Annotated in this window: 51 protein-coding genes and 3 pseudogenes (1 of these 54 cut by a window edge); 23 read left to right on the forward strand and 31 right to left on the reverse strand. The window is 69.6% G+C overall.

What is annotated here, in order from left to right; translation table 11 throughout:
- Positions 1-422 carry the 5' portion of a TetR/AcrR family transcriptional regulator gene (locus tag test1122_RS01660; RefSeq protein WP_232267360.1) on the reverse strand. It extends 205 nt beyond the left edge of the window, so only the first 422 of its 627 coding nucleotides appear in the window; the start codon lies at positions 420-422; the stop codon falls past the left edge of the window.
- 67 nt (positions 423-489) lie between these two features.
- Positions 490-1650, reverse strand: coding sequence for an acyl-CoA dehydrogenase family protein (locus test1122_RS01665; RefSeq protein WP_232267361.1), 1161 nt, complete (start codon positions 1648-1650; stop codon positions 490-492).
- 59 nt (positions 1651-1709) lie between these two features.
- Between test1122_RS01665 and test1122_RS01670 the strand changes: the two genes are divergently transcribed.
- Positions 1710-2348 (forward strand): TetR/AcrR family transcriptional regulator, encoded by a 639-nt coding sequence (locus tag test1122_RS01670; protein WP_232267362.1) that lies wholly within the window; start codon positions 1710-1712, stop codon positions 2346-2348.
- A 53-nt stretch (positions 2349-2401) separates the two neighbouring features.
- Here the strand turns inward: test1122_RS01670 and test1122_RS01675 are convergent, their stop codons facing one another.
- Together test1122_RS01675 and test1122_RS01680 are read right to left on the reverse strand one after the other, a co-directional pair.
- Positions 2402-3484, reverse strand: a complete 1083-nt coding sequence (locus test1122_RS01675; protein ID WP_232267363.1) for a zinc-binding dehydrogenase — start codon at positions 3482-3484, stop codon at positions 2402-2404.
- Positions 3485-3495: 11 nt separating this feature from the next.
- Positions 3496-4914, reverse strand: a complete 1419-nt coding sequence (locus test1122_RS01680; protein WP_232267364.1) for an aldehyde dehydrogenase family protein — start codon at positions 4912-4914, stop codon at positions 3496-3498.
- Positions 4915-5264: 350 nt separating this feature from the next.
- On the opposite strand from test1122_RS01680, the gene test1122_RS01685 reads away from it, so the two are divergent.
- The 3 genes from test1122_RS01685 to test1122_RS01695 all read left to right on the forward strand — a co-directional run bounded on the left by test1122_RS01685 (position 5265) and on the right by test1122_RS01695 (position 8852).
- Positions 5265-6605 carry an NsdA family TPR-like regulatory protein gene (locus test1122_RS01685; protein WP_232267365.1) on the forward strand — a complete coding sequence of 447 codons (1341 nt, stop codon included), beginning with the start codon at positions 5265-5267 and terminating at the stop codon, positions 6603-6605.
- 129 nt (positions 6606-6734) lie between these two features.
- Positions 6735-8072 carry a homogentisate 1,2-dioxygenase gene (hmgA, locus tag test1122_RS01690; RefSeq protein ID WP_232267366.1) on the forward strand — a complete coding sequence of 446 codons (1338 nt, stop codon included), beginning with the start codon at positions 6735-6737 and terminating at the stop codon, positions 8070-8072.
- Between the two features lie 21 nt (positions 8073-8093).
- A complete protein-coding gene (locus tag test1122_RS01695; protein ID WP_232267367.1) occupies positions 8094-8852 on the forward strand; it encodes a GntR family transcriptional regulator in 759 nt (252 codons plus the stop codon).
- A gap of 48 nt (positions 8853-8900) precedes the next feature.
- Here test1122_RS01695 and test1122_RS01700 read toward each other — a convergent pair whose 3' ends face one another.
- Entirely contained in the window at positions 8901-9164 is a 264-nt protein-coding gene (locus test1122_RS01700; protein WP_232267368.1) for a hypothetical protein, read from the reverse strand.
- Between the two features lie 326 nt (positions 9165-9490).
- Here test1122_RS01700 and test1122_RS01705 point away from each other — a divergent pair, with 326 nt between their 5' ends.
- The 6 genes from test1122_RS01705 (at position 9491) to test1122_RS01730 (ending at position 17394) form a co-directional block, all read left to right on the forward strand.
- A complete protein-coding gene (locus tag test1122_RS01705) occupies positions 9491-9820 on the forward strand; it encodes a hypothetical protein (RefSeq protein ID WP_232267369.1) in 330 nt (109 codons plus the stop codon).
- Position 9821: 1 nt separating this feature from the next.
- A complete protein-coding gene (locus tag test1122_RS01710; RefSeq protein ID WP_232267370.1) occupies positions 9822-10931 on the forward strand; it encodes a GNAT family N-acetyltransferase in 1110 nt (369 codons plus the stop codon).
- A gap of 365 nt (positions 10932-11296) precedes the next feature.
- Complete coding sequence (locus test1122_RS01715; protein ID WP_232267371.1) at positions 11297-12091, forward strand: glycosyltransferase family 2 protein; 795 nt, start codon at positions 11297-11299, stop codon at positions 12089-12091.
- Positions 12088-13077, forward strand: coding sequence for a glycosyltransferase family 2 protein (locus test1122_RS01720; RefSeq protein ID WP_232267372.1), 990 nt, complete (start codon positions 12088-12090; stop codon positions 13075-13077). The genes test1122_RS01715 and test1122_RS01720 overlap by 4 nt, the downstream gene beginning before the upstream one ends.
- Positions 13077-13877, forward strand: a complete 801-nt coding sequence (locus test1122_RS01725; RefSeq protein ID WP_422396900.1) for a polysaccharide deacetylase family protein — start codon at positions 13077-13079, stop codon at positions 13875-13877. The genes test1122_RS01720 and test1122_RS01725 overlap by 1 nt, the downstream gene beginning before the upstream one ends.
- Positions 13870-17394, forward strand: a complete 3525-nt coding sequence (locus test1122_RS01730) for a lipopolysaccharide biosynthesis protein (RefSeq protein WP_422396901.1) — start codon at positions 13870-13872, stop codon at positions 17392-17394. The genes test1122_RS01725 and test1122_RS01730 overlap by 8 nt, the downstream gene beginning before the upstream one ends.
- 4 nt (positions 17395-17398) lie before the next feature.
- Here test1122_RS01730 and test1122_RS01735 read toward each other — a convergent pair whose 3' ends face one another.
- Positions 17399-18793 carry a glycoside hydrolase family protein gene (locus test1122_RS01735; RefSeq protein ID WP_232267374.1) on the reverse strand — a complete coding sequence of 465 codons (1395 nt, stop codon included), beginning with the start codon at positions 18791-18793 and terminating at the stop codon, positions 17399-17401.
- Between the two features lie 81 nt (positions 18794-18874).
- Between test1122_RS01735 and test1122_RS01740 the strand changes: the two genes are divergently transcribed.
- On the forward strand, positions 18875-19987 hold the full coding sequence (locus tag test1122_RS01740) for a DUF5925 domain-containing protein (protein ID WP_232271709.1): 1113 nt from the start codon (positions 18875-18877) through the stop codon (positions 19985-19987).
- Between the two features lie 224 nt (positions 19988-20211).
- Here test1122_RS01740 and ddaH read toward each other — a convergent pair whose 3' ends face one another.
- Both ddaH and test1122_RS01750 read right to left on the reverse strand, forming a co-directional pair.
- On the reverse strand, positions 20212-20988 hold the full coding sequence (gene ddaH / locus test1122_RS01745) for a dimethylargininase (RefSeq protein WP_232267375.1): 777 nt from the start codon (positions 20986-20988) through the stop codon (positions 20212-20214).
- A gap of 5 nt (positions 20989-20993) precedes the next feature.
- Positions 20994-21371 carry a GntR family transcriptional regulator gene (locus test1122_RS01750; RefSeq protein WP_232267376.1) on the reverse strand — a complete coding sequence of 126 codons (378 nt, stop codon included), beginning with the start codon at positions 21369-21371 and terminating at the stop codon, positions 20994-20996.
- Between the two features lie 64 nt (positions 21372-21435).
- On the opposite strand from test1122_RS01750, the gene test1122_RS01755 reads away from it, so the two are divergent.
- Positions 21436-22350: a GNAT family N-acetyltransferase gene (locus tag test1122_RS01755; protein ID WP_232267377.1), complete on the forward strand. Its 915-nt coding sequence runs from the start codon at positions 21436-21438 to the stop codon at positions 22348-22350.
- Positions 22351-22456: 106 nt separating this feature from the next.
- Here the strand turns inward: test1122_RS01755 and test1122_RS01760 are convergent, their stop codons facing one another.
- On the reverse strand, positions 22457-22909 hold the full coding sequence (locus test1122_RS01760) for a MarR family winged helix-turn-helix transcriptional regulator (protein WP_232267378.1): 453 nt from the start codon (positions 22907-22909) through the stop codon (positions 22457-22459).
- A gap of 92 nt (positions 22910-23001) precedes the next feature.
- On the opposite strand from test1122_RS01760, the gene test1122_RS01765 reads away from it, so the two are divergent.
- Positions 23002-23529, forward strand: coding sequence for a DoxX family protein (locus test1122_RS01765; protein ID WP_232267379.1), 528 nt, complete (start codon positions 23002-23004; stop codon positions 23527-23529).
- A 16-nt stretch (positions 23530-23545) separates the two neighbouring features.
- Positions 23546-24334, forward strand: coding sequence for a dioxygenase family protein (locus tag test1122_RS01770; RefSeq protein WP_232267380.1), 789 nt, complete (start codon positions 23546-23548; stop codon positions 24332-24334).
- A gap of 4 nt (positions 24335-24338) precedes the next feature.
- On the opposite strand, the pseudogene test1122_RS01775 reads toward test1122_RS01770, so the two are convergent.
- Positions 24339-24839: pseudogene (locus test1122_RS01775) on the reverse strand (NUDIX hydrolase); the annotation flags it as partial.
- A gap of 249 nt (positions 24840-25088) precedes the next feature.
- Here test1122_RS01775 and test1122_RS01780 point away from each other — a divergent pair.
- Entirely contained in the window at positions 25089-26108 is a 1020-nt protein-coding gene (locus test1122_RS01780) for a lytic polysaccharide monooxygenase auxiliary activity family 9 protein (protein ID WP_232267381.1), read from the forward strand.
- Positions 26109-26222: 114 nt separating this feature from the next.
- On the opposite strand, the gene test1122_RS01785 is transcribed toward test1122_RS01780, so the two are convergent.
- From test1122_RS01785 to test1122_RS01795, 3 genes are all read right to left on the reverse strand, one after another.
- Positions 26223-27083 carry an esterase/lipase family protein gene (locus test1122_RS01785; RefSeq protein ID WP_232267382.1) on the reverse strand — a complete coding sequence of 287 codons (861 nt, stop codon included), beginning with the start codon at positions 27081-27083 and terminating at the stop codon, positions 26223-26225.
- A gap of 175 nt (positions 27084-27258) precedes the next feature.
- The gene (locus tag test1122_RS01790) at positions 27259-28281 is read right to left on the reverse strand and encodes a DNA polymerase Y family protein (protein ID WP_232267383.1); all 1023 of its coding nucleotides are present in this window, start codon (positions 28279-28281) and stop codon (positions 27259-27261) included.
- A complete protein-coding gene (locus tag test1122_RS01795; protein WP_232267384.1) occupies positions 28278-31682 on the reverse strand; it encodes a DNA polymerase III subunit alpha in 3405 nt (1134 codons plus the stop codon). The genes test1122_RS01790 and test1122_RS01795 overlap by 4 nt, the downstream gene beginning before the upstream one ends.
- Positions 31683-32022: 340 nt before the next feature.
- Between test1122_RS01795 and test1122_RS01800 the strand changes: the two genes are divergently transcribed.
- Together test1122_RS01800 and test1122_RS01805 are read left to right on the forward strand one after the other, a co-directional pair.
- Positions 32023-32397, forward strand: coding sequence for an RNA-binding S4 domain-containing protein (locus tag test1122_RS01800; RefSeq protein ID WP_232267385.1), 375 nt, complete (start codon positions 32023-32025; stop codon positions 32395-32397).
- Between the two features lie 128 nt (positions 32398-32525).
- Entirely contained in the window at positions 32526-33554 is a 1029-nt protein-coding gene (locus test1122_RS01805) for an aspartate-semialdehyde dehydrogenase (protein WP_232267386.1), read from the forward strand.
- A gap of 81 nt (positions 33555-33635) precedes the next feature.
- Here the strand turns inward: test1122_RS01805 and test1122_RS01810 are convergent, their stop codons facing one another.
- The 5 genes from test1122_RS01810 to test1122_RS01830 all read right to left on the reverse strand — a co-directional run bounded on the left by test1122_RS01810 (position 33636) and on the right by test1122_RS01830 (position 39165).
- Positions 33636-34709, reverse strand: a complete 1074-nt coding sequence (locus tag test1122_RS01810) for a S1 family peptidase (protein ID WP_479685729.1) — start codon at positions 34707-34709, stop codon at positions 33636-33638.
- Positions 34710-35016: 307 nt separating this feature from the next.
- Positions 35017-35883, reverse strand: coding sequence for a slipin family protein (locus test1122_RS01815; protein ID WP_232267388.1), 867 nt, complete (start codon positions 35881-35883; stop codon positions 35017-35019).
- 206 nt (positions 35884-36089) lie between these two features.
- Entirely contained in the window at positions 36090-37016 is a 927-nt protein-coding gene (locus test1122_RS01820) for a S1 family peptidase (protein ID WP_232267389.1), read from the reverse strand.
- A gap of 147 nt (positions 37017-37163) precedes the next feature.
- Entirely contained in the window at positions 37164-37970 is an 807-nt protein-coding gene (locus tag test1122_RS01825) for a DUF1684 domain-containing protein (protein WP_232267390.1), read from the reverse strand.
- A gap of 52 nt (positions 37971-38022) precedes the next feature.
- Entirely contained in the window at positions 38023-39165 is a 1143-nt protein-coding gene (locus tag test1122_RS01830) for a DUF5685 family protein (RefSeq protein WP_232267391.1), read from the reverse strand.
- Positions 39166-39442: 277 nt separating this feature from the next.
- On the opposite strand from test1122_RS01830, the gene test1122_RS01835 reads away from it, so the two are divergent.
- Positions 39443-39889, forward strand: a complete 447-nt coding sequence (locus tag test1122_RS01835; protein ID WP_232267392.1) for a cell division protein SepF — start codon at positions 39443-39445, stop codon at positions 39887-39889.
- Positions 39890-39951: 62 nt separating this feature from the next.
- Here test1122_RS01835 and test1122_RS01840 read toward each other — a convergent pair whose 3' ends face one another.
- Positions 39952-41139 carry an acyl-CoA dehydrogenase family protein gene (locus test1122_RS01840; protein WP_232267393.1) on the reverse strand — a complete coding sequence of 396 codons (1188 nt, stop codon included), beginning with the start codon at positions 41137-41139 and terminating at the stop codon, positions 39952-39954.
- 43 nt (positions 41140-41182) lie between these two features.
- Positions 41183-42829 (reverse strand): MFS transporter, encoded by a 1647-nt coding sequence (locus test1122_RS01845; RefSeq protein WP_422396902.1) that lies wholly within the window; start codon positions 42827-42829, stop codon positions 41183-41185.
- A gap of 315 nt (positions 42830-43144) precedes the next feature.
- Here test1122_RS01845 and test1122_RS01850 point away from each other — a divergent pair.
- Together test1122_RS01850 and test1122_RS01855 are read left to right on the forward strand one after the other, a co-directional pair.
- Positions 43145-43699, forward strand: a pseudogene (locus tag test1122_RS01850) (hypothetical protein).
- Between the two features lie 216 nt (positions 43700-43915).
- Entirely contained in the window at positions 43916-44899 is a 984-nt protein-coding gene (locus test1122_RS01855; RefSeq protein ID WP_232267394.1) for a phosphatase PAP2 family protein, read from the forward strand.
- Positions 44900-45024: 125 nt separating this feature from the next.
- Here test1122_RS01855 and test1122_RS01860 read toward each other — a convergent pair whose 3' ends face one another.
- Positions 45025-45240, reverse strand: coding sequence for a proteinase inhibitor I78 (locus test1122_RS01860; protein WP_232267395.1), 216 nt, complete (start codon positions 45238-45240; stop codon positions 45025-45027).
- 371 nt (positions 45241-45611) lie between these two features.
- Here test1122_RS01860 and ctaD point away from each other — a divergent pair, with 371 nt between their 5' ends.
- The gene (gene ctaD, locus test1122_RS01865) at positions 45612-47315 is read left to right on the forward strand and encodes an aa3-type cytochrome oxidase subunit I (protein WP_232267396.1); all 1704 of its coding nucleotides are present in this window, start codon (positions 45612-45614) and stop codon (positions 47313-47315) included.
- Between the two features lie 98 nt (positions 47316-47413).
- Here ctaD and test1122_RS26750 read toward each other — a convergent pair.
- The 4 genes and pseudogenes from test1122_RS26750 to test1122_RS01885 all read right to left on the reverse strand — a co-directional run.
- Positions 47414-47614: pseudogene (locus test1122_RS26750) on the reverse strand (helix-turn-helix transcriptional regulator); the annotation flags it as partial.
- A gap of 95 nt (positions 47615-47709) precedes the next feature.
- Positions 47710-47880 (reverse strand): DUF5670 family protein, encoded by a 171-nt coding sequence (locus test1122_RS01875; protein ID WP_232267397.1) that lies wholly within the window; start codon positions 47878-47880, stop codon positions 47710-47712.
- Between the two features lie 45 nt (positions 47881-47925).
- Entirely contained in the window at positions 47926-48552 is a 627-nt protein-coding gene (locus test1122_RS01880; protein ID WP_232267398.1) for a LysM peptidoglycan-binding domain-containing protein, read from the reverse strand.
- Positions 48553-48670: 118 nt separating this feature from the next.
- Positions 48671-49321: a LysM peptidoglycan-binding domain-containing protein gene (locus test1122_RS01885; RefSeq protein WP_232267399.1), complete on the reverse strand. Its 651-nt coding sequence runs from the start codon at positions 49319-49321 to the stop codon at positions 48671-48673.
- Between the two features lie 476 nt (positions 49322-49797).
- Here test1122_RS01885 and test1122_RS01890 point away from each other — a divergent pair, with 476 nt between their 5' ends.
- Complete coding sequence (locus test1122_RS01890) at positions 49798-50607, forward strand: hypothetical protein (RefSeq protein ID WP_232267400.1); 810 nt, start codon at positions 49798-49800, stop codon at positions 50605-50607.
- A 52-nt stretch (positions 50608-50659) separates the two neighbouring features.
- The gene (locus tag test1122_RS01895) at positions 50660-50983 is read left to right on the forward strand and encodes a hypothetical protein (protein WP_232267401.1); all 324 of its coding nucleotides are present in this window, start codon (positions 50660-50662) and stop codon (positions 50981-50983) included.
- Positions 50984-51015: 32 nt separating this feature from the next.
- On the opposite strand, the gene test1122_RS01900 is transcribed toward test1122_RS01895, so the two are convergent.
- The 6 genes from test1122_RS01900 to aroH form a co-directional block, all read right to left on the reverse strand.
- Positions 51016-51162, reverse strand: a complete 147-nt coding sequence (locus test1122_RS01900; protein ID WP_232267402.1) for a hypothetical protein — start codon at positions 51160-51162, stop codon at positions 51016-51018.
- A 6-nt stretch (positions 51163-51168) separates the two neighbouring features.
- Positions 51169-52635: a ribosome biogenesis GTPase Der gene (gene der / locus test1122_RS01905; protein WP_232267403.1), complete on the reverse strand. Its 1467-nt coding sequence runs from the start codon at positions 52633-52635 to the stop codon at positions 51169-51171.
- A gap of 41 nt (positions 52636-52676) precedes the next feature.
- On the reverse strand, positions 52677-53264 hold the full coding sequence (locus test1122_RS01910) for a lysophospholipid acyltransferase family protein (RefSeq protein WP_232271711.1): 588 nt from the start codon (positions 53262-53264) through the stop codon (positions 52677-52679).
- Between the two features lie 71 nt (positions 53265-53335).
- Positions 53336-54028, reverse strand: a complete 693-nt coding sequence (gene cmk / locus test1122_RS01915) for a (d)CMP kinase (RefSeq protein WP_232267404.1) — start codon at positions 54026-54028, stop codon at positions 53336-53338.
- Positions 54029-54147: 119 nt separating this feature from the next.
- Positions 54148-55233, reverse strand: coding sequence for a prephenate dehydrogenase (locus test1122_RS01920; protein ID WP_232267405.1), 1086 nt, complete (start codon positions 55231-55233; stop codon positions 54148-54150).
- Positions 55233-55595, reverse strand: a complete 363-nt coding sequence (gene aroH / locus test1122_RS01925) for a chorismate mutase (RefSeq protein ID WP_232267406.1) — start codon at positions 55593-55595, stop codon at positions 55233-55235. The genes test1122_RS01920 and aroH overlap by 1 nt, the downstream gene beginning before the upstream one ends.
- Positions 55596-55628: the final 33 nt, after the last annotated feature.

Consider the following 55628-nt stretch of genomic DNA (forward strand, 5'->3'; position numbering starts at 1 on the left):
ACGTCTTCGGTACGCCGCCGGATCGCCGCGATCTCGGTGTAGTGCTCCGGGCCGAGGGCACCCAGCTCGTACTGCACGACCCGTGCCGTGGTGTGCTGCTCGGCGTGCCAGCGCACAAAGGCACGTACCGCGGCGGCGAGCCGGTCGGCGGCGCTGCTCTGCCCCTCGGCCGCCTCGGCCAGGATCCGTATGGAGCGCTGATGACCGACCCGGCTGATCTGGTAAAGCAGTTCTTCCTTGGTCTTGTAGTGGATATAGAGCGCGGCCGGGCTCATTCCGGCCCGGCTCGCGATATCGCGGGTGGTGGTCGCGTGGAAGCCACGCTCGGCGAAGGCCTCCACGGCGGCCAGCAGCAGCCGCCGGGCGGCATCCGGCGGCCCGCCCTTGATCTCAGGGCCCGTCTCGACTGACTCCGCTGCCATCGCTCGCTCGCTCCGCTCCGTTCGGCCGGGCGAACACCATACATCGGTGACTGAGCACTCGCTTAGGTCAGAAGGCGGTGACCCCGGTGAGTGAGCGGCCGATGAGGAGCTTGTGGATCTGGCTGGTGCCCTCGTAGAGGGTCATCACCCGGGCGTCGCGCAGCAGCTTGCCCACCGGAAACTCATCGATGTAGCCATAGCCGCCGAAGACCTGGACGGCGTTGTTGGCGGCTCTTACGGCCGCCTCGCTGGCGTAGAGCTTGGCGACCGAGGATTCGGTGGCGAAGGGGAGGCCGCGCTCGATATGGTCGGCGACCCGCCAGGTGAGCAGCCGGGCGGCCGCCACATCGACGGCTATATCCGAGATCAGCTCCTGGACGAGCTGATGCCGGGCGATGGGCTTGCCGAACTGCTCCCGCTGACCCGCGTAGCCGAGCGCCGCGTCCAGGCAGGCCTGTGCGATGCCGACACAGCCCGCCGCGACCGACATCCGGCCCTTGGCCAGCGCCGACATGGCGACCGAGAAGCCCTTGCCCTCCGGTGCGATACGGGCTGAATCCGGCACCCGGACACCGTCCAGGACCAGTTCGGCGGTGGCCTGGCCACGCAGCCCGAGCTTGCCCCGGATCTCGCGGCGGCTGAGCCCGGGGGCGTCGGTGGGGACCAGGAAGGCGGTCACACCCTGGTGGCCTGGCTCTTCGCTGCTGCGGGCGAAGAGGAGGACGACATCGGCCCATGTGCCATTGGTGATAAACATCTTGGACCCGTCGATGACCCAGTCCCCAGCGGTACCGTTGGCGCGCCGGGCCCGGGTGGCGAGGTTCGCGGCATCCGAGCCGGTGCCGGGCTCGGTGAGACCGAAGCAGCCGAGGGAACGGCCCGAGCAGAGCCGCGGCAGCCAGCGCCGCTTCTGCTCTTCGCTCCCCCAGGCGGCGATGGACTTCGCGACCAGACCGAGCGATACGGACAGCACTCCGCGCACCGCGGAGTCCCCGCGCCCCAGCTCCTCGGTGACCAGGCAGTACGCGAGGTGGTCGCCACCGGAGCCGCCGTACTCCTCGGGGATGGTCAGACCGAGGAAGCCGAGGTCGCCGAGGTGCTTGACCACGGCACGGTCAATGGACTCGGCCCGGTCCCACTCCGCGGCGTGCGGAACGATCTCGCGGTCGACGAACTCCTTGGCCAGCTGCCGGGCAGCGGCTTGCTCCTCGGAGAGTTCCAGGTCCACGGCTGCACCTCTAAATTACCAGTGCTAGTTTTCTGCTGACCAGCTCTACTATGGAGCGCATGGCCCGCCCCCGCAAGCCCCTTCTGAACCGCGAACGGATCGTCGCGACAGCACTTGTCCTGGTGGACGAGGAGGGTTTGCAGGCCGTCTCCACCCGGCGGCTCGCCGCCGAGCTCGGGGTGAGCGGGCCCTCGCTGTACAACCACTTCCGTACCAAGGACGAGATCCTGGACGCGGTCGCGGACCGCATCTGCGCGGATGTCGATCTGTCGATGTTCGAGGACGGCACGGGCTGGCGGGAAGCGCTGCTGGGCTGGGCCCGCTCCTACCGTGCGGCGCTGACCGCGCACCCGAACATCGTGCCGTATCTGGCCCAGGGGCCTGGGCGGCGCCCCAGCCAGCTGCGGATGGCTGACGCGGTCTTCGGGGCGATGACGGCGGCCGGGTGGCCGCGCGCCCAGGCCACCCATATCGGTGCGCTGATGCGCTACTTCGTCGCCGGGTCGGCGCTCGGTTCCTTCGCTCGCGGCTTTATCGATGACGCCGCTGTCTACGCGCACGACTATCCGCACCTTGGTCAGGCGCATTTGCTCGCCGAGCACCAGCAGGACGTGGACGAGGGCGCGTTCGAAACGGGCCTGCACGCCCTCCTCGACGGCCTGGCCCTGCGCCACCCCGCCACCCCGGGGCGGGGTTGAGCTCCCCTGACCCGGCGGGGTGCCCTGCTGCGGGGTGGGCCGGGGCGTCGTGCCTAGAACGTCACCAGGGCGCGGCCGCCCTTGCCCGCGAGCATGGACGTGAAAGCCTCGGGAATCCCTTCCAGCGCGATCCGGTCGGTCACCAGCGCCGCAAGGTCAAGGCACCCGGCCCGGACGTGGCCGGCCAGCACCGGCAGGTCCCGCGCCGGGTCGCAGTTGCCGTAGACGCAGCCGGACAGCGTACGGGCGAAATGGAAGATCTCCAGGGCGGAGAAGCTCACCTGCTGCTCCTTGCCGCCAATGCCGACGACCGTGGTGCGGCCACCGCGCCGGGTTGAGTTCCAGGCGGTGCGGATGGTCTCCGCCCGGCCCACGCACTCCACGGCCACATCAGCGCCGTGGCCACCGGTGAGCTTGCGGATCTCCTTGGCGGTCGTCTCGGCGGCGAGCAGGAACTCGGTGGCTCCGGCCGCCCGGGCCATCTCCTCCTTCTCCGGTGAGACATCGACAGCGATGAGCTGTCCGGCACCGGCGATACGGGCCGACTGGAGCACCGCGAGGCCAACCCCGCCCACGCCGAAGACGGCGACGGACTCGCCCGTACGGACCCGGGCGCAGTGGTGGACGGCGCCGTAGCCGGTCAGAACCGCGCAGCCGAGCAGCGCGGCATCGGCGACCGGGACGCCGTCGGGCAAGGGCAGCACCGCACGCTCGGGGACGACGGTCTCCTCGGCGAAGGCGGCGGCGCTCAGCCCCGGGTAGAGCTCCTGGCCACCCGTGGTGCGGGCGTACGGCACCGTGGTCGCCGCATTGGCGTGCTGGCAGAGCCAGGGCTCGCTCAGCGCCGCGCAGAAGTGGCACTGCCCACAGGAGGGCGCCCAGTTGAGGATGACGGCGGCCCCCGGCACCACCGAGGTGACCCCCTCGCCCACAGCGGCGACGGTACCCGCCCCCTCATGGCCGAGGACGGCGGGGACAGGCTGGCGCAGGGTGCCGTTCGACAGGGACAGATCGGAGTGGCAGACCCCGGCGGCGGCGAGCCGGACCCGTACCTGGCCCGGTCCGGGCTCGGGCAGGTCTATCTCGGCGATCTCCAGCGGGGCGTTGACGGCGGTCAGGACGGCGGCGCGGACCACGACGGGCTCCTCTACAGCTGCAGGGACTTGGTCTGGAGGTACTCGGCGAGGCCATGGCGGCCCAGCTCCCGGCCAACGCCGGAGCGCTTGTAACCGCCGAAGGGAGCCAGCGGGTTGAAACGGCCGCCGTTGATATCGACCTGGCCGGTCTGCAGCCGCCGGGCGAAGGCGATGGCCTCCTCCTCGTCCTCGGACCAGACGGCGCCCGCGAGACCGTAGACCGTGCCATTGGCGATACGGAGGGCGTCCTCGGTGTCCTCGTAGGCGAGGATGGAGAGCACCGGACCGAAGATCTCCTCTTGGGCGATGGTCATGTCCGGGGTGACATCCGCGAAGACGGTGGGCTGCACATACCAGCCTCGCTCACATCCTTCCGGCGCCTCGGGGCCACCCGCGACAAGGGTCGCGCCCTCTTTGGCGCCCTGAGCGATATAACCGGTCACCCGCTGACGCTGACCGGCGCTGACGACGGGGCCGATACGGGTCCGCTCATCCCGTGGATCGCCCGGGATGTACTTCGCGGCGGCGGCCGCCGCCAGCTCCACGGCCTCGTCATAGCGGTCAGCGCTGACCAGCATCCGGGTCCAGGCACTGCACGTCTGACCGGAGTTGGCCATCACATTCGCGACGCCTGCCTTCACCGCCCTGGTGAGATCGGCACCCGGCAGAATGACATTGGCGGATTTACCACCGAGCTCAAGGGCGACCGGCCTGACCGCACCGCCCGCGGCGGCTCCGATCCGCTGCCCGACGGCGGTCGAACCGGTGAAGGAGACCAGGTCCACATCCGGATGGACGGCAAGAGCCTCCCCCGCTACCGGACCAAGACCGGTGACGAGGTTGAACACCCCGGCTGGCATACCCGCCTCATGCACCACCTCGGCGAAGAGCTGGGCCACCAGCGGGGTGTCCTCGGCGGGCTTGAGCACCAGGGTGCAGCCTGCGGCCAGGGCGGGAGCGACCTTGGCGACGATCTGGTGCAGCGGATAGTTCCAGGGCGTGATGGCGCCGACCACACCGACCGGTTCGTGGAGTACCCGGGAGTTGCCGATCTGTTCCTCGAAGGTGTATTCGCGTGTGAGCCCGGCGTAAGAACCGGCCACGGCGATCGGCAGATCGGCGTGCACGGCCTGGGCGAAGGCCAGCGGTGCGCCGAGCTCGGCGGTGACGGTCCCGGCGATCTCCGCCCGGCGGGCGGCGAGCCCGTTCCGCAGCGCGCCGATCCGGGCGGCGCGCTCGGCGGGGTCGGCAGCGGCCCAGCCGGGCAGCGCGGCGCGGGCGGCCCGTACCGCGGCGTCCACGTCCTCGGGGGTGCCTGCGGGGACCTGGTCCAGGAGCTCTTCAGTGGCCGGGTTGCGGACTTCGATGGCCGAGGCGCCGATAGCGGGGCGCCAGGCTCCGTCGATGTACATAGCGTCATGTGCCTGCATGCCCCCAAACTAGCGGCGCTAGTTTGGGGTGTCAGTAGGTGGCCGCCGACGCGGTCGCACAGATGGCCGGATACTGCGGTGACCCGCGCTCGGCCCCGGGTGCGCCGCGCGGCGGATTGTAGTAGGCGGGACGGGGGACGATGCCTGACAGCGAATTGGGAAGCGACCATGGCATATGCGAAAGGATCATTCATGCTCTGACCATCGGACGCCCCCGGACCAGCCGCCACCGGAGTACGGCTGTCCCTACCGGGGGCTACACCGTATGTGTGATGCCGAGGCATATGCACCGCCATGCGTGCCCCCGTACGCCCCTGCCGTAACAGGCCAGGCCATGAGAACAAGGGATCATGACCAACCTGCGCAGGCCCAACCTCCGGCTCCGGGCGCTCCTGAGCGAGGCCGACTGGACCCAGGAAGCGCTGGCCCGCGCGGTGAACTGCCTGGGCGCCGAGATCGGCACCGACCTCCGTTACGACCGTACCGCCGTAGCCCACTGGCTCGCCGGGACCCAGCCCCGGCGTCCCGTGCCCCAGCTCATCGCCGAAGCCCTGTCCCGCCGTATCGGGCGGGCCGTCACCCCGCAGGCCGCCGGATTCCGCGCCGCCCCCGTCGATCCGCCCTCCCGGGACCCGGTCACCGGCTTCACCACGCTGTGCCGCTCGGACTCCGACCCCGCACGCCGGGTGCCGCTGCAGCAGCGGCCCTATCGAGTGGCCGACGCCGCCGTGCCGGCCCTGCCGCCCGCTCTTCGCCCGAGCCGGGCACATCCGCCCCCGGGCCGCACCCGTCCTCAGTCCCGGCAGACGCTGGCGCTCCATGACGCCGCTCGCTTCTTCGCCGCCTCCATCGACGCGCATGGCGGACGCAACGCCCGTTCCGCGCTCGCCGCCTATCTCGCCGATGATGTCTCCCCATTGCTGCACCAGCCGCGTGCGGCCCCGGAACAACGGGAACTGCTGATCGCGGCCAGCAGACTCTCCTTTCTGCTGGCCCGGATGTATGAGGACGGCCTGCTGCATGGGCTTGCCCAGCACTACTACACCTACGCCCACCGGCTGGCCCATGAGTCCGGCGACCGCGCCGCCTGGGCCGTGGTGGTACGGGCCATGAGCGCCCAGGCGCAGCGGCTGGGCCACCTCACGGCCGCCCGGAATCTCGCCGAGGCGGCCGCGGTGGCGGTGGCGACGGCGCCGCCCGCGCCGCGCTCCTATGTCTACGCGCAGCTCGCCGTGGCCCGTGCGCGGACCGGTGACCGCCGGGGTTCGCTGGAGGCGATGACCGCGGCGGAACGGTATGCCGGACGGACGGCAGACGCGGCCGGCCCCTTCGACACCTATCCGGCCGCCGCGCTCTCCTATCAGACCTCAGCCGCCCTGGAGGCGCTCGGCGACCTTCCCGCCGCCCTGGCCGCCCTGCGCCGCTCGGTCATCGAACGCCCCGCGGCCGATCTGCGGGGACGCGCCCTCACGCAGGCGCGCTTCGGCCATCTGCTGCTGGGGGCCGGACGGCTGGATGAGGCATGCGCCGCCTGGCGCGGCTTTCTGGACGGCTACGGTCTGCTCCGCTCCGGTGACGCCGAACGCGCTCTGCAGGAGATACGGCGTGCGCTGCGGCCGTACCGCAACCGCCAGACAGCCGCTGAGCTGCTGCACCGTTCGCTTCCGCGTACGGTGCCCAGCACGCTGTGAGGCCGGAGCCAGGCACCCACCGGTAACACCCGTCAGTACGAACTCTCGCGATGCGGAAGGTGTTGCACCGGGGCTCCCACATTCCTATGGTCAACAATAGGAATCCATCTGTGGTGGGAGTGGCGAGATATGAGCGGCGACGAGCGGGCACGTAAGACGGCGGAGAGGCTCACCTACTCCTCCGGTTTCGGCAATGAGCACAGCAGCGAGGCCGTACCGGGCGCACTGCCGATCGGACGGAACTCGCCGCAGCGAGCACCGCTGGGGCTGTACGCGGAGCAGCTGAGCGGTACGGCCTTCACCGAGCCCCGGGCGCATAACCGGCGCTCATGGCTCTACCGGATCCGCCCCTCGGCCGCGCACCCGAAGTTCGTACGGCTGGACGCCCCATCGGACAACAGCCGTCTGCACACCGCACCCTTCTCCGAGGTGCCCGACCCGAACCGGCTGCGCTGGAGCCCACTGCCCGATCCGGTCGAGCCCACCGACTTCCTCGCCGGTCTGTGGACGCTGGGCGGCAACGGCGACGTCACTCAGCGCACCGGGATGGCGATTCATCTCTATGCCGCCAATGCCTCGATGACCGACCGGGTGTTCAGCGATGCCGATGGTGAGCTCCTGATCGTGCCCGAGCGCGGCGGTCTGCTGCTGCGCACCGAGTTCGGGATGCTGCATATTGAACCGGGCTATATCGCACTGATTCCGCGTGGGGTGCGATTCCGGGCCGAACTGCTGGACGGGACAGCGCGCGGCTATGTCTGTGAAAACTACGGACAGCCCTTCACCCTGCCCGAGCTGGGGCCGATCGGCGCCAATGGTCTGGCAGCCGCCCGGGACTTCCTGGCGCCGACCGCCGCCTACGAGGAGGTTGAGGGGCCCGTCGAGGTGGTGAACAAGTTCTGTGGCCGCCTCTGGTCGGCCACCTATGACCACTCGCCGCTGGATGTGGTCGCCTGGCACGGCAACCATGTGCCCTACCGCTACGACCTGCGGCGCTTCAATGTGCTGGGCTCCATCAGCTATGACCACCCGGATCCCTCGATCTTCACCGTGCTGACCTCGCCCTCGGACACCCCGGGGCTGGCGAGCGTTGACCTCGTGGTCTTCGCGCCACGCTGGCTGGTCGGCGAGAACACCTTCCGGCCGCCGTACTTCCACCGGAATGTGATGAGCGAGTACATGGGCCTGATCGAGGGCGCTTATGACGCCAAGACCGCCGGCCCAGGGGGCTTTGTGCCGGGTGGTGGCTCGCTGCACAACATGATGTCCGCGCACGGACCGGACCGGGAAACCTTCGACAGGGCCAGCGCCGCCGAGCTCAAGCCGCAGAAGGTCGATGACGGACTTGCCTTCATGTTCGAGACCCGCTGGCCGGTGACGGCCACCTCGCAGGCGCTGACCGCTGGACACCTGCAGCGGGACTACGACGATGTGTGGCAGGGTCTGGAGCGGAACTTCCGTTCGTAACATGAGTTGACCGGAGGCACATTGACCGTCTTTGCTCCTGATTCGCTGGAACTCAACCGTAAGCTCCCGCTCTGGTATCAGATCTCGCAGTCACTGCGGGCCTCGATACTGGGTCGCTCCCCCGAGTCGCCGCTGCGGCTTCCGACCGAGGATGCCCTGGCGGAGCACTACGGGGTAAGTGTGCTGACCATGCGGCAGGCGCTCAAGGAGCTGGAGACGGAGGGGCTGATCAGCCGGCACCGCCGCCGGGGCACCTTTATCGAGCCAGATGTCCGGCGCGGCAGGCCGGTACGGCTGCTGGGCTCGGTCGACGCGATCGTGGCCCAGCAGTCCGGTGAACACACCACACTGCTGGGCCATGGACCGGCGCCGGTGCCGACGGAGCTGGGCGAGTACTTCCCGGGGATCGGCGAGGCGATGTCGTACCGCCGACTGCGCCGGGAACAGCCGGACGGGGAGCCGACGAACTGGGCGGAGAATCTGATCCACCCGGAGATAGCCGCACGGATCGACCCCGGAGCGCTGGAGCGGATGCCGATGACCAAGGTGCTGCGGGACGAGGTGGGGGTGCGGATCAGCCGGATCACCGACACCGTAGAGGCCCGGCTGGCGGACCCCGAGACGGCCAAACTGCTCGAGGTGCCGCTGCTGAGCCCGATTCTGCACTACACGGGAGTGACATACGACGAAGGCGGCCGGGCCGTGGATGTGGTGCGCATTCACTACCGCGGCGACCGCTTCTCCTTCTCGGTGACCGTGGAGAACGTCACCGACGACTGACTGCCAGGGCCGCACGGACCGTCCCCCGGCCCGGGCGGCGCCCCATGCTCAGCCGCGACCACCGAAGAGCGAGCGACGCAGGCGCCGCAGCGGAGCGAACAGCCAGACCCTGGCACCCCGGCTGGCCCGGGTGCGCCTGGCATCACGCGTCGTCAGCTCACGCATCAGCGTCGTCGCCTCCTCCGTCTCGCCCTGGGGCACAGCGGGGCCACCGATCACGCTCAAGTGCCGGTCGAGACGCGAACTGTTCGCACTCGTCCCGCAGTTGATCGCAGGCACCCGTGGCCTGCCGCGCACTGTTATCTGTTCCATGACACTCCCCACCCGTACGAGGGCACCCAGCCCGGGCAGCGTAACCCTATCGCCCGGCTCTGACACGTATGTATCCCGGTCACAGGATTCACCTGCCCCACAAGGCGGTTGACGAACACCCCGCACCACTGGCAGCACCCGCTTCCGGCCACGGTGGCCGCGCCCTTGACGGCTGCGTAATCGGGGGGTCACATTGTGAAGCCTGACATCCGGCGCTTCGGGGGGCAAAGTCGCCAATGCAGAGCGTTCAGAAGCAGACCGTTCAGAAACAGCGCAGCGGCCGGGCGAGAGCTGGCGCTCAGGGATTCGGTTCTTCACCGGCCCTGGTGGCAGGCGCCGCCGTGGGGGTGGCCGGGGCAGGCGCGGTGCTGGCGCTGGCCGACCTCAACTCACCCTTACGGGCACCGCTGACTCTCTTCTTCCTACTGGTGGCGCCCGGTGCGGCCATCGCCGCGGCGTTGCCCGGTGTGGACCCGCTCAGCCGTGCCGTGGTGGCGCTGCTCGGCTCGGTCACGGTCAATCTGCTGGTCGCTCAGGTGCTGATCGCGACGCAGAACTGGTCGGTGCGCGGCGGGGTGGCCGCCATCGCCGTGCTCAGCTCGCTGTCGCTGCTGGTCCCGCTGCTGCGCCATCAATCCGACCACGAGAGACGGTGATATGGACATCCAGGTGTGCAGACCGGGCGAGCTGAGCGCCGCGGACCGAACGGCCTGGACCGCGATGCAGTCGGCATCACCTCCTGATGGCGCACCGCGGCTGGCCAACCCTTTTCTGTCCCCCGAGTTCACGCTCGCCGTCGGACACTGCCGACGCGATGTGCGGGTGGCGGTGGTGCGGGAGTCCGGGGCGGCCGGTGCCGAGCCGGTGGCCTTCTTCCCGTTCCAGCGCACCGCGCTGGGGGTGGGCCGGGCGGTGGGCCTGGGAGTCTCCGACTGCCAGGGGGTCGTGCACCGGCCGGGCTTCACCTGGGATGCCCGTCAGCTGCTGCGCGCCTGCGGTCTGACGGTATGGGAGTTCGACCACCTCGCCGACGGGCAGGGGCCGTTTGAGGCGGGGGCGACCGGTGCGTACGCGTCGCCGGTGATCGATGTGGACCAGGGATATGACGCCTTCCTGGCCGGGCTGCGGGTGCGGTCGCCGAAGTTCACCCGGACCACGCTGGCCAAGGAGCGCAAGCTGGGCCGGGACATCGGCGCGGTGCGCTACGTACACGATGAGCGTGATCCGCGGCTGCTGCGCACCCTGATGGCGTGGAAGTCCGCTCAGTACCGCCGCACCGGGCGCAGCGACCGCTTCGCCCGCCCATGGATCGTGGAACTCGCCGAGCGGCTGTTCCACTCCCGCTCCGACTCCTTCGCCGGGCTGCTCTCGGTGCTCTACGCCGATGGGCGGCCGGTCGCCGCCCACTTCGGGCTGCGCTCACCCCGGGTGCTGGCCTGCTGGTTCCCTGTCTACGATCCGGCGTTCGCGAAGTTCTCGCCGGGTCTGGTGCTGCATCTGCGGATGGTCGAGGGGGCCGCCGCGGAGGGGATGGCCCATCTCGATCTGGGGCGCGGCGCGAAGGAGTACAAGGACTCCCTCAAGACCCGGGAGCTGACGGTCTTCGAGGGCTGGATAACGCGCCGCCACCCGGTGGCGCTCGGGCACCGTGCGCGCCGTGCGCCGGTGCGCGCCCTGCGCAATGCAGTGGTGAACCGACCGCATTTGTTCGGTCCGGCTGACCATCTTTTAAAGCGGATGGGCGCAATTCGATCGGGAGGTGACTGAACAGCAGCATTCTGCGCATTTACGAGCCTCCGCCCACGCATTTCCCATAGACTCCTAATCGTCAAATCGTCGTACTTCACCCCCGCTACGGTTCCTCGGCAAACGGCTCCAGGGGAGGGGTCCAACAGTCGCGAGGACGCCGTGGCGGGGCGCGGTAGGGGGGTGCCGTACTCGACACGTATCCGTGCCGGGTCCGGGCCGCGCGGCCAGTGACACATGCCAGCTCATCTGGTCCGCACAGCAGCCTCGTATGCGTTTGTCATGCGCTGCTCTGTTATGGACGGGTGAGAACCCCCCTTTCGAACCGGACAACCGCTCGGACCATCCCTAGCCGGTGGTCCACCGGACGAGAGGGCCCATCACTCATGACTACCTCTGCACGGCCGTTGACCGAGCAGTCGGCGACGGAATACCGCCCAGTCACCTCGCACCTGGCCATTACACCGCCGGTGAGTGTCGTCATCCCGGCGATGAACGAGGCCGAGAATCTTCCCTACGTCTTCAAGTCACTGCCTGAGTGGATCCATGAAGTGGTCCTCGTCGATGGCAACTCCACCGATGACACGGTCGCCGTGGCGCGTGAGCTACGGCCCGATGTGGTGGTGGTACCACAGCGCGGCAAAGGCAAGGGCGATGCGCTCATCAGCGGCTTCTCCGCATGTACCGGTGAGATCATCGTCATGGTGGACGCGGACGGCTCGGCCGATGGGGCTGAGATCGTCAGCTATGTCTCCGCCCTGGTCGGCGGCGCGGACTTCGCCAAGGGGTCGCGCTTCGCCAATGGCGGCGGCACCGACGACATGACGCCGGTGCGCAAGCTCGGCAACCGGGTGCTGACGTCCATCGTCAATGCCAAGTTCGGGGCCCGTTATACGGACCTGTGCTACGGCTACAACGCGTTCTGGCGGCACTGCCTCGACAAAATCGCACTGGACTGCGAAGGGTTCGAGGTGGAGACGCTGATGAACATCCGCGTCGTCAAGGCCGGGCTGCGAGTCCAGGAAATACCCAGCCATGAGTTCGAGCGGATCCATGGTGCCAGCAATCTGCGTGCCATCCGTGACGGCTTCCGGGTGCTGTCGGTGATTCTGCGTGAGCGTGGACGCCGACGCCGGATCCGCCGCGCGCCACGGCCCGCGCTCCTCGGGGAGGGCCGGTGACCGAGGAGCACATATCGGTAGTGATCTGCGTCTACACCGAGGACCGCTGGGGCGACATCCTCGCCGCGGTGGACTCGGTGCGGGCGCAGTCGCTGCCCGCCCTGGAGACGCTGCTCGTCGTCGATCACCATCCGACGCTGCTGGAGCGGCTGGCCAGGGAGTACAAGGAAGTCGAGGAGGTGCGGGTGCTCGCCAACGCGGGCCCCCGCGGCCTCTCGGCCGGGCGCAATACCGGCATCGCCGAGTCATCCGGTGACATCATCGCGTTCCTGGATGATGACGCGGTCGCCGAGCGGGACTGGCTGCGCTGCTTCGCGGCGGCCTATGACGACCCCGCGGTCATGGCTGTCGGGGGCCGTACCGAGCCGGTGTGGGCCTCGGGACGCCGACCGTCCTGGTTCCCGGAGGAGTTCGACTGGGCGGTGGGCTGCACCTACCGGGGCATGCCGCCGGGCCGGATCCGGGTACGCAATGTACTCGGCGGCAACTCCTCCTTCCGGCGGGCCGCGTTCATCACCGCGGGCGGGTTCGCCAGCGGTATCGGGCGGAATGGCGACCGGCTTCCGCTGGGCTGTGAGGAGACCGAGCTGTGCATCCGGCTCACCCGGGTACGTCCGGACGCGGTGCTCCTGATCGATGACCGGGCGGTGATCCACCACAAGGTGCCCGCCACCCGTGAGCGGTTCGGCTATCTGCGGACCCGGTCCTATGCCGAAGGGCTCTCCAAGGCGCTGGTCGCCCGCAGCGTCGGCGCCCGGGCCGGGCTGGCGACGGAACGGCGCTACACCACCCGGGTGGTGCCCGCCGGGGTGGCGCGCGCACTGCGCGACGTCCTGCTGGCCCGCCCCGGCGGCGCGGGCCGGGCGTGCGCCATCGTGACGGGTATGGCCGCTGCCGCGGCGGGCTACGCCCTGGGCACCCTGCGTGCCCGGCACGGCGGGGCACGCTTCACGGTGGCCCCGGTCGTAAGGGATGAGGGAACGTGATGAACCATCCGGTACCCATACTGATGTACCACGCCATAGCGCACTGTCCGGCCCACGCCACCTACGCCCTGTCCGTGTCCCCCATCGCCTTCGCGGAACAGCTGGGGATGCTCGCCGACCGTGGCCATACCTCCCTGACCACCGCGGAGCTGGCACGGCTGTGGCGCACGGGTGGATCACTGCCCCGGCGGCCCGTGCTGATCACCTTTGATGACGGTTATGAGGGCGTGCACCAGCACGCCCTTCCCGTCCTCGCCCGGTACGGTTTCAGCGCCACGCTGTTTGTCTCCACTGGATGGCTGCGTGGGCCGTATGACACCGGTGGCGCGCCGGACACCATGCTGGACTGGGACCAGCTGCGCGAGCTGGCCACCAGTGGGGTGGAGATCGGCGGGCACAGCCACAGCCATCCACAGCTCGACCAGCTCAGTGACCCGGTGCTGCGCCATGAGGTTGTCCACTGCCGGGAGCTGCTCGCCGGGGAGCTGGGCCGGGCCCCGGTGTCATTCGCCTATCCGTACGGCTATTCCAGCAGACGGGTGCGGGAGGCCGTACGGTCGGCTGGGTTCAGCCAGTCCTTCGCGGTCGGCAACGCGCTGGCCGACCGGCGGCGGCAGAGCCCGTACGCACTCAGCCGGCTGACCGTGCGCCGGTCCACGGGGATGGTGGAGTTCGCGCAACTGATCGAAGGGCGGTCGGTCAGCCGTATCTTTGCCCGGGACCGGGCACTCACCAAGGGGTACGCCGTCCTACGCGGGACACATCGAGCACTTCGGAAGGCGCAGCGGATACGTGTCTGACACCACGACCACGTCCGAGGCCGAGGCCGGGGCCGGAGCCGGGACCGACGCCGGGGCCGAGGAGCTGGTCACCGGTGGGCCGGCACCCGCCGACGGGGGCAACCGCGGCAGTCCGCTGTTCCGCAACGCCTATGCGCTGATGCTGAATACCGGCATCAGCGCCCTGCTGGGTCTGGGGTACTGGTTCGTCGCCGCCCGGTACTACTCGGATGAGGCGGTCGGGCAGGGTTCGGCCGCCATCGCCGTGATGAAGTTCCTCGCCGGGCTCACCGCGGTGACCCTCATCGGGGCGCTGGCCCGTTTCATTCCCACCGCGGGCCACACCACGCGTGGGCTCATACTGCGTACCTATGCGGCCAGTTCCCTGCTGGTGGCGCTGGCCTCGGTGGGCTTCCTGCTCACCCTCGATCTGTGGGGGCCGTCCTTCGGCTTGCTGCGTGGCTGGCTGCCGGGACTCGGTTTTGTCGCGGCCGTGGTCGCCTGGTCGCTGCTGACCCTGCAGGACGGGGTGCTGACCGGGCTGCGCAGCGCCACCTGGGTGCCGGTGGGCAACACCGTCTTCTCCACCGCCAAGCTGGGGCTGCTGGTGGTACTGGCCGCGGCCGTTCCCACCGCCGGGGTCTTTGTCTCCTGGGCGGCGGCCATCGCCCTGTCGGTGCTGCCGCTGGGCTGGCTGGTCTTCCGCCGGCTGATCCCCCGGCACACCCTGGCCACCCAAGGCAGCGCCCAGCCCGCCTCCTACCGGGAGATGGGCCGCTTTCTGGCCGGGGACTACACCGGCGCGCTGTTCTCCCTGGCGGTTGTCTATCTGGTGCCGGTGCTGGTCGCCACGCAGGTCAGCGCCGTGGACAACGCGTACTTCTACATCACCATCACCATCGCGGGCACGGTCAATCTGCTCGCCATCAATATGGGCGCCTCGCTCACGGTCGAGGGCTCCCATGACCCGGCCCAGCTGGCCGCCAACTGCCGTGCGGCGCTGCGCCGGATGGCCCGGATCATGCTGCCGGTCTGCGCGTTACTGTTTGTCTTCGCCCCCCAGATCATGGCCGTCTTCGGCCCCGGCTACGCCCAGGCCGCCACCCCGCTGCTGCGCTGGTACGCGGTGGGAGCGCTGCTGCGCGTGGTCATCGAGGTCTACTACGCGGTGCTGCGCGCCCAGAGCCGTACCTCCGGACTCGCCTATATGCAGGGGCTGTTGTGCGTTCTGGTGCTCGGCCTGACCGTGGTCCTGCTGCCGGTGCTGGGGATGACCGGTGCGGGTATCGCGGAGGTCTGCAGTCTGGGGCTGGTCGCGGCGGTGGCCGTCTATAAGCTCCATGGTGTGCTGAGGGGTTCGGGCCGTGGGCCGCGTACGGGCCGGGACGCGCAGGCGTCCGTTCCGCCGGACGGCGACCTCGCGGATCTCGCGGTGGGCGGAAGTACGGCGACCTTCGCCTCCGCCCGGCCGGCCGAGCCCCGCGCCCCAGCGGCAGAGCCCGCCGCCGGGTGGCGGAACCGGCCGCGCCTCCCGGTTGCCGGTCTCTGGGCGCTGCTGGCCATCGCGCTGGCGCTCTACTGGATCCCGCTGCGGGGCATGGGCGACACCGAGCTGGACGCCATGGGCGGACTCGGGCTGGTCTCGGTGCTGCCGGCCGCGACGCTGCTGGGGGCCGCGCTGCTGGTGGTCTGCTTCGCCGGGGCACTGCGGCTCGGCCGGCCACCACGTGCGCTGCTCACCGCGGTGCTGCTGCTGACCGTTGTCTCGCTGCACGCGGTGCCCGCCGTGCTGGAGACCGAGCCACGGTTCGCCACCGCCTGGCAGCATCTTGGCTTCCTCGACTACATCGACCGCACCGGCGTGACCGCACCGGAGCTGGACGCCCGGTGGAGCTGGCCGGGCTTCTTCGCGGCGGCGGCCTTTATCGCCCAGGCGTGCGGAGTGCAGGACCTCTCCGAGGTGATCCGCTGGTGGCCGCTGACCGTCCAGTTGCTGTTTCTGGCGCCGCTGGCGGTGCTACTGCGGGCGGTACGGGCGAGCTGGCGGGCGAAATGGTGCGCGGCCTGGTTCTTCGTGCTGTGCGGCTGGGTGGGACAGGACTACTTCTCTCCGCAGGGCTTCACCTATCTGCTCTACCTGTGCTTCGCGGCCATACTGCTGGTCTGGTTCCGGCCATCGGGCGAGGGCGGCGGGGCCGGGGACGTCGGCAGGCGCACCAGTGGCGAGGCCCCGGTGCCCGGGCTGCCGCCCGCTACCCGGGCGGCGCTGCTTGTGGTGCTGCTCGCGCTGTTCACCGCCTCGGTCGCCGGGCACCAGCTGACGCCGTTCGTCATGCTGGGCGTGCTGACCGTGCTCGTCCTGGTGCGCCGCTGTGTGCTGCGGGGGCTGCCGCTGCTCTGCGTGGTGCTGGTCGCGGTATGGATCGGCTTCCTCGCCGAGCCGTACTGGTCGGGGCATTTCGATGAGCTCTTCGGCGGGCTCGGCGGGCTCGGCGACAATGTGTCCTCCTCGGTCTCCGGCCGGATCGAGGGCGGCAGCGACACCCACAAGCTGGTCCTCTACGTCAGGGTGGCGCTGGCGGGCTCCACCCTGGCGCTCGCCGCCTGGGGGTTGCTGCGCCGGCGGCGGGCCGGTGTATCGGACCGTGCCCTGCTGGTGCTGACCGCGGTGCCGTTCCTCGCCTTCGGTCTGCAGTCCTACGGCGGCGAGATGGCCTTGCGGGTCTTCCTGTTCGCCGTGCCGGGCGCCTGTGTGCTGGCCGCCCTCGGCTTCTTCCCGCATCCCGCCGGGCGGCCGCGCCGTGTCCGGCCATGGGCCGCGCCGGGGGCCGCTCTGCTGGCCGGGCTGATCCTGATGGGCGGCTTCCTCATCGCCCGCTGGGGCAATGAGCCCTTCGAGCGGGTGCGGCCCGGCGAGGTCGCGGCGATGGAGTACATCTATGAGCACGACAAGCCGACCGCGCGGCTGCTGTGGCTGAGCAGCGACCCGGAGGTCAACGTCACTCCCGCGCTGCCCTGGGGCTCCCGCGATATGGAGCGGGTGTGGTACGAGCCGGTGCTGGCACCACGCGATCCGGACCGGCTGGACCGGGTCGTCGAACGGCTCCGGGAGGCCGGGCCGAACTCGTATCTGCTCATCAGCCATGGCCAGTCCACGTATCTGGAGCTCGATGCCGGCTACGCCCCCGGCTGGGAGCGGCGGATGCGCGAGGGCCTCGCTGAGCGGCCCGAGCTGCGGCAGTCCCTGGCCAATGAGCATGCCGCGCTGTACGAACTGCGGGATCCGCCCGGGTCGGCGGTGCCCCCGGCCGCTGCTGGTCCGGCCGGGCCACGGATCACCTGGACCACTGAGACGGTGATCGGTGCGCTGGGCGCGGTGGTGCTGATCCTGCTGCTGGCCACCCGGGAGCTGGTGCGGGTGCTGGCGCCGCCGGGCGTCCGGCGGGAGGCCTGGTTGCAGAGCACGCTGTGGTTCGCACTGCCGCTGATGTTCCTGGTGCTGGCCTCGCTGGCACAGCGGCTATGGACCCTCTCGTAGCGACTCAGCGCCTCAGCCAGCGCACCTCATAGCCCGTCAGCTCGATGCTCTGGCCGTCCACCGTCACCTGGACGGGCCGGTCGTGGGGGTTGACGACCAGGATGGCCTCCGCGCTGGCGAGCAGACGCACCCGGTCATCCCCGGAGACCGGCACCCGCTCATGGCGGGTGCCGGGCGGGAAGGCCTCGCCGAAGCGGCTGAGCAGCTCCAGTATGGGCAGCTTGCGGCCGCCGTCGGGGAGGTGGGTGCTGCGCCACAGACAGCCCGCGCACTCCTCGCCCTTGCGCTGCGGGTTCCAGTAGAACCCGGTTCCCGCCCCGCCCCGGGCCATGGCGATCATCCCGGTGGCGTGCACCGCCAGCCGGTGCCGCTCGCTCCAGCCGTCCCGCTGGTCGTTCTCATCGCTCAGCTCGACGTACCACTCGGCCCACCACAGCGGCAGCCCGGTCTCCTTTCGCACCCAGCGGCTGGCAGCGGTGAACTTCTCGGTCGCGGCGAACTCATCGGGCAGCAGCCGCTGGTCCTTGGTGTAGCTGGCGCCGTCGATAACGACGAAGTCGGCGCCGCGCTTGTGCTGATTCCAGTACGTCACGGCGTCCAGCGCCCGCTGGTCGATGCTGCCCCAGTCACCGCTGACCGCCGAAGCGTGATCGCTGTCCGCCGAGGCGACGCTGTCCATGACGACATAGGGGCCACCGACCAGGTTGTCCTCGCGGACCCGCTTCAGCTCGTCGTACACAAGGTTGTACAGCTCGGTGTAGCCCTCGTAGTCCCAGCGCTTCTTACGGTCGTCGAAGAAGCCCTTGAACTCATTCCAGACGATGAAGTGCCGTACATCGGGATACCGCTCGGCGACTTTGCCCGCGAGCCGGGCGAAGTCCTTGTAGTGCGCGCGGCTGGGCGCGGTTTCCAGCTTGCTCCAGTCGGTGGTTCCTTCGCTGCCGCCCTTCATCCAGTCGGGCGCACAGCACAGGGTGATGACCGGGGTGCCGCCGGTCCGCCGCACCAGCTCGATACGGCTGTCCAGCGCGGTGAAGTCATAGCGGCCCGGTGATGGTTCCGGATTGTCCGCGCCCCAGCCCATGATGTGCTGATTCTGTGGCAGTGACCGCTGGGACAGCGCGTCGGCCGCCCGCTCACGGGCCTGCTTCTCCCCCTCGTCCGCGCTCAGCTGGGTGTGGGTGAAGCCCCAGCCCAGCTCCGGGCGGGGTGGTGCGCCGGGCATCCGGGGTGTGCCGTACACCTCGCCCGGACCCCTGCTGTCGTCCCGCCAGCCGCCCGACGGGAACCCGCACATGGACAGCAGTAAAGCGAGCGCCACCACCCCCGCCCCGATCAGACCGGCCAGCCGCCAGCGCTCGACCCGCATTACCGCACACTCCCCCGTGTGACGTCCCATCACCTCAGCGTATCCGTCCGGCGAGCGCGCGCCAGGGAAACCTGCGTGCGCGGGACGTCGGCGTGCCGGATCATGGACGCCATGTGTGCCGAACGCCGTACCGCCCCGCCCGAGGAGTCGCTGCCCTTGCGGCTGAACATCGACGACAGTGATTCGCCGTCCGATGTCATCGATGCCCTCTTCCTGGGCCGCTTCACCTCCGGTACGCAGCCGTATGCGCGCAGCCGCTCCGTGGACCGGGTGAAGCAGGGGCTGAGCCTGCTGCCGCCCGGCGCGAGGGTGCTGCGTTCAGCGCGGGACGACGACCGCGGCGCGACGCTGGCCGAGGGAGACGGCTGGACGGTACTGGTGTCCCGGTGGAACCGGGGCGCGGATGTCACGGTGACGGCGGTCAGCGAGGAGCTGGCCGATCAGCGGCTGAAGCAGGCCGTCGACGGGGCCGAGGACGAGCCGGAGCCCCAGCCCACCGATGTGACGATGGGCTTCTGGTATGTCTCGCCACGGCGCGGGCCGCACCGTACGCCCCGGCAGATCTCCGCCGGGACCTGGGAGGAGATCCGGGAAAACTACACCGCGCCGGTCGCGGATGCCATGGACGGGCTGATGAAGCTCACCCCCGATGACATCGCGGGCCGGCTGCTTCTGCTGCATGGGCCGCCGGGCACCGGAAAGACCTCCGCGCTGCGCACGCTGGCCCGCTCCTGGCGGGACTGGTGCCAGGTGGACTGTGTGCTGGATCCGGAGCGGCTGTTCAACGATGTCGGCTATCTGATGGATATCGCCATCGGTGAGGACGACAGCAGCTCCGGCAAGGGCCGTTGGCGGCTGCTGCTGCTGGAGGACTGCGATGAACTGATCCGCGGTGAGGCCAAGCACGCGGCGGGCCAGGCCCTGTCCCGGCTGCTCAATCTGACGGACGGTCTGCTCGGCCAGGGCCGTAACGTCCTGGTCGGTATCACCACCAACGAGGATCTGGAGCGGCTTCACCCGGCAGTGGTGCGGCCGGGCCGGTGTCTGGCCCGCATCGAGGTCGGCGGGCTCTCCCGTACGGAGGCGGTCAACTGGCTGGGCACCGAGGAGGGGGTGGGCCGCGACGGTGCCACCCTCGCCGAGCTTTACGCTCTGCGTCGGGGGGCTACTCCGGCCACGGTCCCCGTGCAGGCCGACCGAACGGACGCGGGCATGTACCTGTAACCCCAGGGCCTGGGGTCTGTGGGTGGGATTCCCCGATTCCCGCCCCTTCCCGGAAACCGGGGCTCCGCCCCGGGCCCGGGGTTTGCCGGTGCGGGCCGGTGGCCGGGTTGTGCCCACCCGTTCCGCCCCTGGCGGAACGACTGCCCACAACGGGGTGGGGGTCTGGGGGCGTCAGCCCACAGTTTCGGGAAGGGGCGGGGTTGGGGAAACGCACCCGGTACGGGCTAGCCGTACAGCTCTCGGAGGCGTACCGACAGGCATGTGACGCAGCCTTCGAGCTTCTCGAACTCGCTGATGTCGACCGGGACCGGCGTATAGCCGAGAGCGGTGAAGAGCTCGGCGCTCTCGGGCGCGCTGGCCGCCATCAACAGCCTGCCGCCGCCGAGCAGGACGACATGGGAGCCCGTCTCCTCGGGGACGGGAAGAAAACGGGGGAAGAGCCCGGGGTCGTCGACCAGGGGCGGGTAGCCGATGACCGTGCCGTCGGGGAGCGCGGTCACCGCGGACTTCAGGTGCAGCACCTGGCTGACCGGAACCGCGATGACCCGGGCGCCCAAGGGCTCGAAGGCGGCCCGGAGTTGCCGGATACCCTCCGCGTTGGTGCGGCCGCCCCGGCCGGCGTAGACCGTGTCGCCGACCTTGAGGACATCACCGCCGTCCAGCGTGCCGGGCTCGCGAACCCAGTTGACGGAGCAGCCGAGCGCCGCGACGGCTTCCTCCGTGCCCGCCGTCTCCCGCTGCCGGGAATCGGCGCCGGGGCGGGTGATCAGTGCCACGTTCTTGTAGAGGACGACGGTGTCCTCAACGAAGACGCTGTCCGGGCAGTCATCCGCCGGTGCGACATCGACGGTCCGCCAGCCGTGCTCCCGCAGGGCGGCCACGTATCCCTCCCACTGACGTATCGCCAGCTCCGGGCTGATGGGTGTCCGCTCGATATGGGTGACCAGGCCCTTCGCGAGGAGCGGGCTGGGGCGGCGGATCAAGGCGATACGGCTCGGCATCGGACTCAGCCCTTCGGATAGGTGGCGCGGATGGCGTCCTGAACCGCGGCGAGTGCCGAGGCCCGGTCCAGCCCGAGGCGGTGAACACGCTGTGCGTACGCCTGCGCGGCGGCTGCGGCCTCCTTCGCGGCGGCGTCCCCGGCCGCGGCGACAAAGGTGCCATTGCGGCCGCGGGTCTCAATCACCCCGTCAGCCTCCAGCGCGCGGTAGGCCTTGGCGACCGTGTTCACCGCGATCCCCAGGTCCTCGGCGAGGCCCCGGACGGTCGGCAGCCTGTATCCGACGGGAAGCTTCCCGGAGCGCGCCTGCTCGGCGATCTGGGTGCGGAGCTGTTCATACGGGGCGGTGGTGACCTCCGCATCGATGACGATCTTCAGGGACAAGGTCTCTCCTGGCAGACGGAAATTCGTGGGCGGCCGTGCCGGGTGCGGCGTAACGTCCGGCCCTATGACCATAGACGTGCGGGAATTCCGTCCGGAGGACGCCAAGGGTGTGGCGGAGGTACGGCGTGCGGCGCTGCCGTACATGGTGTGGCGGCCCGAGTCCGTGCTCTGGGAGGCCGAGCGGACCCCAGCCGCTCAGCGGCTACGGATGCTGGTCGCGGAGGTGGACGGCCAGGTCGTGGGAGCGACCGAGGCAAGGCTGGTCCAGGAGAGCAGCCTTCCGGGTCAGGGCCACGCGGTGCCGGTCGTACGGCCCGAGTACCGGGGGCAGGGAATCGGCTCGGCGCTGCTGAGCGCTGCGGAGCAGTACCTTCTCACGGTCGGCTGCGACGCGCTCTACGTCTGGGTCAGCGATGACGGGCACTCCCCCGGCTTCGCCGAGCGGCGCGGCTACCGGCGCCGCCGGGCCGCCCGTTTCCTCCAGCGTGATCTGACCGAGCCGCTGCCCGTGCCACCGCCGCTGCCCGCGGGAGCACGGCTGCGTACCGCGGCCGGCTACGACGCTGATCCACGCCCGCTGTATGAGGCGGACCGGGAGTGCACGCTGGATGAGCCGGGCGATGTCCCCGCTGGTCCGCTCCGCTACGAGGACTGGCTGGCTGTCTGCTGGGGGCGGCCCGAGTGGGACCGCGAACTGACCTCGGTCGTAGTGGTGGACGGTGCGGTAGCCGCGTACAGCGTCGCCCATACGGACGGGTGTGACCGCTACTGGTCGGGGATGACGGGGACCCGCCGGGCCTTCCGCGGCCGGGGGCTGGCCAAGATCGCCAAGCATGACTCGCTCACCCGCAGCCGCGCGGCGGGTTATACCCACGCCTTCACCGGCAATGACGCGGAGAACGAGCCGATGCTCGCCATCAATCAGTGGTTCGGCTACCGCCCGGCGGCCAGGGAATGGCGCTATGCCAAGGAGCTGTGAGGCACAGCCTCTGTGGTCTGCTGACGGTCTGCTACGGAAGGACTTCACCCCGACCGTGCGGACGGCCGTCACCAAGCTGAACGGCTGACCCGGCGCACGCTGCGGCTCAGCGCAGGCGGCGCCCTACCCGGCCCAGTCCCTCGGCGAGGACGGCGAGCTCCGTACGGTCCAGCACATCGATCAGGGCTTCCCGCACGGCCGCGACATGACCGGGCGCCGCCTGCCGCAGGGTCTCGCGGCCCTGGTCGGTGAGGGCGGCGAATACGCCGCGTACATCGGTGGGGCAGGACCGCCGGCGCACCAGGCCGCGCTTCTCCAGCTGGCCGACCTGATAGGTCAGTCCGCTCTTCGAGGTGATCAGTGCGTGCGCCAGCTCGGTCATCCGGATCTCGTTGTCCGGGGCGGTGGAGAGGAGGACCAGGACCTCGTACTGCGTGTGAGAGAGCCCGGCCTCGTCCTTGAGCTGCTGCTCCAGTCGGCGCTCGACCCGGTGGCTCGCTTCGAGAAAGCCCTGCCAGGCGGCCATCTCCTGCTCATCGAGCCAACGTGTTGCTGTCATGGGTCCATGGTAGCGGTTGTTCAAATTCGAACAAGCTGTTACCGTGACGCTCATAGTTCCAATTTGAATCAACCCATGGAGAAACGCCGCTCATGTCCTCCCTCTCCCCCGCCGCCGCCCCACAGGACTCCTCGCCCCACGCCTACGACACCGGCCTGCTGCTCCTTCGGCTCGCGCTCGGCGCGACCATGGCCGTCCATGGCGCACAGAAGCTGTTCGGCTGGTTCGGCGGCGGCGGCCTCGACGGCACCGGGATGTTCTTCGAGTCGGTCGGTTACCCCGCCGGCCGGACCATGGCCCTGATCGCCGCTGTCACCGAGACATTCGGCGGTCTGGCCCTCGCCATCGGACTGCTCACCCCGCTCGCCGGAGCCGCGGTGTTCGGCACCATGCTCAACGCGCTCGCCGTGAAATGGGGCAGCGGCTTCTTCGGCCCGGAGGGCGTCGAGTACGAGGTTCTCCTCATCGCCGCTGCCGCCGCCCTCACCCTGACCGGTCCCGGCCGCTACGCCGCGGACCGTTTCCTCCCGGTCCTGCGCTCCCACCGGCTCCGCTATGGCGCCGCCGCCGTGGTGCTGGGCGCGGTCGTCGCGGGTATCACCCTGCTCATCCGGAACTGAGAATGCTGAGAGTGCCATGAGTCCCGCCGCCGACCGTATGCCCGTGCTCTATCTCAGCCATGGCGCACCGCCGCTGGCCGATGATGAGCTGTGGACGGGCCAACTGGCCGACTGGTCCGCGCGGTTGCCGCGGCCCCGGGCGATCCTGATCGTCTCCGCGCACTGGGAGTCTGCCCCCGCCACCCTGGGCGCCACCACCACGGTGCCGCTGGTGTACGACTTCCACGGCTTTCCCGAGCGCTACTTCCAGGTCACCTACCCCGCCCCCGGGGCGCCGGAGCTCGCCGAACGGATCCGGGGCCTGCTCGGCGCCCCGGGCACCCCGGTGCACAGCGCTCCGGAGCGGGGTCTGGACCATGGGGCGTACGTCCCGCTGGCCGAGATGTACCCGGATGCGGACATCCCGGTGCTCCAGCTCTCCATGCCCACCCTTGTCCCCGAGCGGCTGCTGGAGCTGGGCCGCAGGCTGGCGCCGCTGCGCGAGGAGGGCGTCCTGGTCATCGGCAGCGGCTTCTTCACCCATAATCTGCGCGAGCTGGTGTGGGGCGCCGGACCGGACGAGGCCCCGCAGTGGTCCAGGGAGTTCGACGCCTGGGGCCGGGAAAGGCTGGCCGACGGCGATCTCGACGCCTTGCTGGACTTCGAGCACAAGGCCCCCGCGGGCCGTATCGCCCACCCCCGCACCGAACACTTCGCCCCGCTCTTCGTCGCCCTCGGCGCGGGTGAGGCAGAGCTGTCCGGTCAGCACACGGTCATCGACGGCTTCTGGGGCGGGCTCGCCAAGCGCTCCCTCCAACTGGGCTGACCGGTCAGCTCGATGGCAGCGGCACCGCACGGTCCGGGGCGGCCGGATCGTAGGCGACAGCGTCCGTGGGCCGGTGCCAGTGCAGTAGGAAGCGCTCCCCCGCCCGATAGGCGTCCAGGCCCGCCCGGCAGTAGGCGACCATATCGTCCGGCAGCGCCCCCAGCGGAAACCAGCTGAGCTCCGAGCACTTCTCCGGCTCGGCGTTGACCGGCCGCTCATCCTCGGCGAGCCACGCCTCGAAGAACCACCCGATGCGCGGTTCCCCCTCGGGCGCCCGGTGCTGCATCACCAGTGCGACCCGCAGCCGGGCCGGGTCGAGTGTCAGCCCGATCTCCTCCTCCGCCTCCCGTGCCATCGCCGCCCGTACATCCTCGCCGTCCTCGACATGACCGGAAGGCGCGTGCAACAGCCCGTCCGCGTAGCCGGTACCGGCACGCCGTGCGAGCAGCACCTCAGCGCTGCGGCGCAGGATCAGATGGACATCGACGACCTCGGTGTGGCGATTCATAGAGGCGATCCTGTCACTGGGCCTGCTGCGCTGGCGCCCGTTCTTAACCGTCATTGAGCCACCCCTTAACGGGACCATAAGGATCGCCTCGATTGCCTTCCGAGGACGGAAATGGCTGATGAGCGGGGCTAACGTGCTGATCGCCAGGCGGGATTCAGCCATCGGCGCCGTGACAGGGGGACGGCGCCGATGTCCGGATCCCGGCCCCCCACGCAGCTCAAGTCCCATGGTTAAGGAGTCCCTTCGATGACCGTTCGTCGTAAGGCCACCGCACTCGCCGCACTGGGCGTCGCGCCGCTCGCCGTCACCGGCCTGGCCGCCAGCCCGGCAGTCGCGCATGGCTCCATGACGGACCCGGTGAGCCGGGTCTCCGCCTGCTATGCGGAGGGCCCGGAGAGCCCACGGTCGGCGGCGTGCAAGGCGGCTGTCGCCGCCAGCGGCGCGCAGGCCTTCTATGACTGGAACGAGGTCAACATCGGTGACGCCGCGGGCCGGCACCGGGAGATCATCCCCGATGGGAAGCTGTGTTCCGCGGGCCGCGACAAGTACAAGGGCCTGGATCTGCCGCGCACCGACTGGCCCGCCGCCAAGCTGAGCAGCGGTGACCACACCTTCACCTACAAGGGCACCGCGCCGCACAAGGGTTCTTTCGAGCTGTACATCACCAAGGACGGCTACGACCCGTCCAAGCCGCTGACGTGGTCGGATCTGGAAACCAAGCCCTTTGCCAAGGTCACCGACCCCAGGATGGAGGGTGGCGACTATGTCTTCAACGGCACCATCCCCAACAAGTCCGGCCGCCATCTGATCTACAGCATCTGGCAGCGCTCGGACAGCCCGGAGGCCTTCTACACCTGCTCCGATGTCACCTTCGGCGGTGACAGCGGTGGATCCGGTACGGGGACCTCGCAGCCCGCTGACTCCCAGCCCGCCGCACCGACCGAGAAGCAGATCGAGGAGAACCGCGACAAGTCAACCGTCGACCACAACGGCCATGGCGGTGACGGGAAGCACAGCGGCCATGACGAACACGGTGACCAGCAGCCGCAGGGCGACGCCGAGGTGAAGAAGGAAGCCGCCCCGAACGACACCGCGCAGAACGACACCAGGCCCAAGGGCGGATCCGGGGACGTCAACCTCGCCGAGACCGGCGGTGATGACAGCACCTCGGTGATCGCCATGGGCGGGGCCACCGCCCTCGCGCTCGGCGCGGCCGTGCTGTTCGCCACCCTCCGCCGTCGCGCCCTGGGCCGCCACCGCGCCTGACCCGACCGCCCCGGCCGCGACCCGCCCGACTGGGCGGCATGGCCCCTCAACGCGGCGCCGCCGCCTCCCTGAGATCCCACCTCGGGAGGCGACGGCGCCGTCCCACTGCCGCCGTCAGGACAGACAGGTGGTCGGTTTGGCGTGCGCCGGATCGAGGGCGTTGGCCGTCTCGTGCCAGGCCATCCGGTCCCACAGCGCGATGCCCACATGCTCGGAGAAGTTCACCGGGCACAGGTTCTGGAGCAGGACGTTCCGCACGTCCGGGCCGTCCAGGAACTGGGACTGATACGGGGTGACGACCTGGTCGTACCTGGTGGCGATCACCGTGTACTTCACCCCGGGTACCGTGTCGCCGCCTTCGTTCAGCCGCTTGAGGAACTCCGAACCGGCGATCTGGTCCCGCAGCCCCGGAGCGGACATGCCAATGGCGTCATCCATACCCGGGAAGTACGTGAGCAGCTTGGTCAACCCGTGCAAGTCGGTGCCCTTGTTGTCCGGCGCGATACCGACCAGGGCGTTCACCTTCTCCGCGCCGCCCAGGAACGAGAGGTAGTGGCGGGGCATCATGCCGCCCTGTGAATGACCGACGATGTCGACCTCTTGAGTGCCGGTCGCCTTCAGCACCCTGTCGACATACGCACCCAGCTGTTCAGCGGACTTGTCCACGGGTCCGAGCCCGTGAAAGAAGGGCACGCCGGGCAGTTGCCCGTAGTCGAGAGAGAAGACGCAGTAGCCGCGCCGTACCAAGTACGGGGCAAGACCGAGCCAGTTGTCGATGGAATTGCCGAACGTGCCGTGTGCCAGCACCACCGCACGGGGGTGCTGGGCCGAGGGTTTGCAGGACCAGTCGTTCCAGCCCTTGCTTGTCGTCGTGGTGCTGGAATCCGCGTATGCCGCGCTCGGCAGCAGGGAAACCACAACTGCCAGCGCCACCGTCGCCAACAGTCCACGCGCGCGTGACCAGGACACCTTCATCCGAACTCCTCTATGGGCCTGAGAGGATGTGCGTGAGCCATGCCAGTGCCGCGCGGTCCGGACCACGTGCTGCTGAATCTCTGTCAATTTACGGGCGAGTAATGTGCACCGAACAGATGTGTGACGGTGAAGAAAACGTCACATGTCCTTCACGGCATGGAAGGATTGCGCGGCGTCACGCGACGTCCAGCCGCCCGGCTGGATATGCCGCCCCGGTGCCATAGCGGATACGGGCCCGGTCCGCCGCGGCCTCGGCCTGGCGGGCCTTCTCCTCCCCGGGGTCAAGGGAGAGCTGATGGGAGGCGAGTTCGGCCGCGGTGAGGTCCTCGGCGCGCAGTGCGAGGGCGCGTACCCGGGCTCGCTGAAGGCCGAGGGCGTTATGCAGGGCGTACGCGGTGGCGGTCAGCTCAGGGGTGTGGGCGGTGGGTTCGGGCAGTACGCGGGTGCGGGTGGTCGTGGAGCGGTCGGCGTAGCGGACGGTCAGGGTCAGCGCGCGGGCGACCTGGCTGTCGACCCGCATCCGGAAGCCGAGTTCGTCGGCGAGGGTGAGCAGGGCGCGGCGGCGCCGGTCCGGGTCCAGCTCGTCGCGGCCGAAGCGGTGTTCGGCGCTGACGGAGCGGGTCGGGGCACTGGGGACGACCGGGCTCGGGTCGATGCCGCGGGCGCGGTCGTGGACCCGGCGGGCGGCGGTCGCGCCAAGGACGCGCTGCAGGGTGGCAGGCGATGCCGCGGCGACCCGGCCGACGGTGTCCAGACCGTACGCGGACAGGGCGCGGGCGGTCGCCGGTCCGACGCCATGCAGCGCGGCCACCGGCTTACGGTCCAGAAAGGCAGCGACGTCCGCCGGGTTACCGGGGACCGCGCGGACCTGCCCCGGCGGCCCGGTGTGCGCGGCCATCCGGGCGAGCATCGGATTGGCGGCGACGCCCACGGTGCAGTCGACGCCGTGCAGGGCCAGTGCGCGGACCCGGATGACCCCGGCCAGCTCGATAGCGGTCCGGTTGAAGTAGCGCAGCGCACCCCCTACATCGGCGAGTGCGGCATCAGGTGGAAGGGCCTGCACCACAGGGGTGATGCCGGCGATCAGTTCGAGGAGACCGGGATAGCCCTCCGGGGTGTGCCCTTCGCCGAAGTGCACATACAGCACATGCTCCTGGGCCTCTTGCCCCTTTCCGTTCGTTCTGTTCGTTCCGTTCATCCCGGGCTCCCTGGGCTGGAGTGCCACAGCTTGCGGCCGTTCTTCATGGACTCGCCCGGGGGCTGGAGGTCGGCCCAGGGGTGCAGCTCATAACCGGTCTCCAGCCGGATACCGCGGTCGGGCGCGGTGAATACGCTGTCCGCCGCCGCGTGTTCCGCCAGCCGGGCCGCGACCGCGTCCAGACCGCCGGTGCGGCGGAGCTCGGCCAGCTCGGCAAGGTCCCAGGCGGCGGCGCCGACCACGCTGAGGCTGCGCGGGCCGCGCCGCTGGACGGTGCCCCGTACGAGCAGCAACCAGGAGTGGAAGACCGTATGCGCGCAGGCGGCGTGGCTGTCCTCGAAGAACGCGAGGTCGGCCAGGCCGGTCCCATCGTCCAGGGTCACGAAAATGACCCGCTTGCCGGAACGGATCGGCGGGGTCTGGGTGGCCGCCTTGGCGCCCGCGACCAGGACCGTATCGCCGTGCCGTGCCTCACTCAGCCGCTGCGCGGAGCACACGCCCAGCTCGGTCAGGAACTCCTGGTGATCGCCCATGAGATGGCGGGACGCGTCCATGCCGAGGACACCGAGTTCGGCACTGAGGCGTTCCTCGCGATCGAGGTCAGGCAGGCCGGCGGGCGGCGGAGCCGTGGCCTCCGCCAGCGGCAGCTGCGCTGCCCCTTTGCTGGCGCCTCGCTGTCCACGGTGGAGTTCGGCGATATGCAGCAGCAGATCGCGGCGGTTGCCGCCGAAGGCGTCCAGCGCGCCGACCCGGGCGAGGTTCTCAGCGACCGGGCGAGACGGGCGGGCCCGGCTCAGCAAGTCGTGCAGTGAGCCATACGGCCGCCCAGCGGCGATCCGCTTCGCATCGGCTCCGCTGATGCCCCGCACTTCACTGAGCGCGAGACGGATACCCCACACCCCGGACTCAGACTCCAGTTCGATTCGATAAGCGACATCGGAGCGGTTCACATCCAAGGGCAGGATCGGCACCCCGCGTCGCCGGGCGTCCGCCAGCAGCAGCCGCTTGGGATACATCCCCGGATCGTGGGTGAGCAGCCCGGCGTAGAAGGCCGCAGGGTGGTGCGCCTTGAGCCAGGCGGACTGATAGGTGGGCACCGCGAACGCGACGGCGTGCGCCTTGCAGAAGCCATACGCCCCGAACGCCTCGATGATCTCCCAGGTACGGGCGATCACCCCTGGCTCATAGCCGCGCCGGGCCGACTCCCGCTCGAACCAGGCCCGGACACGTGGCTGCAACTCGGGGTCGCCCAGCGCACGCCGCGTCTCGTCCGCGTGGGAACGGTCGCAGCCGGTCATCACGCCCAGCATCTCGATGATCTGCTCATGGAAGACGACCACGCCATACGTCTCACGCAGGACGGGCTCCAGATCCCGATGCGGATACCGGACGGGCTTCTTTCCATGCCGGGCATCGATGAACGGCCGCACCATGTCGGCGGAGACCGGCCCGGGGCGGAAGAGCGAGATATCGACCACCAGGTCATGGAAGGTGCTGGGCTGCAGCCGTCCGATCAGATCGCGCTGGCCCGGTGATTCGATCTGGAAACAGCCGAGCGTTTCGGCTGAACGGATCAGCTCATACGTCCTGGGGTCACCGGACTCCACCGTGTCCAGGTCGATCCGCCGCCCGGTGGCCCGCGCCACCTCCCGTACCGCGTGGGCCATCGAGGACTGCATCCGCACCCCGAGCACATCGAGCTTGAGCAGCCCGAGCTTCTCCACATCGTCCTTGTCGAACTGCGACATGGCGAAGCCCTCGCCGCTGGTCGGCACCACGGGGGTACGGGCCCGCAGCGAAGCGTCCGACAGCAGCACCCCGCATGGATGCATGGCGACCCCGCGCACCAGGCCGTCCAGCGCCTCGACCAGCTCCCACATCCGGGGCCCGTACCGCTCGGCGTCGATGGCACGCAGCTCGGGCAGCTCGGCGAGCGCACTGCGCGCGTCCCGGGCCCGGATATGCGGAAAGGCCTTCGCCAGCTCGTCCACTTCGGCCGGGTCCAGGCTGAGGGCGGCTCCCACGTCCCGGATGGCGTGCCGCACCCGGTAGGTCTCGGGCATGGCGACGGTCGCCACCCGCTCCGCACCGAAGCGGTCGAAGATCGCCCGGTATACCTCCAGCCGCCGGGCGGACTCCACATCGATATCGATGTCCGGAAGGGCCTGCCGGTGCTCGGAGAGAAAGCGCTCCATCAGCAGCCCGTGCCGGACGGGGTCGGCGGCGGCGATCCCCAGCAGATGGTTGACCAGTGACCCGGCGCCGGATCCCCGGGCCGCGACCCGGATTCCCCGTCGCCGTACATCATCGACGACCTGCGCGACGGTGAGGAAGTACGAGGCGAAACCATGCCCCTCGATCACCTGCAGCTCCTCATCGAGCCGTGCCCATCTTCCCCGGTCATCCGCATAGCCCCGGGCTACCATCCCGGCGGCGCAGCGGGACCGCAGGACGCGTTCAGCGGTGCGCCGCCCGGTACCGACCAGCTGCGGCTCGGGGAAGTGTGCTTCTCCTATCCCCAGATCCTCGTCCGGGTCCACCCGGCACTCGCCGGCGGTCTCCTCGGTCAGGGTCAGCAGCCGGTGCGCCGTGGACCGCCGGTATCCGGCCGCTTCGGCGATCTCCTCAGCGATACGGGCCATCTCATCCGGCCCCTTCAGCCACCGCTGCCCGTTGTCCAGACCCCTGGCCGGGTCGATGGGGATGAGCCGCCGCGCCGCGTCCAGCACATCGGCGACCGGGCCCTGGCCAGGGTCGGCGTAGCGCACGGCGTTGGTCAGTACCGGCTTGACCCCCTGCTCGGCGGCGAGGCCCAGCATCCGGGCGGCCTCCCGGAGCGGGGCGGACCCCACGACCTCCAGGCGCAGCGCGTCCCCGAACAGCTCGCGCCAGGGCATCAGCAACCGCACCGCCCGGTCGGGCCGCCCGGCGGCCAGCGCCCGGCCGACGCCGGACTGCGGCCCCAGCAGCACGGTCACCCCGTCCCCGTACAGATCCGCCCACTCCAACCGGGGCCGCTCGCGCTCTCCCGCGTGGGCAGCCGTCACCATCCGGCACAGCTCAGCCCACCCGACGGCCCCGTCCCGGGCCAGCAGGACGGCCCGCTGCCCCGGCTCATCGACAAAGGCGCCGCCCCGGACCGGCGCCCGCCGTCGTACGGCACCGCCCCGGCTCTCGGCCGGCCGTTCTTCCACGGCCAGCTCCACCCCGTACACCGCGCGTACCCCGGCCGTCTCGCAGGCCGTGGCGAACCGCACCGCACCAGCGAGGGTGTCCCGGTCGGTCAGCGCGAGCGCGTCCATCCCCCGCTCAGCGGCCCGCTCGGCCAGCCGCTCGGGGTGTGAGGCGCCGTAGCGCATGGAGAAGCCGGATACGGCATGTAGATGCGTAAATCTGCCCATCCGCATCTCCTTGCCACTTAGCCACCCCCTGCCCGTTTCGGCTCATCCGTCCCTCTGAACACCACCCTAAACCAGATCTCGAATGCACGTTCGAACACACCGTGAGGGCGTCTTCCTGAGGGCCTCTGTACTTCTGAGGACCTCTGTACGTACGCGGCCGTGGCTTTAGGGGGTGTCTGGTGGGTCTCCGTGGAGGGAGGAGCGGCGTCTGGTGCGTGCGATCGCAAGGCGGAGGAGGAAGCCAACCTGGTTGGTTGGCGACCGACGACAACGCAGCGAGCGTGCGTGCCAGGCGTCGCGACGCCACGGAGATCCACCAGACACCCCCTACAGTCGTGGCATGGCTTCAGACCAGGGGACCGTACGGGTGGACAGCTGGATCTGGTCCGTGCGGCTCACCAAGACCCGTTCGCTGGCCGCCTCGGCCTGCCGCGCCGGTCACGTCCGCGTCAACGGTGAACGCGTCAAACCGGCCCACGCGGTGCGGCCTGGAGATGAGGTGCGGCTGCGGCACGCCGGACGCGAGCGGATCGTCGTCATCTCACGTCTCGTACGCAAGCGGGTCGGGGCGGCCGTCGCCGCGGAGTGCTTTGTTGACAACAGCCCACCGCCACCGGCCCGCGAAGACATCCTGGCGGTCGGCCACCGTGACCGAGGGGCGGGACGCCCGACAAAGCGCGAGCGGCGCGACCTGGAACGTCTGCGCGGCCACTGAGCGCTGTGGTCCCGGCGCGGGGAATGCGGTCACGAAGTGTGACCGATATCAAAGAATTCGCGGCCCCTATGTCGTTCAAGGCAGGGTAGAGGCAGGATCGGGACATAAGCACAGACAGAAGGAGCCCCATGAGGATCGGCATCGTCGGAGCCACTGGTCAGGTCGGCAGCGTGATGCGCGACATTCTGGCCGAGCGGAACTTCCCGGTGGAGGAGCTGCGGCTGTTCGCCTCCGCCCGTTCCGCCGGGCGGACGCTGCCCTGGAAGGACACCCAGATCACCGTCGAGGACGCGGCCACGGCCGACTACTCCGGGCTGGACATCGTGCTGTTCTCCGCGGGCGGCTCGACCTCCCGGGCGCTGGCGCCGAAGGTCGCCGCGGCCGGTCCGGTCGTGATCGACAACTCCTCCGCCTGGCGGCTCGACCCCGAGGTCCCGCTCGTGGTCTCCGAGGTGAACCCGCAGGCCGCCAAGGAGCGCCCGAAGGGGATCATCGCCAACCCGAACTGCACCACCATGGCCGCCATGCCCGTGCTGCGCCCGCTGCATGAGGAGGCCGGGCTGGCCACGCTGGTCGTCGCCACCTACCAGGCGGTGTCCGGCAGTGGGCTGGCCGGAGTGGCTGAGCTGGACGGGCAGGCCCGTAAGGCCGTCGAGTCCGACGCCACTCAGCTCACCTTTGACGGCTCCGCGGTCGACTTCCCGGCGCCGGACACCTACAAGCGGCCGATCGCCTTCAATGTGCTGCCGCTCGCGGGTTCGATCGTCGATGACGGGCTGGAGGAGACGGACGAGGAGCAGAAGCTCCGCAATGAGAGCCGCAAGATCCTGGGTATCCCGGGTCTGAAGGTCTCCGGCACCTGTGTCCGGGTCCCGGTCTTCAGCGGTCACTCCCTGCAGATCAACGCCGGCTTCGAGCGGGCGATCACCCCGGAGCGCGCCCGCGAGGTGCTGGCCGGTGCTCCCGGTGTGGAGCTTTCCGAGATCCCGACGCCGCTCCAGGCCGCGGGCCAGGACCCCAGCTATGTGGGCCGTATCCGCCGGGATGAGACCGTCGAGCACGGCCTGGCCCTCTTCTGCTCCAATGACAACCTCCGCAAGGGCGCGGCACTCAACGCGGTGCAGATCGCGGAGCTGGTCGCGGCCGAGGCCCGCTGAGCGGACCACGCCGGAACCCATGCCGGAAGCCCCCGGTGCCCGAGGCGGGCACCGGGGGCTTCGGTGTGTGGGCGGGGTGGGTCAGCCGATCTCGGCCCCGTACTCCGAGAGGGCGGCGGTCACCGGCTGGAAGAAGGTCTGGCCGCCGGAGGAGCAGTTGCCGCTGCCGCCGGAGGTCAGGCCGAGCGCGTCACTGCCCGCGAAGAGCGCGCCGCCGCTGTCGCCGGGTTCGGCGCAGACGTCGGTCTGGATCAGTCCGTTCACCGTGCCCTGCGGGTAGGTGACCGAGACATCGAGCGCCTGGACCTTGCCGCCGTGCACCTGGGTGGTGCTGCCGCTGCGCTGGACTTCCTCGCCAACGGTGGCTTCACGCGCGCCGGAGATCTGCTGCGCGCTGCCGTTGTAGAGGTTGACCTCGCTCGGGTGGTCCGTATCGCCGGTGTACTTCACCAGCGCGTGGTCGGCGCCGGGGAAGGTCCCGGCCTCCAGCTGCCCGATCCGGGAGCCGCCCGAGGACTCGGCCCAGCCGCTGCCGACGCTGCCGCAGTGCCCGGCGGTCAGGAAGTAGGGCTCCCCGTCCTTGACGACGTTGAAGCCGAGCGAACAGCGTGCGCCGGAGGTGTAGATCGCGTCGCCACCCGCGATGAACGGCTTGAACTCCCCGGCCGTCTGCTTCAGTACGGCCTTGCCGTCCTGCGCCGCGACCTGCTTCTTCAGCTTCGACAGGTCGGCGTCCTTGACCGTGCTGTCGGCGGTGACAACGACCTTGTTGGTCACCGGGTCGACCGCGCGTGAGGTGCCGGGGACGGCCGTGTCGTTCAGGGCCGTCTTCACGGCGTCCAGCTGCGCGAGGGTGTGCTCGACGACCCTGGCCTCGGCTCCGGCCTGCTGGACCTTCTTGACCGCGGCCTTGTCAACGACGTTGACCACGAGCTTTTCCGCCGTGGCGTCGTAGTACGCACCGGCCGTGCCGCTCTTCAGATCTGCGGTGAGCGTGTTCGCCAGCTCGCTCGCCGCGGTGGATGTCAGGGTCTCTGCGGTGGGGACGGGGTCGGCGGCGTTGGCATTCGCCATCGTGAGGGTTCCGGCTACCAGTGCGGCGGTTCCCGCACCAGCGATGGCCATGCGCCGCTTGGTTATCCGTCGGTGTCTCAACACGGACCTCCAGTGGGGGGTTGGAACCGCACCAGATCAGAGCGGTTCCGGAGGATGCCCGGACACGGACATACCCAACGGGAGAAGGGTCGCGTCCATGCCAAGCAACATCGTCGAGTATCCCGATCCCGATTCCCCGCGGACAAGGCCGAGTTCGCGTCAGCGCAAGTCAAGTGGCCCCCGTCAGCCCACTTCTGCCACACACCGATAATCGCGCACGTCATCCCCATACACGAACAAGAATGAACACATGACGCAAGGAGTCCTCACCCTCGAGTGAGGACTACACCTGTCCGATAATCGCCGTTCAGGAATCGCTTTCCGGCTCAGAAGGCTCGGAACTGGACGGCTCAGTGGTGGCGACGGGGGTGACCGGAGGTTCTACGGGCCGCGGGGGCTCCCCATTCGACGGGCCCACGGCGGCCGGCTGGTGACGCTCCAGGAAACGCAGCAGCTCCACGGGGAAGGGCAGCACCAGCGTGGAGTTCTTTTCGGCCGCCACGGACACCACAGTCTGCAACAGCCGCAGCTGCAGCGCCGCAGGGGTGTCGGCCATCTGCTGGGCGGCCTCGGCGAGCTTCTTGGAGGCTTGCAGCTCCGCGTCCGCGTTGATGACCCGGGCTCGCCGGTCCCGGGTGGCCTCCGCCTGCCGCGCCATCGAGCGCTTCATCGTCTCCGGCAGCGAGACATCCTTGATCTCGACCCGGTCGACATTGACGCCCCACTCCACGGCCGGACTGTCAATCATGATCGCCAGACCCTGGTTGAGCTTCTCCCGGTTGGAGAGCAGATCATCCAGTTCGCTCTTGCCGATGATCGAGCGCAGTGAGGTCTGCGCCATCTGGGAGACCGCGAAGCGGTAGTCCTCGACGCGGATGATCGCATCGGCGGGGTCCACGACCTTGAAGTAGACGACCGCGTCCACCCGCACCGTGACGTTGTCATGCGTGATGCCCTCCTGAGCGGGCACAGGCAGCGTGACGATCTGCAAGTTCACCTTCTGCAGCCGGTCAATGGCCGGGACGATCAGCTGGAATCCGGGCTGACGCACCTGAGACCGCAGCCGGCCGAGCCGGAAGACCAGCCCACGCTCATACTGCTTGACCACCCGGGCCGCCGCCATCAGATACACAGCGCCACCGGCGAGCCCCGCTATCACCAACTCCATGACCATTGCGGCCCCCTGCCGTCACAAGCTGCCGTCACAAGCCCGACGCCTACAAATCCGGGCATTGTGGAACGTAAAGCTTATCTATACGGTAGTCCCGCTTGCCGCCTGCGGTCGAGCCCCTACCCGGTGAGACGGGCAGGAGCCTGGACCGCGGGCCACGGAGCGAATCGGACGGTGACCCTCAGTGGACGACCCTCAGTGGACGACCGTCAGTAGACACTGACGCCATAGCGCTTCAGCGCGGGCTTGACCGGCTGGAAGAAGGTCGTGCCCCCGGTACGGCAATCGCCGCTGCCACCCGAGGTCAGACCCAGCGCGGTCTTGCCGGCGAACAGCGGGCCACCGCTGTCACCGGGTTCGGCGCAGGCGTTCGTCCTGATGAGTCCGCGGACGACCTGGCCGTTGCCGTAGTTCACGGTGGCGTTGAGCCCGGTGACCTTGCCCCTGCGCAGTCCGGTGGTGCTGCCGCTGCGCTGGACGGACTGCCCGACATAGGCCTTGCCCGCCCGGGTGATGTCCTGCGAGCTGCCGTTGTAGAGGTTGACCGTGCCGGGCTTGGCGACCGGGACAGTGGAGTAACGGACAATGCCGTAGTCATGGCCCGGGAAGCTGGACCCGGCGGTCGGTCCCAGTTCGGTCGTACGGCCCGAGTCGGCGTACCAGGTACCGGCGTCCTGGGTGCAGTGCCCGGCGGTGAGGAAGGAGTAGCTGCTGCCCCGGCGCACATTGAACCCCTGCGAGCAGCGCCAGCCGTCGGCGTAGATGGCGTCACCGCCCTGGATGAGCGTGGTGAACTCACCCGGGACGCGCTCGATACGGAGCGCGTCGGCATTCCCTCCCGCGGCCTTCCTGATCCTGTCGATCCCGGCCCGGGAGACCGTGCTGTCGGCGGCGACCACCAGACGGTTGGCCGCCGCGTCAATATGCCAGGAGGTGCCCGCCACATCGGCGGTGAGCACGGCGTCACCCGCCCGCGCGAGCTGGTGGACGCTGAAGGTCCGCGCGGACTCGGCGCTGGCGGTGCCGACAGTGGGCGCGGACATCACCATCGCGGCCAGCAATCCGGCCCAGGCGGCGGTGGGCCGGGCGCGTCTGGCTGTACCGCTGCGGGGGGTAGTGCGCCGCCGTGTCCTCACTTCTTCCTCCCCAGGAATCGGGGCCCGGGGGGCGTGCGGGCCCGTGAGGCGCGGGTCAGGGGCACGCCCTGAAGCGTGCCCCTGACAAGCGCTGTGGGGGGATGTTGGCGCCACCGGCTCACTCGCGCAAGAGCCACTTTCGGACGGTCATCCGGCGATATCGCGCTCTCCGACAGGAATATCGGTCTCCAGGGTGTTCCCGGGCGGGGGGAAGGGGCACAGGAAGTGATCGCTGAAGGCACAGGGCGGCAGCGTCGCCCGGTTGAAGTCCACGGTGACCGAGCCATCGGCGGCCGGTGCCCCGGTGCGGAGAAAGCGGAAGCGGTAGCTGCCCCGGCCGCTGGTGCCATCGGCGAAGACGGCCCACAGCGCCCCACTGCCCACCACCGAGACCTGGAGCGTGTGCTCACCGCCGTCCGGCGTGGTGAAGCGCAGTTCTCCGCCAAGCTTCAGCCCGCGTTCGTGGCCGTCGGTGTTCATCACATGGACACTGCGCTCGCTGCTGTACGGGTGGAAAACACCCCGTAGCACCCAGTGCCCGTTATACGGGCCCGTCTCGATCCCGGTGAAGCTACGCCGGGTAGCCGAGTCGGGGTCATGCACCCGCACGGCCCACTGCCCCTCACGCCAGAGGAGCTCCAGCCGCCGTTCGCCGTAGGACACCCGGGACTGCCCCGGTCCCTCGCGGTCCGCGCTGAGGGTAATCTCCCCGACCAGCAACTCACCGTCGACTGCCAACCCGTCCATGATGTCCGCACGCAGCACTACCGCCGTACCGTCCGCGGTCTCCCGCCACTGGCCGGGCACGCCCTCGATACGGCCCTCGTCATCCGCGTCGGCGATCCAGTAGGTCCCCGTCACCGACAGCGGGCCATAGGGCGCCGTCACCGTGTCGAGGCGCTGTTGGTGCCACTCCTGCCACAGCTGTGCTGCTGACGTCGTTTCAGAGTTCATGCTGATCAACTTGCCATACCGGGAGCTTTTGGCGGGTCAGACGCCACAGGCCTCAGCAGTCACAGCAGCAGTCACCGCCACCGCCCTTACCCCGGCAGCAGCACTTTCCGCAGTCACAGCAGCCCCCGCAGGAGTCACAGCAGTCAGAGCAGTCACAGCAATCGCATTTATGGCACCAGCCCTCACGCTTCTGTCCCGTCCATGGGTCGTCGTAGGACTCCTTGCAGCAGATCTGTCCCGTACAGAACATCCCCGTCCACACCGCACAGCCGTACACCAGCCCACGACGGCGCACCGGAGGGGCCTCCCGTGGCGGTCCGCCTTCCGTGCCCTGCGCACAGCTCGCCCCGAAGGCACGGTCCACCGAGTGGCGCAGCTCATGCTCCAGCAGGACATGCGCCAGCGAGGAGTCCACGAAGTCCACCTCCCGCAGGGCGAGCCGGACTCCGTGTACCGCGTCATCGCACAGCCGCCGGGCCTCCGTCCGATCGGTCCCGGTGGCCGTCAGGGGGTTCCAGGCCCCCGACGCCGCGTCGGCGGCCTGGTCCTCCACCGCGTCCAGCAGATGCGCGAGCCGTCCGAAAAGCCGTCCCGCCTCAGCGAGCGGGGCGGCGTTGGCGGGGCGTCCGGCGAGCTGGGCGGTATGTGCGAAGGCCGCCGCGGTGGCCGTCTCCGTCGGTTCGGTGACGGCCAGCAGCGGGCTGCCCGGACCGGTAGCCGCCTCGATCTCCTGCTGGCGGCCGACCGCGTCGAGCAGTACCGCCGCATCGAAGCCGAGGCCGGCTCCGGCGCGCACACCACCCCGGTCCCAACTCGCCGCGACCCGTCGGGCGGCTGCCGCGACCGGACGGCGGGCCAGCAGCCCGTCCCGGTCGGCGACATGGTCACGTACCTTCGCGGAGGCCAGCACCAGCGAGACGGCGGCGGCCAGTCGGGCGCCCTCGCCCCGCGCCACCGAGGCCGTGCGCATCCCCCGCAGCGGGCATGGCCCGGCAGTGCGCCGGGCGCCTTCCGTACCCGCTGACTGAGCCTCCGTCAGGACGGAGATGATGAGCCCGTCATAGTTGGTGGCCACCCGGGCGAACTGTCCGTGGTCCCCACGCAGCGCGAGACAGAGACCGCACAGATGCGCCATCCAGTCCGTGCGCAGTCGCCCGCTCAGCCGGTGCTGGCATGGCCTGATGATTCCGAACACGCTGTTTTTCCGTCCCCCCGCCGGACCATGACAGTTCATCACTTTAACCGAGTGGTCTCACCCGGATGTCCCTGCCTCTCACCCGCGCGGGCGGAGCGGTTATCTTTCACTGCGTCACCACTCGTATACCGCAAGATCCCTGCTCCGGGGGCCCATGCTGTGCACCAGAACTGTCACGAATCACGTCTGCGGCGCATATCCGCTTGGCGCATCATCCGCATCATGGACGACGATAGGGGCGCGGACAGTGGAAGACCGCATGCGAGAGGAGGCGTCCATGGGATCGGTGCGCAAGGCGAGTGCCTGGCTGGGCCTCGTCGACGACAGCGAGATGCGTTACTACGACGACGACTACGCCGAGGGGCCGGAGCCCGGCGACGCCGCCCGTGAGGCGTGGGTGACGGACCCGCGGATCCGGGCGACGGCAGAGACCGCGCAGGATCAGGGGACGCGGATCGCGACGGTCACCCCGGACGGCTTCCGGGACGCGCGCGGCATCGGTGAGCTGTTCCGGGACGGGGTTCCGGTCATTGTGAACCTCACGACCATGGAGCCCGCCGACGCCAAACGCGTCATCGACTTCGCGGCCGGGCTGACCTTCGGGCTGCGCGGCTCGATCGAGCGCGTGGCCACGCGGGTGTTCCTGCTGACCCCCAATGACTACCAGGTGGTCAATGGGGAGCGGCGCCGCGCCGCCGAGGGCGGCTTCTACAACCAGAGCTAGCCAGCACCAGCGCTGGCCGGGCGGCACCGCCGACGACACCGCCGGCGACACCGCCGCCCAGCTCACCGGAAAGCGTCTTCGCCGGTGAGCGCCTTGCCGAGCACCAGTTGGTGCATCTCGACGGTGCCCTCATAGGTGAGCACGGACTCGAGGTTGGTGGCGTGCCGCATCACGGGGTACTCAAGTGAGATGCCGTTGGCGCCCAGGATCGTCCGGGCGGTGCGGCAGATCTCGATCGCCTCCCGCACATTGTTGAGCTTGCCGAAGCTGACCTGCTCAGGCCGCAGCTTCCCGGCGTCCATCCGCCGCCCCAGATGATGAGCGAGAAGCACGCCCTTGTGCAGCTCGACGGCCATATCGGCGAGCTTGGCCTGGGTGAGCTGGAAACCGCCGATCGGCTTGCCGAACTGTTCCCGTGTCTTCGCGTAGTCCAGCGCGGCGTCAAAGCTGGCACGGGCAGCCCCCATCGCGCCCCAGACGATCCCGTAGCGGGCATGGCTCAGACAGCCGAGCGGGCCGCGCAGCCCGGTGGCCGACGGCAGCACCGCGTCGGCGGGCAGCCGCACCTCGTCCAGGACCAGTTCGCTGGTGACCGAGGCGCGCAGCGACCACTTGTGCTTGATCTCGGACGCCGAGAAGCCGGGGGTATCGGTGGGTACGACGAAGCCCCGGATGCCGTCTTCGGTCTGTGCCCACAGCACGGCGACCCCGGCGACCGAGCCATTGGTGATCCACATCTTGCGTCCGCTCAGCACCCAGTCGGTGCCGTCCCGCTTGGCGTATGTGCGCATCGCGGCGGGGTCAGAACCATGGTCGGGCTCGGTCAGCCCGAAGCAGCCGATGATCTCACCGGAGGCCATCCCCGGCAGCCAGCGCTGCTTCTGCTCCTCGGAGCCATAGCGGTGAATGGCGTACATGGCCAGCGAGCCCTGCACCGAGACCAGCGAGCGGACACCGGAGTCAGCGGCCTCCAGCTCCAGACAGGCCAGTCCGTACTGCACGGCGGAGGCACCCGCACAGCCGTATCCCCGCAGTGACATACCCAGGGCGCCCATCTCTCCCAGCTCACGGGCGAGTTCGCGCAGGCCGGGCAGCTCGCCGCGCTCATACCAGTCGGCGATATACGGCAGCACCCGGTCGGCGGCCCAGGAGCGGACGGTGTCGCGCACCGCCAGGTCCTCCGCGCAGAGCAGGTCATCAATGCCGAGCGGATCGGCGGGGTCGAACGGCGGCAGGGTGCGGCTGGACATGGTTCGGCCTCCGGCAGGTGATCGTCTCGGCTCGCAGCCGACGTTACGACTGGGTAACCCGGGGCGACAAGAGGGCGCCGCTCCCCTGCCCGGTCGGTCCGACGGGCTGGGCCGGGAGCTTGCACTCGCTCTCCATGGTGCGGGGCAGCCGCAGCGCGGAAAGCGCTCCGCACAGCAGCAGCGCGGCACTGACGAGCAGGGTGACATGCAGCCCCTGGACGAACGCCAGCCGGGCCGCGTCCCGCAGCAGCTCCCCGGCCGGTCCGCTGAGCCGGGCGGCGACCACGTAGGCCTCACCCAGCGAATGACTCGCGGCACCGCTCGCCGCCGCGGGCACTCCCGCGGTACCGCTCACCGCGGCGGAATAGGTGCCGTTCATCACGCTGCCGAGCACCGCGATACCCATGCCCGCGCCCAGCTGGTAGGCGGTCTCACCGATGGCCGCGGCGCCACCGGCCTGCTGCGCCGGCGCATCGCTCAGCATGGACTCGTAGCAGCCGAAGAGGGTGGTCTCCAGCCCGAAGCCAAGGAGTACGAAGCCGCCGATGAGCAGGGCGGGCCGGTCCTCCTCGCCCAGCGAGGCCAGGCTGAGCACGGCGAGGGCGGTCAGCACAAAGCCGAGGGCGACCATGGTGCGCGGCCCCAGCAGCCGTAGCAGCCGGGGGCCGACGAGCCCCGCGGCGATCGCGGCGACGGAGAGCGGCAGCAGCCGCAGTCCGGTCTGCAGTGGGGAGAGGCCGAGGACGAGCTGGAGATACTGGGCGGCGATCAGCGCGAGCCCCACGAGTGCCAGCACCGTGAGCACGATGCAGCCCACCGCCGTGCCGAAAGCCGGCCGGGCGAAGGCGGCGAAGTCGATCAGTGGATACGGTCGGCGCCGCTGCCGCCGTACGAAGAGCGCTACCAGCGCGGCACCCACCAGCAGCGGACCGATCGTGCCGGGGTGCACCAGCTCACCGCCGCCCGCTCGCTTGATGCCGAGGATGATCCCGAAGAGTCCTGCCGCGGCCATCAGGGCGCCCAGCACATCCCAGGGACCTTGGCCATCGCTGGTGGACTCGGGCAGCAGCCAGCGGCCGACCGGGATGCTGATGGCCATCAGCGGAATGTTGATCAGGAAGACCGAGCCCCACCAGAAGTGCTCCAGCAGCAGCCCGCCGACCAGCGGCCCAACGGCGGCGCCGACGGCGGCGACGGCGCTCCAGATACCGATGGCCAGGGCCCGCTCCCGACGGTCGGGGAAGACCTGCCGGAGGATCGACAGCGTGGCGGGCATGATCATCGCGCCGCCCACGCCGAGCAGGGCGCGGGCCGTAATCAGCATGGTTGGGGTGTGCGCGAGGACGGCGAGCGCGGAGGCGAGACCGAAGAGGGCGTAGCCGAGCAGCAGCACCCGGCGCCGTCCGATCCGGTCGCCGAGGGTGCCGAAGAGGATGAGCAGCGAGGCGCAGACGAGCGGATAGGCGTCAACGATCCACAGCAGCTCGATGTTGTCCGGGCGCAGATCCGCGGAGACCGCGGGCACGGCGACATGCAGCACGGTGGCGTCGATGGCCACGAGAAGCAGGCTGACGCACAGGACGACGAGAACGGTCCAGCGGCTCGCGCCCATACCCGCGCTGAACGGGCCTGCTCTGTCTACGGGGACGCCCGCCGCCGCTGGGGCTTTGGCCGTGGTCGTCCCTGGCATGTACACACCTCCTCTTACACCCGTTCCTGCTGACCGTGGGGAGCGCCGGATCGCGAGGCAGCGTCCGGCCCGGCAGAGAGGAGCGGGTGAGCCGTTAGGGTACGCGACTGAGGCCCCGCGATGCGTGCCCCATCTCACGTCGGCCCCTGCTCACCTGCGGCCGCCCCGATAATCGAGCGTGTGACCGATCTTGCCGCCGTCCCGCTGAGGGCCGGGAACGCCCCTGCCCGCAGCCCCGTTGGCTCCCCTGGCCCCCTTGGCACCCTTGGGCATGCCGCTGCATATGCCGCGCCCGCGCTGCTGGCGTATGCCGGTGTGCGGGCTCTGGGGCTGGTGGTGCTGGCGGTGTGGGGGGCGGTCGCGGGCAAGAGCCCGCACCAGTTGCTCTCGGCCCGCTGGGACTCCCTCTGGTACACGGGTATAGCCGAGCACGGGTACGGCTACACCGCGCGGCTCGAGGGGGGCGTGGTCGCTCTTCACCGCGCTGGCCGCCTGGAGCCTGTACGCGGTGCTCACCGGGGGCTGGGTCGGGGCGGGCACCTTCGCGGCGCTGGCCGGGCTGACCCGGCCGGTGGGCGCGGCGGCCGTGGCGGCGGTCGGGATCACCGCTGCGGTATGGGGCTGCCGGGAACGGCGACTTGAGCCGCGGATGTTATCCGGGGTGCTGCTCGCACCGCTGGGGCCCTGTGCGCCAGGGGCTACTTCGGTTCCAAGCCCCGGCTGCTGCTGCCCGCCTTCCCGCTGCTGCTGCCCATCGCGGTCGCCCTGACCCGGATACGCCTGGTCCGGGCGGTGTCGGTGCTGTCCCTGCTCGCGCTGGGCGCGGCCGTCTACGGTGCCGTATGGCTGCACGGCCCGGGTCCGCCGTAAGACCGTAGGTTAATCACCAATGGACTACACCGAAAGTAAAGGAAAAGGGGTCACACATCCGCATGGGAATCCCTTGGATACAGAAAGCAACAGACCTGATTGCCGAGTAAATCCATGGCCCGGAAGACCGGCCTGAGACCCATTCCACATCACATCGCCATTACGAAGACCGGCTCCCGGGCTAAGACTCCCATCACCCGCTGTAATCTGGATTGAGTGCGTACCGACCGAATCTTCGCCCGCCTGGAGCAGGAGCCAGCGCGGCCACCGAACCCGGCACCGGGGATGAGCGGCACCCGCAAGACGCTGTTCGCCGCCACGCTGGGCTTCTACGCGGCCATCGTGGCCGCCGTGCTCAATACCTCTCTCCTGGTTCGGCTGGACTGGCAGGTGATGCTGTTCCGGCCGTACAAGCAGTGGCCGGAGCTGCACGCCTTCCTGGACTATTTCGTGGTGCTCGGCCAGCGCGGCCCGACCGCGGTGCTGGTCGCCGCCTGGCTGGGCTGGCGCTCCTGGCGGCAGCGCACCCCGCGTCCCCTGCTGGTGCTGGGGGCCTCACTGCTGCTACTCAATGTGACGGTGGGCGCGGCGAAGCTGGGCATGGGCCGGGAGGGTCCCCACTACGCCACCTCCATGGGCTCCAACGAGATGTTCCTGACCGGCGATATATTTCCTTCCGGTCATACCGCGAACGCGGTGGTCACCTGGGGGATCCTGGCCTATCTGGCCAGTACGCCACGGGCACGCCGCTGGCTGTCGGTGGTGGCCGCGGTCTTCGCGCTCGGCGTGGGCACCACCACCATCTATCTGGGCACCCACTGGATCAGCGATGTGCTGCTTGGCTGGGCCGCGGGGCTGCTGATCCTGCTGGCACTGCCCTGGTGCGAGCCGGTCCTCGCCCGGGTTGAGGAGCATGTCCTGGCCTACTGGGCCCGGCTGCGGGCCAGCATCCGGTTCGCCCCGGTGGGGCTGCCCCCGGTGGGCACCCACCCCTCGCTCGCCGGGCAGTCGGCGGGCGAGCCCCAGCCGGTGCGCGACGCGGCCGTCTCCGGGTCCCGCGGTACCCCGGCGGCGCGGCTGCATCACTCCTCGCGGCAGCACGCCATCCGCTCGGAACGCTCGCCGACCACCCCCTCCGGCAGCCGCCGGCCGTACAGCGAGCGCCCGGCCACCCACCCCGCGCCGCTGCGGCCCAAGTAGCCCGCAGGCAAAGACCATGGCGAAGGGACGGTACGCACGGCCCCTCCCCCGCCTCCCGCGGGCACTGGCCCCACCGCTTCACCTGGCCCCACCGCTCCACACGGAACGGCGGGGCCAGCGTCATGTCAGCCCTTCCAGCAGCGGATGACCACACCGTCCTTGACCGTGAAGTTCAGCCGTCCCTCCAGATACTCCATGGTGATAATCGCGTCCGGTTCGAGCGCCCGCACGGTGGTCCAGCCGCGGCTGCGCGCCAAGTCCTCGGCGGCTTCCAGGGGAAGCCCCACATAGGCCTCGGGGTCGTCGTTCAGTGACGGAGAGTCTGCAGGTTCCTGTGCCATGCCAGCCACCGTACGGTCTTGGTTCAGCACCCGAAAGTACCGGCCAGATCTTCATGTCGTCACGCTTGTGTCACAGCGTCCCGGCTCGGTTTCGGCTCCCTTTCGCGCGGTGCGGTGTCACTCGTACGTGCCCTCTGCGCCCGTCGCCATTCGCCCGCCGGACGACCTGAATTCCCCCTTGGAAAAGCCGTGTTCAGCATGGCCGGACCCCTCAGGCAGCTTTAATGACTGAACTCAACTGACTTCCCGGGAATCTGCTCCATGGGTTTCGTCAATTCTGCCCGAATGAGGCCGTGTCGCACCCTCGCGAACGACGGGTACGACCGTCATCATGGCGGGAGCCCGTACGCAGGCGACGCGAGGGGGCACGGATGGCAACGGACACAGCCGAGGCGACAGCCCAGGCTGAACCGGGGCGTACGCCCGGCCGGGTGGCGGCGGACTGGCTCAGCACCACCGATCACAAGAAGATCGGGCACCTCTATCTGGTGACGTCGTTCGGCTTCTTCCTGTTCGGCGGGGTGCTCGCGCTGGCGATGCGCGCCGAGCTGGCCCGCCCCGGGCTGCAGCTGATGTCGAACGAGCAGTTCAACCAGGCGTTCACCCTGCATGGCACGATCATGCTGCTGCTCTTCGCGACACCCACCTTCGCCGGATTCGCCAATGTCATCATGCCGTTGCAGATCGGCTCGCCCGATGTCGCCTTCCCCCGGCTCAATATGCTGTCGTACTGGCTCTTCCTGTTCGGCGGCCTGATGGTCGTCGGCGCTCTGCTGACACCGGACGGTGGAGCGAGCTTCGGCTGGTTCGCCTACGCCCCGCTCAACAGCATGGAGCGCTCACCCAGCATCGGCCACGATCTGTGGATCATGGGGCTGGCGCTCGCCGGCTTCGGCACCATCCTCGGTGCGGTCAACTTCCTCACCACCATCATCTGTATGCGTGCACCCGGGATGACGATGTTCCGGATGCCGCTCTTCACCTGGAACACCCTGTTCACCTCGATCCTGATCCTCATGGCCTTCCCGGTGCTGGCGGCGGCGCTGCTGGTGCTGGAGTCGGACCGGCGGTTCGGCTCAGTGATCTTCCAGCCGGAGAACGGCGGTGCGCTGCTGTGGCAGCACCTGTTCTGGTTCTTCGGGCATCCGGAGGTCTACATCATCGCCCTGCCGTTCTTCGGCATCATCACCGAGATCATCCCGGTCTTCTCCCGGAAGCCGATCTTCGGCTATCTCACGCTGGTCGCCGCGACCATGGCGATCACCGGGCTCTCGATGGTGGTGTGGGCGCACCATATGTTCGCCACCGGAGGGGTGCTGCTCCCCTTCTTCTCGCTGCTGACCTTCCTGATCGCGGTGCCGACCGGGGTGAAGTTCTTCAACTGGATCGGCACGATGCTGCACGGGTCGCTCTCCTTCGAGACGCCGATGCTGTGGTCGATCGGCTTCCTGGTGAGCTTCCTGTTCGGCGGCCTGACCGGGGTATTGCTGGCCTCGCCGCCGCTGGACTTCCATGTAACGGATACGTACTTCGTCGTCGGCCACTTCCACTATGTCGTCTTCGGCACCGTGGTCTTCGCGATGTTTGCGGGCTTCTACTTCTGGTGGCCCAAGATGACCGGGAAGCTGCTGGACGAGCGGCTGGGGAAGATCCACTTCTGGACGCTGTTCGTGGGGTTCCACCTCACCTTCCTGGTGCACCACTGGCTGGGCGCCGAGGGCATGCCGCGCCGCTACGCCGACTATCTGGCGGCCGACGGCTTCACCGCGCTCAACACCGCTTCGACGATCGGCTCGTTCCTGCTGGGCCTGTCGACGCTGCCGTTCCTCTACAACGTCTGGAAGACGGCGAAGTACGGCACCAGGGTGCGGGTTGACGACCCCTGGGGGTTCGGCCGCTCACTGGAGTGGGCGACGTCCTCACCGCCACCCCGGCACAACTTCACCACTCTCCCCAGGATCCGCTCCGAGTCCCCTGCCTTTGACCTGAAGCACCCTGAGCTGGCGCCCAGGCAGACCGAGCTCATCCCGCCACCTCCGGCACCGCACGAGACAGGCGGTCCCGCACAGCCGTGACGCCGCAGCCGGCGAGTTCGGCCGGCTCACGGACCTCGGAGTCGACACCGAGCAGCAGAATGTGCACCATCATCGCCTCCAGCGAGTAGGCGCCCCCGGCCCGTGGGCGGCTTGAGGGTGATGGGGTCAGCGCGGAACGTACGCCAGTCTCCGCGGCCGACGTCCCAGGCGACCAGATACCAGTGCCGGAGGGTGCTCACCAGCCAGTGATGCGGCTCGACCGTACGCCGGGAGGCCGCGTGCGACTGATACTCGAACCGGAGCTGCTGGTGGTCGCGGCAGGCCTGGGCCAGCTCGGTGTCCCGGCACACCGTGCGCGGGGTGACACCGAGCCGTCTCCTGCCAGCCGTCGCGGACAGCTACGGTCCGCCGGTCAAACCGGGGGCAAGGCCGTTCACCACCGGTACCAGCGGGCCCTCCCTCCGGCGGGTCCGGCCGACCGGAACACAAAGCCGAGCAGCCAGACGACAAGAACCACGGCCGCGATCCACCAGAGCACGTCCACGGCGAAGCCCGCGCCGAAGAGCACCAGCACGAGCAGCAGTACCAACAGGATGGGAACCATCGTTTGTCACACCTCCGTAAACACGGGTGTCCCGGCGGTACCCGGCTACACGCGGGCCGGGCTGATTTTCTCCAGCCGCAACGAGACCGCGGTCTCGGCTCGCTCAGCGGGGGCGGGTGCGGCGCCCGGGATGACCAGCATGGCCCCTACGCTGATCCGGCCCGGGTCGGTGCCGATGCTGTCCTTGTTCGCCCGGTAGAGCTGCGGCCAGCCGCCGGACATCCGGTGCTTGCGGGCGATGGCCGCCAGGGTGTCCCCCTTGCGGACGATATGGATGCGGTGGCTGGCCTGCGCGGGGGTGGTCAGTCCGTACCGCAGTGAACACTTCGGCCAGGCGGCCCAGCCCTGGGTGGCGAGCACGCGTTCGGCGACGGCGATCTGCTCCACACGGGCAGCGAGATCCGCGCGCCTGGCGTAGCGCAGCCCGCCGTGCTCCTCCCAGGTGGGCTGCCCGAACTGGAGTCCGCCGTAGTGACCGTTGCCGGTGTTGGCGTCCCAGCGGCCGTTGCTTTCGCACTCGGCGACGCACTCCCACGGCCAGTCCGGCCGGTCCTTGCCGACGCACTCTTCCGGACCGCTGTGGACCTGGGCGCGCGCCACCTGAGCGAGCGAAAGCACGGGCAGTAGCGCTGCGGCGAGGGAGATAAGTCCGATCTTGATACGAGAGCACATCAGCGGCACCGGCACAGGTTAGACACGGTCGGATGTGCGGTCCGGCCAGCCGCGCACGACAGAGCGCGGGCCCCACCCGATCGGCAGACCGGGTGGGGCCCCGGCTGTACGGGGCAGCTCAGATCTTGAGCCGCTGTCCGGGCAGGATGAGATCGGGGTCGTCCCCGATGACCGCCTTGTTGGCGGCGTAGACGGTGCGCCAGTCAGTGCCGTGGGCGGCGGCGAGGACACTCAGGGTGTCGCCGGGCTTCACGGTGTAGTTGGCGCGCGGATGCCCACGGTCGGCGCGGGCCTCCGGACGGGCGGGTGCCTGGGACCCTTTCTTGCCCGCCGCGGGCGGCGCCGCCGATGGCTCGGGATTGGGCTTGGACGTGGGCTTGGGCTTGGCCGATGGCTGCTGGGCCGCCGGGGTCTTGCCGTACAGGCCGACCCGGGCCGCACAGGTGGGCCATGCGCCCCAGCCCTGTCCGGCCTGCACCTTGTTGGCGATCTCGATCTGCTGAGCGCGGCTCGCCTTGTCGGCGGTGTGCGCGTAGACGGTACCGCCGTAGGCCTGCCAGGTGCTGGCGGAGAACTGGAGTCCGCCGTAGTAGCCGTTTCCGGTGTTGATCTGCCAGTTCCCACCGCTCTCGCATTGGGCGATGCGGTCCCACACTCCGCCGTCCGCCGCCTCGGCCGTACCGGTGGCGACGGTGAGCAGTGCCAGCGGGGCGATGACGGTCATCGAGACCGCCCCGGCGCGCGCTGCCTTTTCACGACGTATGGACATGTAATCCCTCTCCACAAACCCGGGATCCCCCAGGCGGTGTGGTCGCCCGGCGTGTCTGACGCCTGCGGTCCACACGGCCCGTCCGCCGAGAAGTGGTGCTGTGGTGCGTTCGGTGGACTGTCCCGGGCGGTGCTCGTTGCACACAGCCGCCGAATGTATGGACCACACCGCCCGAAAACAACCAACTCACTCCTTGCCCAGGCCAGTTGCCGTTTACCGCCGGTAACAGCCTATTTTCGGTCGCCTGCTTCAGCCCTTGAAATCAGGCTTTTCCGGATATGTTCCGCGTCCATATGTGGCCCACCTCACCGGGTTAACTTCCGTGCCACCTACACCAATTGACGGTGAGTAATCACTTCCGGCGCACGGATCACCGCATGCATCCGATGATGCGAGACCGCCCGATCGGTTGCGTGACCGCTGACACAGCTTGCCCGTTGTCCATACGAACCAGAACCGAACGCCAGGAGTCTCCTGTGTCCCCCATGCTCGACGTCAGTGAAGACGTACGCGCCGAGATCGGCGAAGAAGAGGCCGCCCGGCTGCTCGCCGGCGACACCGCGCCCGGCAGTTACGACTGCACCTCCTGCCGCACACCCGGCGACACCGAACAGGAGCGCACGAGCACCGTGCTCTTCGTCGGCGACGAGACAGCGGTGCTCGCCTTCGCTCATGCCACCTGCGTCCCCTCCCAGATCGTCAAGGTCTCCGAAGAGCAGATCCAGGGCGCCGTACGCACCATCACCGGGGCGTCCCAGGGCGCTGCCAGCGCCGGGGCCACCACCGACGGCAGTGCCCCTGACCCGGCCCCCCAGCAAGCCGTGCTGGGGGTCACCTGCGGCCAGGTGCTGATCGAGGATCAGCTTCGGCCGGCCCTCGTCGTCGAACCCACCGGCCCCATCGCCCGCCCCGGCTCGGACGGCGTCGGCGATGACTTCCTGCCACTCCTCATCGAGCACGGCTTTATGCCCGTCACCGATGTCGCCAAGCTCCCGTCACCGGTGCCGGGTTGGTCGGTGCTGCTCGCCATGGGCCAGCTCCACGCCGTGCTCCAGCCGAACCCGGGCGGCGGCCAGCCGAACGCCTGGTGGCAGGCGCACCAGCCGCTGCCGGTCACGGATGAGTGGCGGACGACCGCGAACAAGACCAGCACCGTCGTGGTGTACGCCGCCCCAGCGGGCTCCATCGGCCAGCAGCCGCGCGAGGACCTGCTCCGGGAGGCACTGGAACGGGCCGCCGAGCGCGGTGTCCTGGTCGCCGCCGCGATGCCGCTGGCGGGCACCTGAGGACGGTTCCCCCACTCGGCCCCGCATCCAGTGGGGCCGTGTGATCGTTGGCATGAACGTGCAGCCATACGAACCTCCCCGCGCCCACAATCCCAGCCTCAACCACGGCCAGATCCCTGGTATGCGTCCCTCCCATCATGGGTCACCGGGTCGCTCGGCCACCCCGATCTACGACTCGCTGTACGCCGAGTACCGTCGCCTCTTCCGTGCGCTGCCGGGCGACCGCTCGGGTGAGGAGGAGCTGAGGTTCGAGGGCTTCGGGACGATTCGCGGCACGGAAATCACCGCGCCTTGGCACGACGAAAGGCGGCAGCGCGGCGGAACACTGCCCGCGCTGCCGCCCGGCACCGGGGCGGGCCGGACTCACGCCACGTGAGTCCGGCCCGCCCCGGCGGGTTACTTCGGGGGTTACTTCTTCTTGCCGCGCTTCTCCCGCACCCGCACCGAGATATGGATCGGCGTCCCAGTGAAATCGAACTCCTCGCGCAGCCGCCGCTCGATGCTGCACCATCCCGGGGGATAACCCCCGGACCCCCAGCCGAAGAAACAAGGCACGAACCCCTACTTCTTCTTGCCGCGCTTCTCCCGCACCCGCACCGAAATATGGATCGGCGTCCCAGTGAAATCGAACTCCTCGCGCAGCCGCCGCTCGATGAAGCGGCGGTAGCCCGCTTCCAGAAAACCTGATGCGAAGAGCACAAAGCGGGGTGGCCGGGTGCCCGCCTGGGTGCCGAAGAGGATGCGGGGCTGCTTACCGCCACGGACCGGGTGCGGGTGAGAGGCGACGAGCTCACCGAGGAAGGCGTTGAGGCGACCGGTCGGCACCCGGGTCTCCCACCCTTCGAGGGCGGTCTCGATCGCCGGGACCAGCTTCTCCATATGGCGACCGGTGCGCGCCGAGACATTGACCCGCGGCGCCCACTGCACCTGCACCAGATCCCGCTCGATCTCGCGCTCCAGATAGAAACGGCGCTCGTCGTCGAGCATGTCCCATTTGTTGTAGGCGATGACCAGTGCCCGTCCGGCGTCCACGGCCATCGAGATGATCCGGGTGTCCTGGACACTGATCGACTCGCTGACATCGACCAAGACGACCGCGACCTCGGCCTTTTCCAGGGCCGCCGCGGTGCGCAGTGAGGCGTAGTAGTCGGCGCCCTCAGTGAGGTGGACACGGCGGCGGATACCGGCCGTGTCGACGAACTTCCAGGTCTTGCCGCCGAGTTCAATCATCTCGTCGACCGGGTCGCGCGTGGTGCCCGCCACCTCGTTGACGACGACGCGCTCCTCACCCGCGACCTTGTTCAGCAGGGACGACTTGCCGACGTTCGGCCGCCCGATCAACGCGATACGGCGTGGCCCGCCGGCGGCCGGGCCAAAGGTCTGCGCCGGGGCCGTTGGCAGCGCCCGCAGTACCTCGTCGAGCATGTCGCCGGTACCCCGGCCGTGCAGCGCGGAGACCGGGTACGGCTCGCCGAGCCCGAGCGACCAGAGCATGGCCGCATCCGCTTCACCGGAGGGGCCGTCCACCTTGTTGGCGCACAGCACCACCGGCTTGCCCGCCCGGCGCAGCAGCTTGACCACGGCCTCATCGGTGTCGGTGGCGCCGACCGTGGCGTCCACGACGAAGACCACCGCGTCCGCCGCCTCAACGGCGAACTCGGCCTGTGCGGCGACAGCGGCATGGATGCCGAGCACATCCTGCTCCCAGCCGCCGGTGTCCACGACCTTGAAGCGGCGCCCCGCCCACTCGGCCTCATAGGTCACCCGGTCCCGGGTCACGCCGGGGCGGTCCTCAACGACCGCCTCACGGCGGCCGAGGATGCGGTTGACGAGGGTCGACTTGCCGACATTGGGGCGGCCGACGACAGCGAGCACGGGCAGCGGGCCATGTCCGGCCTCGTCCAGCGCGCCTTCGATGTCCTCAGGGTCGAAGCCCTCCTGCGCGGCGAGCTCCATGAACTCCGCGTACTCGGCGTCGCCGAGCTCACCGTGCCCGTGCTCGTCGCCTGAGTGGTTCTGGTCGTTCATGAAGTCCTGTCCTTGGGTCTGTACTCAACGTCAAGTGTGGCTCAGCGGCCAGTGAGCCGCCGGGCGTCGGCCAGATGGCCGGTAAGCCGCTCCTGGATGCGCACGGTCGCCTCATCAAGCGCCTTACGGGTGCGACGGCCAGTGCCGTCACCCGCCTCGAAGGGATCACCGAAGACCACGTCGATACGGCTGCGCAGCGGTGGCAGCGCACGGATCACCCGCCCCTGCCGGTCGGCGCTGCCCAGCACCGCCACCGGCACCACGGGGGCCCCGGAGCGCACCGCGAAGTAGGCCAGCCCCGCCCGGAGCGAGGCGAAGTCGCCCTCGCCCCGGGTGCCTTCCGGAAAGATCCCCAGCACTCCGCCGCGCTCCAGCACACCGAGCGCATCGGTGATCGCGGTGCGGTCGACCGTGGACCGGTCCACCTTGAGCTGACCGATCCCGCGCAGGAAGGGATCGAGCGGTCCGACGAAAGCTTCCTTCTTGACCAGGAAATGCACGGGCCGGGGCGCGGTGCCCATCAGCATCGGGCCGTCAATGTTGTGCGAGTGGTTGACCGCCAGGATGACGGGGCCACTCACCGGCACCCGCCAGGCGCCCAGCACTCGCGGCTTCCACAGCCCGTACATCAGACCGATCCCGATCCGCCGGCCGACCACGGCGCCGCGTGCGCTCGGTGTGCGTACGGTATCGCTTACGGTCACTTGCTCCGCTGCTTCTCTTCGATCAGGGTGACGACACACTCGATGACCTGCTCGAGCGTGAGGTCGGTGGTGTCCACCTCAACCGCGTCGTCCGCCTTGGCCAGCGGGGAGGTCTTACGGCTGGAGTCGGCCTGGTCCCGCTTGAGCAGGGCCGCGCGGGTGGCGGTGAGACCGGTGGTGTCCTTGCCGGCCAGCTCACCGTTACGGCGGGCGGCACGGGCCTCCGGCGAAGCGGTGAGGAAGATCTTGAGGTCGGCGTCCGGCAGCACGGTGGTGCCGATGTCCCGGCCCTCGACGACCATGCCGCGCGTCGCGTCGGCGGCGATGCTGCGCTGCAGCTCGGTGATCCGGGCGCGCACCCGCGGTACGGCGCTGACCGCGCTCACCGCGTCAGTGACCTCCTGCGTCCGGATCGGCCCCGAGGCGTCCACACCGTCGACGGTGATGGTGGGGGCGGCGGGATCGGTCCCCGAGACGATGGCGGGCTTACCTGCTGCGGCTGCCACGGCGGCGGCGTCATGCACATCGATGCCATTGGTCAGCATCCACCAGGTGATCGCCCGGTACTGCGCCCCCGTGTCGAGGTAGCTCAGCCCCAGCTTGACGGCCACGGCCTTGGAGGTGCTGGACTTGCCCGTGCCGGAAGGGCCGTCGATGGCGACGACGATGGGTGCCGGGGCAGTTTCCACGGTGACAGGGACCTTTCTCGAACACGGGAGGGTACGACGGGCCGGATCCGGCCTCGCCCAAGGCTACCGGCAAGCGACTGTTCCCCCGTCCCTGCCCTTGGGTCCCCTATGCCCGCCCCTTACTGTCTGATCGCCCAGCCGCGGGCGCGTAGGGCTTCTGCCAGTACCACAGCTGCCTTCGGCTCCACCATGAGCTGCACATGGCCCGCCTGCTGCCCCGTCGCATGCTCGATCCGCACATCCTCGATATTGACGCCCGCCTGGCCCGCGTCCGCGAAGATCCGGGCCAGCTCGCCCGGGCGGTCGCTGATCAGGACCGCGACCGTCTCGTACGCGGTGGGTGCCTGGCCGTGCTTGCCGGGGACGCGGGCGCGGCCGGTGTTGCCGCGGCGCAGGACGTCCTCGATGCCCGCGGCGCCGTCGCCGCGTTTGGCCTCGTCGGCGGATTCCAGGGCACGCAGGGCCCGGACCGTCTCCTCCAGGTCGCCGGCGACCGCGGACAGGACGTCGGCGACGGGGCCGGGATTGGCGGCGAGGATGTCGATCCACATCCGGGGGTCGGAGGCGGCGATCCGGGTGACATCCCGGATGCCCTGGCCACACAGCCGTACCGCCGTCTCGTCAGCGGTCTCCAGACGGGCCGCGACCAGGCTGGAGAGCAGCTGCGGGGTGTGCGAGACAAGGGCGACGGCGCGGTCATGGGCGTCGGCGTCCATCACGACGGGGACAGCGCGGCACAGCGCGACAAGTTCGAGGGCGAGGTTCAGGACCTCGGTGTCGGTCTCCGGGGTCGGGGTGAGCACCCAGGGCCGTCCCTCGAAGAGGTCGGCGGTGGCCGCGAGCGGGCCGGACTGCTCCCGGCCCGCCATCGGGTGCGTACCGAGGTAGCTCGTGAGGTCGCAGCCGAGCGACGACAGCTCCCGGCGCGGTCCGCCCTTGACGCTGCCGACGTCCAGGTAGCCGCGAGCGGCCCCTTGCCGCTGGGCTTCGGCCAGGGAGGCGGAGATATGCGCGGGCGGCACGGCGATGACAGCGAGGTCGACCGGGCCGGCGGCGGGCTCGTCGGTCCCTGCCCCGAGGGCCGCAGCCGTACGCACCTGCTCGGGGTCGTGGTCCCGCAGATGGACCGTCACGCCGCGCGCGGAGAGTGCGAGCGCGATGGAGGTACCGATCAGTCCGGTGCCGATGACGAGGGCGGTGCGCATTACTGGGCGATGTCCTTGCGGAGAGCGGCTGCGGCACCCAGGTAGACATGGGCGATCGCGGCCTTGGAGAGGTCAGTCTCGACATGAGCGAGGATACGGACCACTCGGGGCATCGCGCCCGCGATATCCAGTTCCTGCACGCAGATCAGCGGCACATCGATGATTCCGATCTTGCGCGCGGCGGCGGCCGGGAAGTCGCAGCGCAGATCGGGGGTGGCGGTGAACCACACACTGATCAGGTCATCCGCCGCGAGGCCGTTGCGCTCAAGGAGGGCCGTGAGCAGCTCCCCGACCCGCTCATGCATCTCCGTGGTTTCGTCCCGCTCCAGCTGGACGGCGCCCCGCACCGCTCGTACCGCCACTGCCCGCTCCCCTGTTCCGGTGCCCCTGCTCTG

It is taken from the genome of Streptomyces gobiensis (assembly GCF_021216675.1).
GTDB classification, from domain to species: Bacteria; Actinomycetota; Actinomycetes; order Streptomycetales; family Streptomycetaceae; genus Streptomyces; species Streptomyces gobiensis.

What these genes read in the sequence shown, in the direction of transcription:
- test1122_RS01670 (WP_232267362.1), top strand. Translation starts at nt 1,710, where the DNA reads ATGGCCCGCCCCCGCAAGCCCCTTCTGAACCGCGAACGGATCGTCGCG.
- test1122_RS01680 (WP_232267364.1), bottom strand. Translation starts at nt 4,914, where the DNA reads ATGCAGGCACATGACGCTATGTACATCGACGGAGCCTGGCGCCCCGCT.
- test1122_RS01685 (WP_232267365.1), top strand. Translation starts at nt 5,265, where the DNA reads ATGACCAACCTGCGCAGGCCCAACCTCCGGCTCCGGGCGCTCCTGAGC.
- hmgA (WP_232267366.1), top strand. Translation starts at nt 6,735, where the DNA reads ATGAGCGGCGACGAGCGGGCACGTAAGACGGCGGAGAGGCTCACCTAC.
- test1122_RS01700 (WP_232267368.1), bottom strand. Translation starts at nt 9,164, where the DNA reads ATGGAACAGATAACAGTGCGCGGCAGGCCACGGGTGCCTGCGATCAAC.
- test1122_RS01710 (WP_232267370.1), top strand. Translation starts at nt 9,822, where the DNA reads ATGGACATCCAGGTGTGCAGACCGGGCGAGCTGAGCGCCGCGGACCGA.
- test1122_RS01715 (WP_232267371.1), top strand. Translation starts at nt 11,297, where the DNA reads ATGACTACCTCTGCACGGCCGTTGACCGAGCAGTCGGCGACGGAATAC.
- test1122_RS01725 (WP_422396900.1), top strand. Translation starts at nt 13,077, where the DNA reads ATGAACCATCCGGTACCCATACTGATGTACCACGCCATAGCGCACTGT.
- test1122_RS01735 (WP_232267374.1), bottom strand. Translation starts at nt 18,793, where the DNA reads ATGGGACGTCACACGGGGGAGTGTGCGGTAATGCGGGTCGAGCGCTGG.
- test1122_RS01740 (WP_232271709.1), top strand. Translation starts at nt 18,875, where the DNA reads ATGTGTGCCGAACGCCGTACCGCCCCGCCCGAGGAGTCGCTGCCCTTG.
- ddaH (WP_232267375.1), bottom strand. Translation starts at nt 20,988, where the DNA reads ATGCCGAGCCGTATCGCCTTGATCCGCCGCCCCAGCCCGCTCCTCGCG.
- test1122_RS01755 (WP_232267377.1), top strand. Translation starts at nt 21,436, where the DNA reads ATGACCATAGACGTGCGGGAATTCCGTCCGGAGGACGCCAAGGGTGTG.
- test1122_RS01760 (WP_232267378.1), bottom strand. Translation starts at nt 22,909, where the DNA reads ATGACAGCAACACGTTGGCTCGATGAGCAGGAGATGGCCGCCTGGCAG.
- test1122_RS01765 (WP_232267379.1), top strand. Translation starts at nt 23,002, where the DNA reads ATGTCCTCCCTCTCCCCCGCCGCCGCCCCACAGGACTCCTCGCCCCAC.
- test1122_RS01770 (WP_232267380.1), top strand. Translation starts at nt 23,546, where the DNA reads ATGAGTCCCGCCGCCGACCGTATGCCCGTGCTCTATCTCAGCCATGGC.
- test1122_RS01780 (WP_232267381.1), top strand. Translation starts at nt 25,089, where the DNA reads ATGACCGTTCGTCGTAAGGCCACCGCACTCGCCGCACTGGGCGTCGCG.
- test1122_RS01785 (WP_232267382.1), bottom strand. Translation starts at nt 27,083, where the DNA reads ATGAAGGTGTCCTGGTCACGCGCGCGTGGACTGTTGGCGACGGTGGCG.
- test1122_RS01790 (WP_232267383.1), bottom strand. Translation starts at nt 28,281, where the DNA reads ATGAACGGAACGAACAGAACGAACGGAAAGGGGCAAGAGGCCCAGGAG.
- test1122_RS01795 (WP_232267384.1), bottom strand. Translation starts at nt 31,682, where the DNA reads ATGGGCAGATTTACGCATCTACATGCCGTATCCGGCTTCTCCATGCGC.
- test1122_RS01800 (WP_232267385.1), top strand. Translation starts at nt 32,023, where the DNA reads ATGGCTTCAGACCAGGGGACCGTACGGGTGGACAGCTGGATCTGGTCC.
- test1122_RS01805 (WP_232267386.1), top strand. Translation starts at nt 32,526, where the DNA reads ATGAGGATCGGCATCGTCGGAGCCACTGGTCAGGTCGGCAGCGTGATG.
- test1122_RS01815 (WP_232267388.1), bottom strand. Translation starts at nt 35,883, where the DNA reads ATGGTCATGGAGTTGGTGATAGCGGGGCTCGCCGGTGGCGCTGTGTAT.
- test1122_RS01825 (WP_232267390.1), bottom strand. Translation starts at nt 37,970, where the DNA reads ATGAACTCTGAAACGACGTCAGCAGCACAGCTGTGGCAGGAGTGGCAC.
- test1122_RS01835 (WP_232267392.1), top strand. Translation starts at nt 39,443, where the DNA reads ATGGGATCGGTGCGCAAGGCGAGTGCCTGGCTGGGCCTCGTCGACGAC.
- test1122_RS01840 (WP_232267393.1), bottom strand. Translation starts at nt 41,139, where the DNA reads ATGTCCAGCCGCACCCTGCCGCCGTTCGACCCCGCCGATCCGCTCGGC.
- test1122_RS01845 (WP_422396902.1), bottom strand. Translation starts at nt 42,829, where the DNA reads ATGCCAGGGACGACCACGGCCAAAGCCCCAGCGGCGGCGGGCGTCCCC.
- test1122_RS01860 (WP_232267395.1), bottom strand. Translation starts at nt 45,240, where the DNA reads ATGGCACAGGAACCTGCAGACTCTCCGTCACTGAACGACGACCCCGAG.
- ctaD (WP_232267396.1), top strand. Translation starts at nt 45,612, where the DNA reads ATGGCAACGGACACAGCCGAGGCGACAGCCCAGGCTGAACCGGGGCGT.
- test1122_RS01875 (WP_232267397.1), bottom strand. Translation starts at nt 47,880, where the DNA reads ATGGTTCCCATCCTGTTGGTACTGCTGCTCGTGCTGGTGCTCTTCGGC.
- test1122_RS01880 (WP_232267398.1), bottom strand. Translation starts at nt 48,552, where the DNA reads ATGTGCTCTCGTATCAAGATCGGACTTATCTCCCTCGCCGCAGCGCTA.
- test1122_RS01885 (WP_232267399.1), bottom strand. Translation starts at nt 49,321, where the DNA reads ATGTCCATACGTCGTGAAAAGGCAGCGCGCGCCGGGGCGGTCTCGATG.
- test1122_RS01895 (WP_232267401.1), top strand. Translation starts at nt 50,660, where the DNA reads ATGAACGTGCAGCCATACGAACCTCCCCGCGCCCACAATCCCAGCCTC.
- der (WP_232267403.1), bottom strand. Translation starts at nt 52,635, where the DNA reads ATGAACGACCAGAACCACTCAGGCGACGAGCACGGGCACGGTGAGCTC.
- test1122_RS01910 (WP_232271711.1), bottom strand. Translation starts at nt 53,264, where the DNA reads ATGTACGGGCTGTGGAAGCCGCGAGTGCTGGGCGCCTGGCGGGTGCCG.
- test1122_RS01920 (WP_232267405.1), bottom strand. Translation starts at nt 55,233, where the DNA reads ATGCGCACCGCCCTCGTCATCGGCACCGGACTGATCGGTACCTCCATC.